Source organism: Sanguibacter inulinus (genome assembly GCF_013415325.1).
Taxonomy (GTDB): Bacteria; Actinomycetota; Actinomycetes; order Actinomycetales; family Cellulomonadaceae; genus Sanguibacter; species Sanguibacter inulinus.
In genome coordinates this window covers 1-54,859 of the sequence record NZ_JACBYE010000027.1, presented here as the reverse complement: position 1 = coordinate 54,859, position 54,859 = coordinate 1, and the positions used below count along the sequence as shown (strand labels likewise).

At 71.9% G+C, this 54,859-nt stretch carries 35 protein-coding genes and 1 pseudogene; 25 read left to right on the top strand and 11 right to left on the bottom strand.

The window, feature by feature from the left end; translation table 11 throughout:
* Nucleotides 1-192 precede the first annotated feature (192 nt).
* Entirely contained in the window at nt 193-570 is a 378-nt protein-coding gene (locus HZZ10_RS11695) for a VOC family protein (RefSeq protein ID WP_179913643.1), read from the top strand.
* A 166-nt stretch (nt 571-736) separates the two neighbouring features.
* Here the strand turns inward: HZZ10_RS11695 and HZZ10_RS11690 are convergent, their stop codons facing one another.
* Nucleotides 737-2,563, bottom strand: a complete 1,827-nt coding sequence (locus HZZ10_RS11690) for a BCCT family transporter (protein WP_179913642.1) — start codon at nt 2,561-2,563, stop codon at nt 737-739.
* A gap of 237 nt (nt 2,564-2,800) precedes the next feature.
* Between HZZ10_RS11690 and HZZ10_RS11685 the strand changes: the two genes are divergently transcribed.
* Both HZZ10_RS11685 and crcB read left to right on the top strand, forming a co-directional pair.
* On the top strand, nt 2,801-3,292 hold the full coding sequence (locus HZZ10_RS11685) for a fluoride efflux transporter FluC (RefSeq protein ID WP_179913641.1): 492 nt from the start codon (nt 2,801-2,803) through the stop codon (nt 3,290-3,292).
* A complete protein-coding gene (gene crcB, locus HZZ10_RS11680) occupies nt 3,289-3,678 on the top strand; it encodes a fluoride efflux transporter CrcB (protein WP_179913640.1) in 390 nt (129 codons plus the stop codon). Before HZZ10_RS11685 ends, crcB begins: the two co-directional genes overlap by 4 nt.
* Nucleotides 3,679-3,730: 52 nt before the next feature.
* On the opposite strand, the gene hrpB is transcribed toward crcB, so the two are convergent.
* Nucleotides 3,731-6,262 (bottom strand): ATP-dependent helicase HrpB, encoded by a 2,532-nt coding sequence (gene hrpB, locus HZZ10_RS11675; protein WP_308507562.1) that lies wholly within the window; start codon nt 6,260-6,262, stop codon nt 3,731-3,733.
* 132 nt (nt 6,263-6,394) lie between these two features.
* Here hrpB and HZZ10_RS11670 point away from each other — a divergent pair, with 132 nt between their 5' ends.
* The 10 genes from HZZ10_RS11670 to HZZ10_RS11625 all read left to right on the top strand — a co-directional run bounded on the left by HZZ10_RS11670 (nt 6,395) and on the right by HZZ10_RS11625 (nt 16,991).
* A complete protein-coding gene (locus tag HZZ10_RS11670; protein WP_179913639.1) occupies nt 6,395-7,405 on the top strand; it encodes an Acg family FMN-binding oxidoreductase in 1,011 nt (336 codons plus the stop codon).
* A gap of 27 nt (nt 7,406-7,432) precedes the next feature.
* Nucleotides 7,433-9,106, top strand: coding sequence for an ABC-F family ATP-binding cassette domain-containing protein (locus HZZ10_RS11665; RefSeq protein ID WP_179913638.1), 1,674 nt, complete (start codon nt 7,433-7,435; stop codon nt 9,104-9,106).
* Nucleotides 9,107-9,204: 98 nt separating this feature from the next.
* Complete coding sequence (locus tag HZZ10_RS11660) at nt 9,205-10,440, top strand: hypothetical protein (protein ID WP_179913637.1); 1,236 nt, start codon at nt 9,205-9,207, stop codon at nt 10,438-10,440.
* A gap of 243 nt (nt 10,441-10,683) precedes the next feature.
* Nucleotides 10,684-11,610, top strand: coding sequence for a PIG-L deacetylase family protein (locus HZZ10_RS11655; RefSeq protein WP_179913636.1), 927 nt, complete (start codon nt 10,684-10,686; stop codon nt 11,608-11,610).
* Nucleotides 11,607-12,482 (top strand): ATP-grasp domain-containing protein, encoded by an 876-nt coding sequence (locus tag HZZ10_RS11650; protein ID WP_179913635.1) that lies wholly within the window; start codon nt 11,607-11,609, stop codon nt 12,480-12,482. Before HZZ10_RS11655 ends, HZZ10_RS11650 begins: the two co-directional genes overlap by 4 nt.
* A complete protein-coding gene (locus HZZ10_RS11645) occupies nt 12,479-13,714 on the top strand; it encodes a glycosyltransferase family 2 protein (RefSeq protein ID WP_179913634.1) in 1,236 nt (411 codons plus the stop codon). Before HZZ10_RS11650 ends, HZZ10_RS11645 begins: the two co-directional genes overlap by 4 nt.
* 82 nt (nt 13,715-13,796) lie before the next feature.
* Nucleotides 13,797-14,405 carry a DUF1294 domain-containing protein gene (locus HZZ10_RS11640; RefSeq protein ID WP_179913633.1) on the top strand — a complete coding sequence of 203 codons (609 nt, stop codon included), beginning with the start codon at nt 13,797-13,799 and terminating at the stop codon, nt 14,403-14,405.
* A gap of 80 nt (nt 14,406-14,485) precedes the next feature.
* A complete protein-coding gene (locus HZZ10_RS11635; protein WP_179913632.1) occupies nt 14,486-14,875 on the top strand; it encodes an ArsR/SmtB family transcription factor in 390 nt (129 codons plus the stop codon).
* Nucleotides 14,872-16,500 (top strand): SulP family inorganic anion transporter, encoded by a 1,629-nt coding sequence (locus HZZ10_RS11630; RefSeq protein ID WP_179913631.1) that lies wholly within the window; start codon nt 14,872-14,874, stop codon nt 16,498-16,500. Before HZZ10_RS11635 ends, HZZ10_RS11630 begins: the two co-directional genes overlap by 4 nt.
* Before the next feature lie 92 nt (nt 16,501-16,592).
* Nucleotides 16,593-16,991, top strand: a complete 399-nt coding sequence (locus HZZ10_RS11625; RefSeq protein ID WP_179913630.1) for a VOC family protein — start codon at nt 16,593-16,595, stop codon at nt 16,989-16,991.
* A 314-nt stretch (nt 16,992-17,305) separates the two neighbouring features.
* On the opposite strand, the gene HZZ10_RS11620 is transcribed toward HZZ10_RS11625, so the two are convergent.
* A complete protein-coding gene (locus HZZ10_RS11620) occupies nt 17,306-17,827 on the bottom strand; it encodes an SRPBCC family protein (protein WP_179913629.1) in 522 nt (173 codons plus the stop codon).
* Between the two features lie 63 nt (nt 17,828-17,890).
* A complete protein-coding gene (locus tag HZZ10_RS11615; protein ID WP_179913628.1) occupies nt 17,891-18,220 on the bottom strand; it encodes an ArsR/SmtB family transcription factor in 330 nt (109 codons plus the stop codon).
* Between the two features lie 238 nt (nt 18,221-18,458).
* Between HZZ10_RS11615 and HZZ10_RS11610 the strand changes: the two genes are divergently transcribed.
* The 8 genes and pseudogenes from HZZ10_RS11610 (at nt 18,459) to HZZ10_RS11575 (ending at nt 34,192) form a co-directional block, all read left to right on the top strand.
* Nucleotides 18,459-19,979 carry a sugar ABC transporter ATP-binding protein gene (locus HZZ10_RS11610; protein WP_179913627.1) on the top strand — a complete coding sequence of 507 codons (1,521 nt, stop codon included), beginning with the start codon at nt 18,459-18,461 and terminating at the stop codon, nt 19,977-19,979.
* A 91-nt stretch (nt 19,980-20,070) separates the two neighbouring features.
* Nucleotides 20,071-21,099, top strand: a complete 1,029-nt coding sequence (locus tag HZZ10_RS11605; RefSeq protein WP_228087477.1) for a LacI family DNA-binding transcriptional regulator — start codon at nt 20,071-20,073, stop codon at nt 21,097-21,099.
* A gap of 390 nt (nt 21,100-21,489) precedes the next feature.
* Nucleotides 21,490-22,485 (top strand): ABC transporter substrate-binding protein, encoded by a 996-nt coding sequence (locus tag HZZ10_RS11600; protein WP_056132968.1) that lies wholly within the window; start codon nt 21,490-21,492, stop codon nt 22,483-22,485.
* A 199-nt stretch (nt 22,486-22,684) separates the two neighbouring features.
* Nucleotides 22,685-24,214: pseudogene (locus tag HZZ10_RS11595) on the top strand (sugar ABC transporter ATP-binding protein).
* Entirely contained in the window at nt 24,211-25,263 is a 1,053-nt protein-coding gene (locus HZZ10_RS11590; RefSeq protein WP_179913625.1) for an ABC transporter permease, read from the top strand. The pseudogene HZZ10_RS11595 and the gene HZZ10_RS11590 overlap by 4 nt, the downstream one beginning before the upstream one ends.
* Nucleotides 25,260-26,285 carry an ABC transporter permease gene (locus HZZ10_RS11585; RefSeq protein WP_179913624.1) on the top strand — a complete coding sequence of 342 codons (1,026 nt, stop codon included), beginning with the start codon at nt 25,260-25,262 and terminating at the stop codon, nt 26,283-26,285. The genes HZZ10_RS11590 and HZZ10_RS11585 overlap by 4 nt, the downstream gene beginning before the upstream one ends.
* A gap of 255 nt (nt 26,286-26,540) precedes the next feature.
* Nucleotides 26,541-30,455, top strand: a complete 3,915-nt coding sequence (locus HZZ10_RS11580; protein WP_179913623.1) for an immunoglobulin-like domain-containing protein — start codon at nt 26,541-26,543, stop codon at nt 30,453-30,455.
* Between the two features lie 152 nt (nt 30,456-30,607).
* Nucleotides 30,608-34,192 (top strand): family 43 glycosylhydrolase, encoded by a 3,585-nt coding sequence (locus HZZ10_RS11575; protein ID WP_179913622.1) that lies wholly within the window; start codon nt 30,608-30,610, stop codon nt 34,190-34,192.
* A 152-nt stretch (nt 34,193-34,344) separates the two neighbouring features.
* Here HZZ10_RS11575 and HZZ10_RS11570 read toward each other — a convergent pair whose 3' ends face one another.
* The 7 genes from HZZ10_RS11570 to HZZ10_RS11540 form a co-directional block, all read right to left on the bottom strand.
* Nucleotides 34,345-35,352, bottom strand: a complete 1,008-nt coding sequence (locus tag HZZ10_RS11570) for a 4'-phosphopantetheinyl transferase family protein (RefSeq protein WP_179913621.1) — start codon at nt 35,350-35,352, stop codon at nt 34,345-34,347.
* On the bottom strand, nt 35,349-36,302 hold the full coding sequence (locus HZZ10_RS11565) for an ABC transporter permease (RefSeq protein WP_179913620.1): 954 nt from the start codon (nt 36,300-36,302) through the stop codon (nt 35,349-35,351). The genes HZZ10_RS11570 and HZZ10_RS11565 overlap by 4 nt, the downstream gene beginning before the upstream one ends.
* The gene (locus HZZ10_RS11560) at nt 36,299-37,303 is read right to left on the bottom strand and encodes an ATP-binding cassette domain-containing protein (RefSeq protein ID WP_179913619.1); all 1,005 of its coding nucleotides are present in this window, start codon (nt 37,301-37,303) and stop codon (nt 36,299-36,301) included. Before HZZ10_RS11560 ends, HZZ10_RS11565 begins: the two co-directional genes overlap by 4 nt.
* Nucleotides 37,300-37,509: an MbtH family protein gene (locus HZZ10_RS11555; protein WP_056132991.1), complete on the bottom strand. Its 210-nt coding sequence runs from the start codon at nt 37,507-37,509 to the stop codon at nt 37,300-37,302. The genes HZZ10_RS11560 and HZZ10_RS11555 overlap by 4 nt, the downstream gene beginning before the upstream one ends.
* Nucleotides 37,510-37,721: 212 nt before the next feature.
* A complete protein-coding gene (locus HZZ10_RS11550; RefSeq protein ID WP_308507561.1) occupies nt 37,722-48,701 on the bottom strand; it encodes a non-ribosomal peptide synthetase in 10,980 nt (3,659 codons plus the stop codon).
* 417 nt (nt 48,702-49,118) lie between these two features.
* Nucleotides 49,119-50,048 (bottom strand): hypothetical protein, encoded by a 930-nt coding sequence (locus tag HZZ10_RS11545; RefSeq protein ID WP_179913618.1) that lies wholly within the window; start codon nt 50,046-50,048, stop codon nt 49,119-49,121.
* Nucleotides 50,049-50,057: 9 nt separating this feature from the next.
* Entirely contained in the window at nt 50,058-51,464 is a 1,407-nt protein-coding gene (locus tag HZZ10_RS11540; RefSeq protein ID WP_179913617.1) for a YihY/virulence factor BrkB family protein, read from the bottom strand.
* A gap of 161 nt (nt 51,465-51,625) precedes the next feature.
* Here HZZ10_RS11540 and HZZ10_RS11535 point away from each other — a divergent pair, with 161 nt between their 5' ends.
* The 4 genes from HZZ10_RS11535 to HZZ10_RS11520 all read left to right on the top strand — a co-directional run bounded on the left by HZZ10_RS11535 (nt 51,626) and on the right by HZZ10_RS11520 (nt 54,797).
* On the top strand, nt 51,626-51,808 hold the full coding sequence (locus HZZ10_RS11535) for a hypothetical protein (RefSeq protein ID WP_179913616.1): 183 nt from the start codon (nt 51,626-51,628) through the stop codon (nt 51,806-51,808).
* Entirely contained in the window at nt 51,805-53,187 is a 1,383-nt protein-coding gene (locus tag HZZ10_RS11530; RefSeq protein WP_179913615.1) for a multicopper oxidase family protein, read from the top strand. The genes HZZ10_RS11535 and HZZ10_RS11530 overlap by 4 nt, the downstream gene beginning before the upstream one ends.
* Before the next feature lie 155 nt (nt 53,188-53,342).
* Nucleotides 53,343-54,026, top strand: coding sequence for a DUF6308 family protein (locus HZZ10_RS11525; protein WP_179913614.1), 684 nt, complete (start codon nt 53,343-53,345; stop codon nt 54,024-54,026).
* Nucleotides 54,027-54,140: 114 nt separating this feature from the next.
* Entirely contained in the window at nt 54,141-54,797 is a 657-nt protein-coding gene (locus HZZ10_RS11520) for a hypothetical protein (RefSeq protein WP_179913613.1), read from the top strand.
* Nucleotides 54,798-54,859: the final 62 nt, after the last annotated feature.

Sequence of the window (54,859 nt, the reverse complement as noted above, 5' to 3'; positions counted from 1 at the left end):
GGCTAGCAAGGGCTAGCAAGGGCTAGCAAGGGCTAGCAAGGGCTAGCAAGGGCTAGCAAGGGCTAGCAAGGGCTAGCAAGGGCTAGCAAGGGCTAGCAAGGGCTAGCAAGGGCTAGCAAGGGCTAGCCTCGACCTCAGGGGCTCGACCGCGCCCCCAGACACCTCGGACGAGGCACCACCGAGAGGACCACCATGTTCAGTGCAGACCAGGCGTTCTGCGGGTTCGCCGTCGACGACACCGCCGCAGCCCGCAGCTTCTACGCCGACGTCCTCGGGATCGAGGTCACCGGCGACGACCACGGCATGCTCGAGCTCCACCTGGGCAGCGGCGCCCACGTCCTCGTGTACCCCAAGGACACCCACCACCCCGCCGAGCACACCATCCTCAACTTCCCCGTAGAGGACATCGACAGCGCCGTCGACGACCTCCTCGGGCGCGGGGTGACGTTCATCCGCTACGAGGGCGTGGACGACCGCGGGATCATGCGCGGGCGCGGCCCGGACATCGCGTGGTTCACAGACCCGGCCGGGAACATCCTCTCGGTCATCGGGCAGCCGACCGAGGGTTAGACCCTGCTGCGCGAGCCTTCAGCGAGCCGTTCGCGTGAGGTTCCCCGACAGCCACGGCTGCAGAGACGACAGACGCCCTGCGACCGGTCTGGTCGCAGGGCGTCTGTGATGCTGTCACCGGTCGAGGACCGGGTCGGGTCGTCGCCCTCGGGCGTCGACCGTCGTGTCAGGACTTGTCGCTGGTCGGACCCTCGTCAGGTCCCCGAAGGTCCTCGATCGCCGGCGCGCCGGGGTCGGGCTCGATCGCGATGTCCGCGACGGGAGTCGTGCGCAGCGCCTCGGCCTGGCCGGCCGGGACCCCGTCACGGCTGCGGGTCTTCGTGTCCCCGCCGGCCCGTGGCTCGTGGCTGCGGTGCGTGGTCGCCTTGACCTTCGCGATGATGTTCGCGAAGGGCGACACCGCAGGACGCTCGAGCGGTGCGTCGACCTCGAGACCGTAGTAGTCGCCGATGTGGCTGAGGAACGCCGCCCGGCGAGCCTTCGCGTACGCCCGGTCTTCCCGGGAGAACGCGATGTACGTCGACCAGCAGATGCCGATCATGATCACCGAGAACGGCAGCGCGATGATGATCGCCGCGGTCTTGAGCGCCTCGAGACCACCCGAGAGCAGCAGCGCGATGGCCAGGAGCGACGTCGCGCAGGCGAAGAACACCCGGACCCAGCGGCGCGGTTCCGGGTCGCCGCCCGAGGCGAGCATGCCCATGACGAGCGAGCCCGAGTCCGCCGAGGTGACGAAGAAGATCGCGATGAGGACGAGCGCACCGATCGTCAGGACCGAGCCGCCGGGCAGCTGGTCGAGGAGGGAGAAGAGCGCACCCTCGATGTTGACCTGGCCACCCTCGGTGAGGCTGCCGGGGTTGTCGAGCTCCATCTTGAGCGCGGCACCGCCGAGGACCGCGAACCACAGGGCGGTGATCATCGTCGGCACGAGGATGACACCCGCGACGAACTGACGGACCGTCCGACCACGCGAGATCCGCGCGATGAAGACACCGACGAAGGGCGCCCACGAGATCCACCAGCCCCAGTAGAACGTCGTCCAGCTGGCCTGCCAGGCCTCGCCGTCCGCGCCGGCGAAGGCACTGACGTTGAGCGAGGCCCCGATGAACCCCTGGAGGTACGTGCCGATCGACTGGACGAACTCACGCAGCAGGAACTGCGTCGGCCCGGCGAAGAGCACGAAGGCCAGGATCACGGCCGCGAGCATGAGGTTGGCGTTCGAGAGCCACTTCATGCCCTTGGTGACGCCCGAGACGACCGAGAACAGCACGAAGCAGGTGATGATGAGGATGAGGATGACGTCCATCGTCTGCGTCGGCTCGACGATGCCGGCGCTGTCCAGACCCGCGCTGATCTGCAAGACCCCGAGACCGAGCGAGGTCGCCACGCCGAAGAGCGTGCCGACGAGGGCGATGACGTCGATCGCGTCACCCCAGCGACCGCGGACACGGCGTCCGAGCAGCGGCTCGAGGGTCCAGCGGATCGAGATGGGGCGGCGCCGGCGGTGGATCGCGTAGGCCAGGGCGAGCCCGATGACCACGTAGATCGACCAGGCGTGCACACCCCAGTGCAGGAACGTCTGCGACATCGCCTGCTGTGCGAGCTGCGCCGGTGTCCCCTCGACGCCGGGGCGCGGGGAGACGAAGTGGCTCAGCGGCTCGCTGACGCCGTAGAACACCAGACCGATGCCCATGCCAGCGGCGAACAGCAGGGAGAACCACGACAGGACCGAGAACTCCGGCTCGTCGTCGTCACGACCCAGCTTGATGTCGCCGAATCGGCTGAAGCCCATCCACAGGCAGAAGACCACGAAGGCCGCAGCGATGAGGACGTAGTACCAGTTGAAGTTGGCGACGATCGTGCCCTGCACCGAGGCGAAGGCTCGTTCTGAGGCCTCAGGTGCGATGATCGCGAGCGCCGCGAAGACGAGGACGATGATGGCCGCGGGCCAGAACACCGCCCGGTGGATTCCGTTCTTGCTCGTACCTTCCATGGCGTGAACCCTAGGGGTTCAGGCTCCGAGCGGCATGCGGAGAGTACGTGAGCATCGCCTCACTCGCGACATCTACGGCTCTGTCGTTGGGCTCGCCCGGCTCACGGCTGCCGCCGGAGCAGGACCACGCGGACACGTGAGCAGACGACAGGGGTCGGCGCTACACTCGGGCGGCTGCGCGCGTACGCACTCCGCACTCGCGCCAGGAGTCACCGGACAGGATCGAGGAGGTCGGACGTGACGCACGACCGGCCCGTCGACCCCGATCTCGACACGGATGCGACAGACGCGGCCGCCCGGGCAGTCCCCCAGCACCTGCGCTGGTCCAGCGTCGCGCTCGTCGCCGTCGGCGGGACGCTCGGCGCGGCGCTGCGTGAGCTCCTCGTCCTCGCGTTCCCGGTCACCGGCAGCCTCGACGTGGTGATCTTCTGCATCAACTTCAGCGGGGCCCTCGCCCTCGGTGTCCTCCTCGAGTCCCTCGTGCGCAGCGGTCCTGAGGACGACCGCCGTCGTCACCTGCGTCTGCTGCTGGGCACCGGTGTCCTCGGCGGCTACACGACGTACAGCACCCTCGCGACGCAGACAGCTCGCCTCGTGGGCGACGGTCAGGCTGGGCTGGCCGTGCTCTACTCCCTCGGGACGCTGCTGCTCGGCGCCCTCGCGACCTGGACCGGCATCGCCCTGGCCTCCTGGCTCCGACGACCGAGGCGCAGCCGGAGGTCTGCATGAGCGAGGTCAGCCCACTCCTCTTCCTCGCCGTCGCGCTCGCAGGAGGGCTCGGCGCAGCCTGCCGCTTCGTCCTCGACGGGCTCGTGAGGTCACGGACCTCCGGTGACTATCCGCTGGGGACGATGATCATCAACGTCACGGGCTCGTTGCTCCTCGGGCTGCTCACGGGCCTCGGCCTCACCCACCTCGCCTCTGACGAGCTCGTCCTCGTCCTGGGGACAGGTCTGCTCGGGGGGTACACGACCTTCTCGACAGCCAGCATGGAGACAGTCCGACTGCTCCAGGCTGGCCGCTACGCCGCGTCCCTGCTCGCCGGCCTCGGGATGCTCGCCGCGTCGGTCGCCGCAGCCGGCCTCGGCCTGTGGCTCGGCGGGCTCGGGGGGTAGACGCGCTGGAGCGTCGTCCCCCACTCGGTGGGGCGACCGGACCGGTGCCCCGCTACCCGCCCCGCCCCGGCCGACGCGGCTGCGCGGCGACGACGCCTGGTGCGAAGGGGTCTTCGGGCCAGGAGTGCTTGGGGTACCGCCGGCGCAGCTCGGCGCGGACCTGCGGATAGCCCGTCGCCCAGAACGACGCCAGGTCAGCGGTCACCGCGGCCGGTCTCCGCGCCGGGGACAGCAGGTGGAGCAGCAGCGGGACCCGCCCGCCCGCCAGACGTGGTGCCTCGCGCCACCCGAAGGCCTCTTGGACCTTGAGCGCGGCGACGGGCTGGTCTGCCGAGTAGTCGACCTTGACGCTGCCCCCGCCGGGCAGGGGCACCCGCTCGGGTGCGAGCTCGTCGAGGCGCCCGGCCTCGGGCCACGGGAGCAGCCGTCGCAGGGCTGACGTCACGTCGATGCGGCGCAGGTCGTCGGCGCGTCGCACCCGGGCGAGGTCGGTCCCGAGCCACCTGTCGAGCCCGTCGAGCAGGGCCTCGTCGCTCATGTCGGGCCACGGGTCGCCGAGCGCGCCGTGCAGGAACGCCAGGCGGGCCCTTAGCGCGACAGCCGAGTCCTTCCACGGGAGGGCGCCCAGGCCGTCGCGGGCGAGACCATCGCGGACCGCGGCGACCACCCGCTCACGCGGCGGGTCGGTCAGCCTGTCGGAGGTCAGCTCGATCGCGCCGAGCGACGTGGTGCGCCGGGCGACGACGCGGCCGGACGTCCAGGTGACGGACTCGTCGTCGTGCAGGGACGAGGACGCCGCGTCGAGGGCGAGGTCTTCGTCGAGGGGCGCGGCAGAGCGGACCGTCGCGTCGCGGCGGCCTGCGCCGCGGTCGGCGTCGGCGACCGCGATCCAGTCGTACCCGCTGAGCGCCGACCCCGGGGCGAGGGCCGCGCCGGTGCCCGAGACCATGAGGTACGTCGAGCCGTTCGGACGTCGCCGCGCGATCCTGTCCGGGTGGGCGAGGGCGACCACGAGGCCGACCGTGAGGTCGAGGCTGAGCGAGCGGGTGCGCGCCGCCCCGCCCGAGGACCGGCGGGCGAGCGACTCGAGCCTGGAGACCTGACCGCGCCACGTCGGCGACGGCACAGACCCCGCCCGCAGCCCGCGGACCGCGGCGACGAGGTCGCCGCCGGGAGCGCGGACGTCCTCGGACAGGAGCGCGACGACCTCGGCTGCGGCGCGCGGGCCGACGACGTCCGAGCCGTCGAGGAGCGCGCGGGCCAGCCGCGGGTCGACGGGGACACCGGCGATCCGTCGACCGCGCGCCGTGACGGTGCCGTCCTCCTCGACCGCGCCGAGCCCGACCAGGGTCTGGCGTGCGACGGCGCTCGCCGCGGGCGGCGGTGGGTCCATGAGGGCGAGGGCCGACCCGTCGGGCGATCCCCAGCAAGAGAGCTCGAGCGCGAAAGACGTGAGGTCGGCCGTGAGGATCTCCGGGACGGGGTGCGCCGGGAGCCGCACGTGGTCGGCCTCCGTCCAGCACCTGTAGACGGCACCCGGGCCTTCACGACCGGCGCGACCGGCGCGCTGCTCGGCCGAGGCCCGGCTGACGCGGACCGTGACGAGTCCCGAGAGCCCGCGCCGGTGGTCGACCCGCGGCTCTCTGGACAGCCCTGCGTCGACGACGACCCGCACACCGGGGACCGTGAGCGACGACTCGGCGACGACCGTCGAGACGACCACCCGTCGGCGCGGTCCGGCGCTCAGCGCCAGGTCCTGCTGGGCTGTGGGCAGCCTGCCGTGCAGCGGACGGACGTCGGCGTCGACCCCGGCGAGCCGCCGCGAGACGACGTCGACCTCCCGCGCTCCGGGCACGAAGACCAGGACGTCACCCTCACGCTCGTCGAGCGCACGCCGCGTCGTGGCGGCCACGTGGTCGAGGAAGGCCGGGGTGACACCGCGGTCGTCGAGGGCCACCACGCGGGACGGCGGCGGGGCCCACACCTGGGCGACCGGGTGGAGCGCCCCCGGCACGGTGACCACGGGGACAGCCGGCCCTGCTCCACCCACGACGGCGGCCGTGCGCTCGGCCTCGACCGTCGCCGACATCGCCACGAGCACGAGGTCCTCGCGCAGGTTCGCGCGCACGTCGACGAGGAGGGCGAGCGCGAGGTCGGCGTCGAGCTGACGCTCGTGGCACTCGTCGAGGACGACCGCGGTCACCCCGTCCAGGCCAGGGTCGCGCTGGAGCCGCCGGAGCAGCACACCCGTGGTGACGACCTCGACACGGGTCGAGGCGCTCGTCGTCGACTCCCCGCGCACCGAGTAGCCGACGGTCTGGCCGAGAGGTTCGCCGAGCAGCTGGGCGAGGCGGCGCGCGGCAGCGCGGGCCGCGACCCGGCGAGGTTGTGTGACGACCACCCTCCCAGGGCCGAGCAGGTCCGCGAGCGCGGGCGGGACCAGGGTCGTCTTGCCGGTCCCGGGCGGTGCCTGCACGACGACAGCTCCGCTGCTCCGCACGGCCTCTGCCAGGGCGGGCAGCGCGGACCGGACCGGAAGGTCGGGTGGGTCGGCGAGCAGTCGGGCTATCGGGTCGGCGGGCACAGGAGCATTCTCTCCTGTGCGCAGACGGGTGTGGTGCCGCTGACCTGCGAGAGGGACCTTCGGCACTGTCGAGCCCCTGTGACCGGTGGGACGCTCGGCGGACAGGGGAGAACGAGCGGAGGAGGAGCGACGATGCTCTCGACCGAGGTGATCGAACGGGTGCTGGCGACTGCTGTGCGGGCGCCGAGCGTGCACAACACGCAGCCGTGGCAGGTGACGGTGCGTGGTGACGCGATCGAGGTGCGGGCCGACCCGGCCCGCACCCTGCGTCATACGGACCCGCAGGGGCGTGAGGCGACGATCAGCTGTGGGGCGCTCGTCGACCACGCTGTCGTGGCTGCCCGCCGGGAGGGGCTCGACGCGCAGGTGGTCTTGCTACCCGACGGGCCTGAGGGGCGGCTGGCGCGGATCGTGCTGTCTCAGGGCCCTGCACCGAGCGCGTCTGAGCTCGAGCTGTCGGTGGCTGCTGTGCACAGGCGGACGAGCCGTACGCTGCTCGACGACCTGGCCGTGGATGGTGCGGTCGCGCAGTCGCTCCAGGCTGTCGTCGCCGACGCGCAGGCTCATCTGGTGCTGCTGCCGGCCTCGAGCGCGGCGCGTGGCATCGTGCTGAGGGAGGTCGAGCGGGCTGAGCGTCTGGCCTCGGAGGACGAGGTAGGGACCACCGAGGAGGCCGTGTGGTCGGGTCCTGCGCAGGGGCGTGAGGACGGGGTACCTGTCGCGGACGGGTGGGAGAACCGCCCGGCACGCGAGGCACGAGCGGGGTCGCGGCGTCTGACCGACCGGTTCCGGGCCAGTCCGGACGCGCAGGAGCAGGGCAGCGCGGACGCGCAGGGTCGGGGCAGTCCGGACGCGCAGGAGCACGGTGCTGTCCTGGCGCTGCTCACGACGCCCGCGGACACCGCCCAGGACTGGCTGGTGGCGGGCAGGGCGCTGAGTCGCATGCTGCTCACAGCCTCGGTCCACGGGCTGGCGGCGTCCTTCGCGACGACTGTCCTGGAGAACCCGACGACCCGGCACGAGGTGGTCCGCTCGCTCGGGCTCGTCGGTGCCCCGCAGATGCTCGTCCAGCTGGGCTACGGCGAGCCCGGGCCGAGGTCGTCGCGGCGGCCTGTGACGGGGACGCAGACGCGCAGCGGGTGATCCCCGGGCGATGAGAGGATTCACCCCATGACTGCCTCTCTCGTCGCCCGCGGGCTCGGTGCCGCGCACGCTGACCGCACCCTGTTCTCGGGGCTCGACCTCGTCGTGAGCCCCGGGGACGTGGTGGGGCTGGTGGGGGCCAACGGTGCCGGGAAGTCGACGCTGCTGCGTCTGCTCGCGGGCGCCGCGCAGCCGGAGGCCGGCTCGGTGTCGCTCTCCCCCGCCGACGCCATCGTCGGGTGGTTGCCGCAGGAGGTCGAGCGCGTCGCGGGCGAGACGGTCCGCGCACACCTGGCGCGCCGCACCGGGGTCGCCGAGGCTCAGGCGGCCTTCGAGCAGACGACCGAGGCGCTCGGTGCCGGGGAGCCCGGAGCCGACGACGCCTACGCCGTGGCCTTCGACCGCTGGATGGCGATCGGCGCCGCGGACCTCGACGACAGGCTCGGGGCCGTCCTCGCGGACCTCGGGCTCGACGTCGACCCTGAGCACCTCATGACGGGGCTCTCGGGTGGTCAGGCGGCCCGGGTGGGCCTGGCCGCGCTGCTGCTCTCGCGCTTCGACGTCCTGCTGCTCGACGAGCCGACCAACGACCTCGACCTCGACGGGCTGCGCAGGCTCGAAGAGTTCGTCGCCTCCCAGCGGGCCGCGGTGGTGGTGGTCAGCCACGACCGCGAGTTCCTCGCCCGGTGCGTCACCCGGGTGGTCGAGCTCGACCTCGCGCAGCAGCAGGTGTCCGTCTACTCGGGTGGCTACGAGGCGTACCTCGAGGAACGTGCGACAGCGCGCCGCCACGCCCGTGAGGAGTACGACGAGTACGCCGACAAGAAGTCCGGGCTCGAGGCGCGTGCCCGGATGCAGCGGGGCTGGATGGCCAAGGGCGTGCGCAACGCTGCCCGCAAGTCCGACCCCGACAAGTTCATCCGGGCCGCGCACCGCGAGGGCTCGGAGAAGCAGGCGTCGAAGGCGCGCCAGACCGACAAGATGATCGAGCGCCTCGAGGAGGTCGTCGAGCCGCGCAAGGAGTGGGAGCTGCGCTACGAGATCTTGGCGGCCCCGCGAGGCTCGCGCGTGGTCGCCTCGCTCGCCGGAGCCGTGGTGCACCTCGGGACGCCGGGCGTCGAGGGCGGCGCCGAGGGGGGTGGCTTCACGCTCGGTCCGGTGACGCTGGCTGTCGAGTCCGGTGAGCGGATCGCGATCACGGGGGCCAACGGCGCCGGCAAGTCCACGCTGCTGGGTGTGCTGCTCGGTCGGGTGCCGCTCGACGACGGCACGGCGTCCCTCGGGACGAGCGTCGCGGTCGGGGAGATCGACCAGGCGCGCTCGCAGCTCGGGGACGACGGGCCTCTCGCCCTCGCCTTCTCCCGTCAGGTGCCCGACTGGCCCGAGGCCGAGGTCCGGACGCTGCTGGCCAAGTTCGGGCTGCGCGGGGACCACGTCGGCCGTCCTGTGGGGTCGTTGTCCCCCGGGGAGCGGACGAGGGCTGCCCTCGCCCTGCTGCAGGCCCGGGGTGTGAACCTGCTCGTCCTCGACGAGCCGACCAACCACCTCGACCTGCCGGCGATCGAGCAGCTGGAGGAGGCCCTCGACTCCTACGACGGCACGCTGCTGCTCGTCACGCACGACCGCAGGATGCTCGACGCCGTGCGGGTGGACCGCCGGTGGTCGGTCGACGCGGGCCAGGTCACCGACAGTCCCGCATGACCTCGGTCGGGGCGCTGTCATGGCTCGCCAGGTTTTCCACCCGGTGCCGACGTGAGATTTTGTGGCGCAGGTCACATCCGCTGGCTACTGTGACGACTATGGCGACCCTGACGAGCGCGAGCACGCGACCGTCGGCGCGCACGGCGAGCCACTGGATCGCCGCCGTGACCTCGGTCGTCCTGGCCTCCTCGGTCACCTCGTGCAGCGCCCCGTCAGCCGACGTCACCGACGCCTACGCCTTCCTCGACGACGCGATGGACAGGTGCGGGACCGGCGACGACCTCCGCCTGCCGCCCAGCTATCTCAGCGGTGTCCCGGCCGAGGACTCCCCCGACGCGTCCTACGTCTACGACGTGGCCGTCACGACCATCGCCTACACGGCCCGCGGCACCCGCGACGACCTGGCTCGGGCGACGACCCTCGCCGCGTCGCTCGTCTCCCTCCAGCAGTCCGACCCCGACGCCGACGGCCGGCTGCGCAACGCCTACGCGTGCACGGCGCCGTCCGGCGGCGAGCCCGGCTCGCTCACCGACGCCACGAGCACAGGCAACATGGCCTGGGCCGGGCTCGCCCTGCTGCAGGTGCACGCGGCCGAGGACGACCCCGCCACCCTCGAGGCAGCGGTGCGCCTGGGCACCTGGATCCACACCGTGACCGCCGACGACCGCGGCGCCGGCGGGTACACCGGAGGTCTCGGCGACGACGGCGACCCGGTCCTGTGGAAGTCGTCGGAGCACAACATCGACGTCGCCGCCTTCTTCCTCATGCTCGCCCAGGCCACAGGCGATCCCGTCTGGGGCACCCGGGCCTCCTCCGCCCTCGCCGTCGTGACCAGCCTGCAGGACCCGAGCACCGGTCACTTCTGGGTCGGGACCGAGACCGACGGCGAGACCACCAACACCGACGACTACGTCCCCGAGGACGTCCAGGCGTGGGCCTCCCTCGTGCTCCCCGGCGACGACGCCTCCCGCGCTCTCGACTGGGCGACCGAGAACCTGCTCGTCGGCGACGACGGTCAGCGCGGCGCCACGGTCGGCGACGGCGCCGACCCGAGCGGCACCGTGTGGCTCGAGGGCACCGCGCACCTGGCGTGCGCGCTGCGGGTCCGCGACCTCGAGCGCGACGCCGCGCTCGCCGAGGAGCTCCTCGGGACGGTGACCTCGGCCCAGGCCGACGGCCCTGACGGCACGCCCCGCGGCATCCCCGCAGCCACGCAGGACGGGACCGCCGGCGGCGACAGCACCATCTACGACGCCCTGCACACAGGCACGACAGCCTGGTTCGTGCTCGCAGCGCAGGGCTCCAACCCCTTCAGCGACGACGACCGCACCTAGGTCAGCACCCCCACGAGCCCGCGCCCTCGTCCTCCCCACGGCGTGAACCTCCCTCCCCGGAGACCGCACGCAGCACCGCAGCTGCGCAGCCCTCACCCTCCCTGACGAACCGTCGTGGGTCACCCAGGTGACCTCTCCGGCCGGACCACGTGCCCCCTCCCCCGTCGTGCCGTGGCCGCCACCCCACCTCCGCTCCTCCGGCGCGCCCTGAGACGGTGCACCGGCCCCGAAAGGACACCGACGATGGTGCTCTTCGCCCATACCCTCCTCTGCTTCGCCCTGCTCGGGACGGCCGCCGGCGCGCTCCTCAGCGCGCGCTGGCTCCGCCGCCACACCACCCACCCCGACATCGTCCGGCGCACGGCCTTCGCCTCGGCCGCGATCCTCGTCCCCGCCGCGACCCTGTGCACCGTCTGGCACCACTCCGCGCTCACCGGACCGACCTCGATGGTCGTCCAGGTCTTCGGGTGGGCGAGCATCATCCTGCTGCTGGTCGTCGTGCGCGGCACGATGATCTCCCCGCCCGACGACGAGGTCGTGGCCCGCCCGCGCCGCGTGCTGGCCGTCGGGGCGCACCCCGACGACCTCGAGCTGGGCTGCGGCGCGACCCTGGCCCGCTGGATCGACGCCGGGTACGAGGTGCACGGCCTGGTCATGTCCAACGGCGAGCGCGGCGGCACCGGAGTCCGACCCTCCGAGGCCATCTCCGCAGGCAACTTCCTCGGCGCGAAGTCCGTCACCGTCCTCAACTTCCCCGACACCCGGCTCTCCGACACGAGCAGCGACATGGTCGTGGCGATCGAGGAGCTCGTGTCCAGGCTGCAGCCCGACATCATCCTCACGCACTCCTCCAACGACTCCCACCAGGACCACAAGGCGGTGCACCTGGCGACGCTGCGGGCCGCGCGCTTCCACACCACGCTGCTCTGCTACGAGAGCCCGTCTGCCACGACTCGCTTCCGCCCGACGGTCTTCGTCGACGTCGGCGGCTACGTGGACGTCAAGGTCCTCGCGATCGCGACGCACCGCGACCAGAGCGACAAGCCGTACATGACCGGGGAACGCATCCGGGCGACAGCCTCCTACCGTGGCGGGCAGGCCAAGGTGCGTCACGCCGAGGGCTACGAACCCGTCCGCGTGCTCGCCTCGATGACGACGGTGCTCCCGTGAGGCGCGTCGTGGTCACCGGCGCCCGCGGGCCGGCCGGGGCGAGCGTCGCCCGGCAGCTCGTCGAGCGCGGGCACGACGTCCTCGGGGTCGACATGAACCCCGCAGGCGACGGCCCCTTCCAGGTGCTGCGCGTCCCGCCGTCCCTCGACCCCACCTACCCCGACGCGCTGTTCGCCGCGGCGCACTGCTGGTCGGCCGACCTCATCATCCCGACGGTCAGCGAAGAGCTCACGCTGCCCGCCCTCCAGGAGACCTCCCGCGAGTGGTCCGTCGTCATCGGGCCCAGGAGCGCCGTGTCGATCGCGAGCGACAAGTGGTCCACCTACAGGGTGCTGCTCGAGGCCGGGGTCCCGGTGCCCGCCAGCACCCTCGGGTCCTCGGGCTGGCCGGCCGCGGCAGGTGCGCTGGCCGGCTACGACGGGCCGCTCGTCTCCAAGCCGCGCCACGGCCGCGGTGGCCGCGGGGTCGTCGTGCACCCGCACCCGGAGCCGCTCGGACTGACGTCGGACAGCATCGTGCAGGAGTTCGCCCCCGGGACCGAGTACGCGGTCGACCTGCTCGTCTCCTCGCACTGGGGGACGGTCGACGTCGTCGCGGTCCTGGAGAAGACCGCGCTCGCCCAGGGCGACGTCGGCAACGGGACGTCGGTCCGCCGGCTCCCGCCCGGCCACCCTGCCGACGTGGTCGCTGCTGCCTCCGAAGCCGTCCTGGCGATCGGGCTGACCGGTCCCGCCGACGTCGACGTGCGCCGCCGCCACGACGGCAGCGTCGTGGTCCTGGAGATCAACGCGCGACTCGGTGCGCACAGCGCCCACGTGCCCGAGATCTGCACGGGGATCCTCGACCACTACCGCGTCCTGGCCACCCGGTGAGCGGCTGGACGCTGGTGCTCCAGCTCCTCGTGCTGCCGGCGGTCGTGCTCTCGCTCGTCGAGGCGGCCTACCTGCCGCTGGCACTCGTCGCGCACGCGCACCGGCCGCCCGACCCGCTGCGGGTCCCAGCCAACCCCTTCGTGTCGGTCATCGTGCCGGCCTTCGACGAGGGCAAGGTGCTGAGGCGCTGCGTCGAGTCGATCCTCGCCGACAGGTACCTCCACAAAGAGGTCGTGCTCGTCGACGACGGCTCTCGCGACGACACGTGGGAGGTCATGCAGTCCTTCGCTGGGCGGCCCGGGGTGGTCGTCGTGTCGCAGGCGAACGCCGGGAAAGCGGCCGCGCTCAACCGCGGTATCGCGCGCAGCCACGGCAGCATCCTCATGTTCGTCGACGCCGACGGCGTGTTCTCCGGGTGGACCATCCGCGGGATGCTGCGAGGCTTCGACGACCCACGGGTCGGTGCGGTCTGCGGCAACGACGCACCCGTCAACCTCGACAGGCTGCAACCACGGCTGCTGACGCTGCTCACCCACGTGACCGCGATGGTCCGCCGGGCGCTCGCGCAGGTGAACTGCCTGACGATCGTCTCCGGCAACTGCGGTGCGGTCCGCCGCGACGTGGTCGACGAGATCGGCGGCTTCACCGAGGGCCTCCTCGGCGAGGACCTCGAGCTCACCTGGCGGGTCAGGCGCGCCGGCTACAGGGTGTCCTTCCAGCCCGAGGCCATCGTCTATGCCGAGGTGCCCGCGGGCATCCGTCCGCTGTGGCGCCAGCGTGTGCGCTGGGCGCGCGGGTACCTGCAGACGCTGTGGATCCACCGCGACATGATCGGTCGGACGCGGCACGGGATCGTCGGGCCGTACCTGGCGGTCAACGCGCTGTCGATGGTCGTCGCACCGATCCTGCAGATGGTCGCGCTCGTCGTGATCATCGGGATGGCGCTCGACGACTCGACGACCCTGTACGGGACACCCGCGAGCATGCTGGCCTGGGTGCTGCTCCTCTACCCCGTGCTGTCCGTCGTCGTGTCCGCAGCCCTCAACGGGTCGATGCGCGACCTGCGGTTCTTCTACGTGCTCGTGGTCATGCCGCTCTACTCGACGGTCATGAACGCCGTGATGATCACCGCGATCGTCCAGCAGGTCCGCCGGCGGCCGTCGCGGTGGAACAAGCTCGAGCGGACCGGGGTGTCGTCGAGGACGGGGATCCCGGACGGGGTACGGGTGTGAGGCAGCGGCACGAGGCAGAGCGACCGGGTGAACCTGGTCGCCGGGCCGCTGGGGTGGAGCCGCGCGTCGCTACCATCGTCCGATGCCTTCACATCAGCGCAGGTCAGGACGCCTGACCACCTGGGACGACGAGCGCGGCTTCGGGTTCGTCGAGTCCGACCCGGCTGGGCACAGGTTCTTCCTGCACATCTCGGAATACGACCGCAGGTCCGGACGGCCGCAGGTCGGGTCTCGGGTCACCTTCGAGACCGGCCCCGGCCGTGACGGCCGGGAGCAGGCGACAACCGTGCGGCTCGACGGTCCGCCACCTCGCGGACGCCGTGGACCCCGGCGCCGGGGGTGGCCGTGGGTGCTCGTCGCCCTGTGGTGTGCTGGGCTCGCCCTGGCCACCACCGCAGGAGACCTGCCTGTCTGGGTCCTCGGGGCCTACGGTGCTGCGAGCCTCGTGACCTTCGTCGCGTACTGGCGGGACAAGCGGGCGGCGGTGGCCCGCCGGTGGCGCACGCCAGAGTCGACGCTCCTGCTCCTCGGGCTGGTCGGCGGCTGGCCGGGAGCTGTCGTCGCCCAGGAGACGCTGCGCCACAAGACCGTCAAACGCAGCTTCCAGGCGGCGTTCTGGGGAACCGTCGTCGTCCACGTCCTCGTAGTCGGAGCCGTGGCGGTCGACCGGTGGTGGCTCCCGCTGGTCTGAGCGCCCAACCTTCTCCGGCGACCGGTGCGTACGGGCCGAGGGTCCTACGGACCTCCAGGACCCGTCGATATGATGGATCCATGAATTCAGGAATCGGGGACGCGCACCGGCCGGTCTACGAGATCAAGGCGAACCTCTTCAAGGGCCTGGCCCACCCGTTGCGCATCCGGATCCTGGAGATCTTGGCGTCGGCCGACGAGGTCTCGGTCGCGCAGATGCTCGAGCAGACCGGGCTGCAGGCCTCGCACCTCTCCCAGCACCTCTCAGTCCTGCGCCGCTACCACCTGGTCACCTCGGAGCGTCGCGCGAGCATCGTCTACTACAGGCTCGAGTTCGCCGAGGTCGCCGAGCTGCTCGCCGTCGCCCGGGTCCTGCTGCGCAAGGTGCTGGACACGTCGACGTCGAACATCCCCCTCGCCGACGAGATCGCCGCAGCGGCAGCAGCACCTGCACCCGACGTGCGACCGTGAGGGGCTCGTTCCGGCGCCTGCTACCGAGCCTGGACGACTACCGCGACCTGCGGACCTCCTGGAGGGCGGACCTGCTCGCCGGCATCACCGTCGGCGTGGTCGCCCTCCCGCTCGCCCTCGCCTTCGGGGCGAGCTCGGGCGTCGGCGCGCAGGCGGGGCTCGTCACGGCCATCGTGGCCGGGCTGGTCGCTGCGGTCTTCGGCGGTTCGCCCGTGCAGGTGTCGGGGCCGACGGGGGCGATGGTCGTCGTCCTCGCGCCGATCGTGGCGACCCACGGGGTCGGGGCTGTCGCCGCGGTGAGCGTCGTCGCGGGGGTGTTCGTCGTCCTCGCCGGGGTCTTCCAGCTGGGCCGCACCGTCGGGTTCATCCCGTGGCCCGTGATCGAAGGCTTCACCGTCGGGATCGGTGTGATCATCGCGCTCCAGCAGGTCCCGGCGGCCGTCGGGTCGCACGGGGGCTCGCACAGCACGAACGCTGCGGTCGCTGCCGCGGACGCCGTCACCGGCGCTGCCTGGCCCGCGGCCTTGCTCCCGGTCGGGGTGGCGCTCGGCGTGATCACCCTCATGCTCGTTCTGCACAGGCTCGCGCCCCGGGTTCCCGCGTCCTTCGTGGCCATCGCCGCGGCGACGGCTCTGTGCACCTGGACGGGGGCCGACGTCCAGACCATCGGCGCGATCCCGTCCTCGCTGCCCGCCCCGACGCTCCCCGACCTCTCCGGCGCCGTCGAGCTCCTCGGACCCGCGCTGGCCGTCGCCGCGCTCGCGGCGATCGAGTCGCTGCTCTCGGCCCGGGTCGCCACCACCATGTCCGGCGGACCGCGGGTCGACGCCGACCGTGAGCTCGTCGGTCAGGGGCTCGCGTCGGTCGCCTCGGGCCTGTTCGGGGGGATGCCCGCGACCGGGGCCATCGCCCGGACCGCCGTCAACGTCCGCGCCGGCGCGCGCACCCGGGCCGCAGCCGTGGTCCACGCGCTCGCCCTGCTCGCGATCGTGTACCTCGCCGCCCAGGTGGTCAGCCACATCCCGCTCGCCGCGCTCGCCGGGGTCCTGCTCGCGACAGCGTCCCGGATGGTCAGCCCGACGGTCGTGCGGGCCGTGCTCACCTCGACCCGCGCCGACGCCGCGGTCTTCGTCGTCACGGCGGTCGTCACGGTCGCCGTCGACCTCGTGGTCGCCGTCCTGGTCGGCCTCGCCGCGGCCGCCTTCTTCGCCCTGCGCAACCTCAGCAGGACGGCCGCGGTCACCCGCGAGGTCCTCCCCGGACCGGCACAGCCCGGGGACGAGCGCATCGCCCTCGTCCGCGTAGACGGAGCGCTCTTCTTCGGGGCGTCGGACCGCCTCGTCGACGAGATCACGCAGCTCGGCCAGGTCGACGTCGTCGTGCTGCGCCTGTCGCACCTGCGCCTGCTCGACGCGACAGGGGCGCGGGCTCTCGCAGGGCTCGTCGAGACGATCGAGCGCGACGGGACCACGGTGATCGTCAAGGGAGTCCGTGCTGAGCACGCTGCGCTGCTCGAGAGGCTCGACGTCACAGCCTCCCGCCACCCGGACCACCTGCACACCGATCTCGACGCTGCCGTCGCCCACGCGCGCGGGCACGTGGTGGTCGAGCGACGTGAGGGTTGAGGCCCCCTGACGGTCACAGCTTCTGGTGGCAGCTGTCACAGGCTCGTGCCACGGTGGTCCGATGCTGACATCCGTCGACGAGGGGATCTGACATGGCACTGCGCTGGTACTCGACCGTGGTCGAGTCGCACGACCACCGGGCGCTGGTCGCCTGGTGGGCGGAGGCTCTGGGCTGGACCGTCACCTACGAGTCGGACGACGAGGTCGCGCTCGTGCCGCCGTGGGCCGACGAGCTCGGTGGCCGGCTGCCCTTCGAGCAGGTGCCGCCCGGGCTCGTCTTCGTCCCGGTCGAGCACCCGAAGACCGGCAAGAACCGGCTGCACCTCGACCTCGCCCCGCACACGAGCGACGACCGCGAAGCCGAGATCGCCCGGCTGCTGTCGATCGGGGCGACCCGGGCCGACGTCGGGCAAGGACCCGAGGTCACGTGGGAGGTGCTCGCCGACCCCGACGGCAACGAGTTCTGCGTGCTGTCCTCGCGGGACGAGTAGCGGGGGTCTCGGCTCAGCCTGCTCGCGATCCCGTCGTGTCCCGCACGGCGAGGACCGCACGGCGAGGACCGCACGGCGAGCATCGCGTCCGTCCTCCCGTCGGGCCGCTGCCAGGGCATCTCTCCACGAGGTCGCACGATCACTGCCCAGGTCGCACTGACACGCCAGACCCGCCCGGATCAGGGGCGACGCTGGCGAGTCTGTGCGACCTCGTGGGGTTGAGTGCGACCTCGCGGAGAAGCGTGCGACCTCGTGCGGGTGGGTGAGACCTGGTCGCGATGCGTACGAGCTCGTCGGTCCCTGCGACCGGGGTGCTAGCTGGCGGCGAGGACGGTGTCGATCTGGCCCATGGCCTCGCGCATGCCTTCTTCCATGCCCATGGTCACCAGGGCGTCGAGGTGCTCGAGGCTCGCGAAGGTCGTGACGATGGTCATGCGGGTGCGACCGCTGGCGCCGTCGGCAGGGCCAGGGCCGTCGCTGGCGTCGGCTTCCTCGAGGGTGACCACGGCACGGGTGGTGTCCGTCGTCGGCACGCCCTGGCCGTCGTCGGCGAAGCCGTCTTCGAACTCGAAGGTCCGCGGCGCGTCGACGGAGAGGATCTTCCACCATCCGCCGGCCTTCTCGCCCTCGGGACCTGTCATGTAATACGTCGACCGCCCGCCCGGCACGAGCTCGTGCTGGTCGAAGGTCGCGGGCCAGGTAGGCGGTCCCCACCAGCGCTCGAGCTGGCGGGGGTCCTCCCAGATCTGCCACACGCGCGCGACGTCCGCGTCGTGCTCCGAGACGATGGTCAGCGTGAGCGCTGAGGGGTCCTTGTGGCTGCTGATGACAGGCATGGTGCGTCCTTCTCTCGGTCGTCGTCGTGCGGTGATGGTGGTGGTGATGTGCTGCTGCCCGGCCTACTCCGCGAGCAGGTCGTCGATCCTGTCGGCGCGCAGGCGCCAGATCTGCTCGTAGCCCTCGAGCAGGCGTGCCGCCCGTCGGATCGCGTCGAGGTTCCCGTGCACGATCTGCTCCCGTCCGTTGCGCTGCTTGGTCACGAGCGTCGCGCGCTCGAGCACAGCGACGTGCTTCTGCACGGCCGCGAAGCTCATGTCGTAGTCCTGTGCGAGCACCGACACCGACTGCCCGTGCTCGACGACCCGCGTCATGATGTCCCGGCGAGTGGCGTCGGCCAGGGCCTGGAACACCCTGTCGACCTCTGCGTCGCTCGACTGATCTACAACCATAAAGTTGTACGTTACGCGTGACGTGGGTCACGCACAAGAGGCTGGTGGGCGCCCCACCAGAGCCGCCCCACCCGCCGCGCCGCAGGCTGTCGACCTCGGGACCGCTCCGTATACGATGACCAGCACCTCCGCGCTCCAGGTCTGCGCACGGACGGACGCGCGGCGACGACGCCGGGCCAACCCCCTGGACCGACAGCAGATCGGTGCGACGGCGCCCCGAGGCGAGAAGGGACCCGAGATGACACCCGCACCGATCGTCGAGATGCACGACGTCACCGTGGCGTTCCCGGGGACCCTCGCGCTCGACAGCGTCTCGCTGCGACTGTTCCCCGGCGAGGTGCACTCCCTCCTCGGCGAGAACGGCGCCGGGAAGTCGACGCTGCTCAAGGTGCTCACGGGTGTGCGTCCCGCAGACTCCGGCTCGGTGACCGTGGACGGGGCATCGGCCGAGATCACCCGACCGGCGGACGCGATCCGACTCGGCATCCGCACGGTCTACCAAGAGCTCGAGCTGCTGCCCAACCTGTCGGTCGGCGAGAACATCATGCTCGGCCAGGAGCCCAGCCGGCTCGGCCTGCTGTCCACCCGCGCGATGCACACGAGCGCCCGCGCGGCCCTGGACGCCCTCGAGGTCGACCTCGACACCCGTGCGCGCCTGGGCAGCCTCCCCCTCGCCGTCCAGCAGCTCGTCGCGATCGCCCGCGCGACAGCCGTCCAGCCTCGCGTGGTCGTGCTCGACGAACCCACGTCGAGCCTGGACCCCGGCGAGGTGACAACCCTGTTCAGGACGGTCCGCCGGCTGCGCGACGCGGGGATCGCCGTCGTGTTCGTCTCGCACTTCATGGAGCAGGTCTACGAGATCTCCGACAGGCTCACCGTGCTGCGCGACGGGCGCCTCGTCGGGGAGTACCTGCCGCAGGAGATCCTCCGCGTCGACCTCGTCCACAAGATGGTCGGCACCGGTGCGACGGCCCTCGCCCAGGTCGCGGCGCAGGTCGAGGCGCGCGACGTCGACGACGGTCCGGCGCTCGTCCGAGCCCGCGGGCTGGGCCGCAAGGGCGCCGTCGCCCCCTTCGACCTGGATGTGCACGAGGGCGAGGTGATCGGTGTCGCCGGGCTCCTCGGCTCCGGGCGCACCGAGATGGTGCGGCTGCTCACGGGGACCGACCGCCCCGACACCGGGACCCTCGACGTCTACGGCGTGCCGGTCCAGTTCCGCAGCCCCCGGGACGCGATCCGCTCGGCGGTGGTCTACTCCTCCGAAGACCGCCGGCACGACGGGATCATCGACGACCTCAGCGTGGCCGACAACATCGTGCTGGCCCTCCAGGCGCAGCGCGGCTGGCACCGACCGCTGTCCCGCGAGCACCGCGACGAGCTCGTCACCAGCTACGTCGAGTCCCTCGACATCCGCCCGACCGACCCGAGCGTGCGGGCGGGCACGCTGTCCGGGGGCAACCAGCAGAAGGTCCTGCTGGCCCGGTGGCTCGCGACAGCGCCCCGGCTGCTCGTGCTCGACGAACCGACCCGCGGCATCGACATCGGCGCCAAGGTCGAGCTGCAGAAGCTCGTCACCGACCTGGCCGACAACGGGATGTCTGTCGTCTTCGTCTCGGCCGAGCTCGAGGAGGGGCTGCGGATGAGCGACAGGATCGTCGTGATGCGCGACGGCGTGCTGGTCGCCGACGTCACGAACGATGGCCTTACCCTGGACTCTGTGCTCGCGCTCATCGCCTACGGCGACAGGGCTCCTCGATGACCGGACCCGGCTGGACGCGCCCGCGCGACGCCATGGCTGGCCCGGCGACGATCGATGGCACCGCGACCCGGTGCCGGACGGAACGGACCTCTTGAACGAGAAGGACAAGACCACGCGCTCGGCCACGATCTTCGACGTCGCCCGGCTCGCCGGAGTTTCGCACCAGACGGTCTCACGCGTCCTCAACGACATGCCGAACGTCCGCGCGTCCACCCGCGACAGGGTCCAGCAGGCCATCACCCAGCTGCGCTACGCGCCCTCCCCCGCAGCCCGCGCCCTGGTGACCAAGCGGTCCAGGCTCGTGGGCCTCGTGGTCACCGCCGGCGTGGACTACGGGCCGTCGTCGATCGCCCTGCACGTCAACGAGGCGGCCCGTCGGGCCCGCTACTCCGTGCTGACCATCGCGATGCTCGCCCCCGACGTGACCGAGGTCCGCCAGGCGATCGAGTCCCTCGTACGCCAGAGCGTCGAGGGGATCGTGCTCGTGGCAGCCGACCGCGCCGTGGTCGGCGCGAGCTACGAGATCGAGTCGGCTGTCCCCGTCGTGACCGTCGACGCGACCCGGTCGGCCGCGGGCGAGTCTGTCGCGATCGACCAGCACGAGGGTGCCAGGCTCGCGACCGAGCACCTGATCTCCCTGGGCCACACGGCGATCGCACACCTGGCCGGGCCGGCGACGTCTCCCGACTCCCTCGAACGGGTGCGGGGATGGCAGTCTGCCCTCACCGCAGCGGGCCTGCCCGCGACAGGCCTGGCCCACGGCGACTGGAGCCCCGGGAGCGGGTACGCCTACGGGCTCGACCTCGCCGTCGACGCCTCGTGCACGGCCGTCTTCGCCTCGAACGACTCGATGGCCCTGGGCCTCGTGCACGCCCTCGGCGACAGAGGTCTGCGCGTCCCTGACGACATGAGCGTCGTGGGTTTCGACGACCTGCCGGAGGCCGCGCACTACAGACCGCCGCTCACCACGGTCCGTCAGGACTTCGAGGCGCTCGGCACGCTGCTCGTGCGGCGCCTGCTCGCCGCGATCGAGGCAGACGGCTCAGCCGCGGTCGACCACGTGACCCCTGAGCTGGTCGTCCGTCAGTCGACAGCGAGCCCCCGGCACGCCCGACCCTGACCCTCCTGGGCTCTCGAAGGAACGCAACTGTGAGCGCTCACATTTCGTGACCCGAACGTGACCAGAGGGTCTTGCCCTCGCCGCCGTGAGCGCTAACAATAGACATCGCAGGGCCGGCAACCCCACTCCCCGATCACCGTCGGGACCAGGCGTGACGTTCGATGTGAGCGCTCACACCACCTCGCCGGACCGACCTCACGAGGCGCACGCCCCACAGGGCACGACCACGCAGGGCACCCACGAGTCATCCGCTCAGCGCCTCGACCAGCAGCAGCACAGCCTCACCAGCCCCACCGGGACCGAGCACCGACGCTCGGTCCCCCATGCAGAGCCCGGACGGGAACGCGCACCGCAGCGCGCCGTCTGGACCGTCGAAGGAGACGCACCCTCATGAAGAGCTTCCGCACAGGCTTCGCAGTCCTCGCCATCTCCGGCCTCACCCTGGGTCTCGCCGCCTGCGGGTCCGACGACGACTCCTCCGCAGGAGGTTCCGGCGGGGGCGACGACGTCGTCACCGTCGGGTTCGTGGCCGTCGGCCCCGAGGGCGGCTGGCGCACGGCGAACGAGAACAACATCAAAGAGGCGTTCAGCGCCGAGAACGGCTTCGACCTCAAGTACTCCCCGGCCTCCGACGGGTCGCAGAACTCCCAGATCACCGCCTTCACGTCGTTCATCGACGAAGAGGTCGACGTGATCCTGCTGTCCGCGACCGAGGCGACAGGCTGGGAGGACGTGCTGGGCAAGGCCCAGGAGGCCGAGATCCCCGTGGTGCTGCTCGACCGCGGCATCGAGCCCGACAACACCGACCTCTACGCGGCGCACATCGGCCCGGACAACTACTCGATCAGCGTCTCGGCCGCCGAGTGGGCCCAGGAGACCTTCCCCGAGGGCGCCAGCTACGTCGTCCTCGAGGGCCCCGCGGGTCTCTCGGTCGTCAACGAGCGCAACAAGGGCTGGGACGACACCATGGCCGACGCCACGGGCTTCACCAAGCTCGAGAGCCAGGACGCGAACTGGTCGACCGACCAGGCCAAGAGCGTCTTCGAGACCATGCTCAAGTCGCACAACAACGACGTCCAGCTCGTCTTCGCGCAGAACGACGAGATGGGCCTGGGGGCCGCGCAGGCCGTCGAGGCCGCCGGCCTCACCCCGGGCGAAGACGTCAAGATCATCACGATCGACGGCACCAAGGCCGCGCTCCAGGGCCTCGTCGACGGCCAGCTGAGCTTCGTCGCCGAGTACAACCCGCTCTTCGGCGAGACGGCCGTCGAGGTCGTCAACTCGCTGCTCGCCGGTGAGTCTGTCGAGTCCGAGTACGTCATCGACTCGGTGACCTTCGACTCCCCCGAGGCCGCCGAAGAGGCGCTCCCGACCCGCGCGTACTGACCGCAGGCACGCCGCACCGGCACCAGGCCCTCGGGTCGTGGTGCCGGTGCGGCACTGCTGCACAGCTGCACAGCTGCACTGCGGCACCGCTGCACAGCGCGGCACAGCGGCACCGCTGCACAGCGCGGCACTGCGGCACCGCTGCGCACGCACCCGCACCCGAGCCACGAACGACGAGCACGAACGACGAGGCGAAGACATGAAACCACCGGTACCCGTGGTCGAGATGACGGGGATCTCCATCCAGTTCCCCGGCGTCAAGGCCCTCGACGACGTCGCCCTGCGTCTCTACCCGGGCGAGGTCCACGCCCTCATGGGTGAGAACGGCGCCGGCAAGTCGACACTCATCAAGGCGCTCACCGGCGTCTACACCGTCGACGCCGGCACGATCGTCGTCGACGGCCAGCAGCGCGACCTGCGCGGCACGGCCGACGCGCAGGACGCCGGCATCGCGACCGTGTACCAAGAGGTCAACCTCTGCACCAACCTGTCGATCGGCGAGAACGTCATGCTCGGCCACGAGGCCCGCGGGCCCCTCGGGGTCAGCTGGCGCCGCACCCACGCCCAGGCGCGGGCGGCGCTCGCCCGTCTCGGCCTCGACGACCTCGACACCCACGCACCGCTCTCGTCGCTGTCGATCGCCCTCCAGCAGCTCGTCGCGATCTCCCGGGCGATGGTCGTCGACTGCAAGGTGCTCATCCTCGACGAGCCCACGTCGAGCCTGGACGCCCACGAGGTCGCGAACCTCTTCACGGTGATGCGCAGGCTGCGCGACTCCGGGGTCGCGATCCTCTTCGTCTCGCACTTCCTCGACCAGGTCTACGAGATCACCGACAGGCTGACCGTCCTGCGCAACGGACGCCTCGTGAGCGAGCACCTCACCCGGGACCTGTCCCGCGGCGACCTCGTCTCGGCGATGATCGGCAAAGACGTCGCGACGCTGACGTCGCTCGGCTCCGAGCGGGCGGCGCGGGTCACCGACCCCGGTGCCGTCCCCGTCCTGGAGGCACGGGGCATCGGACGCAAGGGCTCGATCCATCCCTCCGACGTCGAGGTGCACGCCGGTGAGGTCGTCGGCTTCGCCGGCCTGCTCGGCTCCGGGCGCACCGAGCTCGCACGTCTGCTCTACGGCGCCGACCGCCCGGACACGGGCGAGATCCGCGTCGACGGGCGGCGGACGTCGTTCGGGTCTCCGGTGGCGGCGATCGCCGAGCGGGTCGCCTTCTCGACCGAGAACCGCCGCGACGAGGGGATCGTCGCAGACCTCTCGGTCCGCGAGAACCTCGTCCTGGCCGTCCAGGCCAAGCGCGGCTGGATGCGACCGATCCCACGCTAGGAGCAGGACGAGCTGTGCGCGCGGTACATCGCCGAGCTCAACATCCGCCCGGCCGACGCCGAGCGCCCCATCAAGAACCTGTCCGGCGGCAACCAGCAGAAGGTGCTCCTCGCCCGCTGGCTCGCCACAGCACCCAGGCTGCTGATCCTCGACGAACCCACCCGCGGCATCGACGTCGGCGCCAAGGCCGAGATCCAGGAAGCCGTGGTCGCCCTGGCCGCCGAGGGCATGGGCGTCGTGTTCATCTCCTCCGAGCTCGACGAGGTCGTGCGGCTCAGCGACACGATCGTGGTGCTCCGCGACAGACGCGAGGTCGAGACGATCGTCAACGGACCGACAGTCACCGCCGACACCATCGTCGGCATCATCGCCAGGGAAGGTGACGCAGCATGAGGTCAGCACTGCGCAGCCAGTACTTCTGGGGCGTCGTCGCCCTCGTCCTGCTCGTCGGGGTCAACGTCGTCAAAGACCCGAGCTTCGTGCAGATCACCATCAACGACGGCAACCTCTACGGGTCGCTCATCGACATCCTGCGGGCCAGCGCGCCCGTCCTGATGATCGCCACAGGCATGACGCTCGTCATCGCGACAGGCGGCATCGACCTGTCCGTGGGCGCCGTGATGTGCGTGGCGGGCGCCGTCTCGATGGAGTTCCTCGCCAACGTCTCCGACCCCGGGTCCCTGACCTCGGTCCTGTCGGCCCTCGGGCTGGCGCTCGGGCTGAGCCTCGTGCTCGGCATGGTCAACGGGTTCTTCGTCTCGGTCCTGGGCCTGCAGCCCTTCATCACGACGCTCATCATGATGCTCGCCGGGCGCGGGATCGCGAAGGTCATCACCGCCGGGCAGAACACCACGGCCACGAGCGCCCCCTTCCGGTGGATCTCCAACGGCTACGTGCTCGGCTTCCCGGTCGCCTTCCTCATCGCGCTGGTCGTGGTCGCGGCGCTCGCCCTCGTGGTCCGCCGCACGGCCCTCGGTCTGATGATCGAGTCTGTCGGCATCAACCCGAAGGCCTCCCGCATGGCGGGGATCCGGCCGCGGAACATCCTCTTCACCGTCTACGCGGTCTCCGGGCTGCTCGCCGGGATGGCCGGGGTGTTCACGACGGCCAACGTCATGACCGTCGAGGTCGCGAAGACGGGCATGAACATGGAGCTCGACGCGATCCTCGCCGTCGTCATCGGCGGGACGTCGCTGGCCGGTGGGAAGTTCTCCCTCGGCGGCTCGGTGATCGGCGCGCTGCTCATCGTCACCCTCGACAAGACGATCACCTTCTTGTCGATCCCGTCCGCGGCGACCCCCGCCTTCAAGGCTGTGGTCATCGTGATCATCTGCCTGCTGCAGTCCGAGCGGGTCCGGGCGCTGTTCACCCACCGACGACCCAGACCGCCCGCGCCGCCGGCCCAGAACCCCACGCAGACCCTCGAGGAGGTCGTCGCATGAGCACCACCCTCGACGTCGAGCGCCCCACCCGCAGCCCGCGGCTGCGTCCACGCCTCAACCTCGCGGCGTTGCCCACGGTCGCCGCCGTGGTGATCCTCGCGATCATGCTCGTGTACGGCGAGCTCGCCTACGGCAAGATCTTCCAGCTCAACACGCTGTCCAACCTGTTCATCTCGAACTCCTACCTCATCATCCTGGCCGTCGGGCTCACCTTCGTGATCCTCGCCGGGGGCATCGACCTGTCCGTCGGGGCCGTCGTGGCCTTCGCCTCGGTCTCCGGGGTGATGCTCGTCAACGCGGGAGTGCCGTCGGTCCTCGCGATGGTCGCGATGGTCGCGATCGGCGCCGTCTTCGGGCTGATGTCCGGGGTGCTCGTGCAGTACTTCAACGTGCAGCCCTTCATCGCGACGCTCGCGATGATGTTCCTCGCCCGCGGTCTCGCGTCGATCCTCAGCACCGCTCCCGAGCGTCTCGCCGACGACTCCGGCTTCCGGACGCTCTCCGACGAGGTGAAGCTCATCGACGGACCCAAGCTCAACGACCTCGTCATCACACCCAACGTGGTCATCGCTCTGCTGGTCGCCGCCGCTGGCTTCGTGCTGCTGCACAGGACCCGCTTCGGACGGACCGTCTACGCGATCGGCGGCTCCGAGCAGTCCGCAACGCTCATGGGTCTCCCGGTGGCCCGCACCAAGGTGTGGATCTACGTGGTGAGCGGCACCTGCGCGGGGCTCGCCGCGGTCGTCTACACCTCGAAGCTCGGCATCGCGCAGAACATCACCGGGACAGGCTGGGAGCTCGACGCGATCGCCGCGACGGTGATCGGCGGGACGCTGCTCACCGGCGGCGCCGGGTACGTGCTCGGGTCCGTGGTCGGCGCGCTGGTGCTCGGCCTGATGAACGTGCTCATCACCCGCGACGGCAGCATCCCCGCGGAGGCGACGACCATCATCACCGGCGTCGTGCTGCTCGCCTTCGTGATCCTCCAGCGCGCCGTGACCCACGCCCGCAGACGGACCTGAGGCGGGCACCCGGCTGCACCACAGCCGTGCTCGCCCTGCCTGCACTGTCTGCACTGCCTGCTCGACCTGCACGACCCACCACCCGCCACGCTCGACAGCACCACCCGCCCGACCCGCTCGACAGCGCCCCCTGAGCACCAGCAGCACCCGTCCCCCTGACGGGCCCGTGCACCGTCGCACGGGCCCGCCGCCCCCGGTCCCAGGTCGTGCGCGCCCTGGGGCCGGGGACCATCCCTGACGAAACGGTGATCGACGATGATTCCCCGACCCCTGGGCGGCGCGCTGGCCGCGCTCGCCCTGCTCTCCACGTCCCTGGTGGGAGCCGGTGCCGCTGGCGCCGCAGTTCCTGACAGAGCGCCCGCCGCGGTCCCGCTCGCGGCGCTGCCCGGTGCCCTGCCCGCAGCCACGGCTGTCGCACCCGACGACCTCCTCCTGCACTACGGGCTCACCGAGACCTCTGGCACCGTGGCCGCGGACTCCTCCGGGAACGGTCGCGACGGTCTGGTCGTCGGCGCCGCCACCTGGACCGGCGCAGCCGTCGACCTGCCAGGTGGGCCGAACAACGCGGCCTACGTGCGCCTGCCCGACGGTCTGCTCACCGGGGTCACCGAGGCGAGCGTCAGCGTCGAGGTCAAGCCTGACGCGTCGGCCCTGAGCCGACCGTCCTTCCTGTGGAACCTCGGCGGGACCTCGGACACCGGGTCGTGGTTCACCTCGACCAACGGGTCGCTGCGCTCCACGATCACCCCGTCGAACTGGTCCGGCGAGCAGAACGCGGCATGGACCGGGCGCAACCTCACAGCCGGCGTGTGGCAGAACGTCACGACCACGCTCGCCGACGACGGCGACGGCACGTCGACCATGACCCTCTACGTCGACGGAACCCAGGTCGCCCAGAACACCGGCGTGACCCTCGACCCGTCCGACCTGGCCGCGCACACCACGAACCGGCTCGGCGGGTCCGCCTACGGCAGCGACGACAGCTTTGCCGGGGAGGTCGCCGAGCTGCGCGTGTACTCGGCCGCGCTCGACGCCGCCGAGGTGCGCGCCGTCGCGGACGAAGACGCCCTGTCGACGGCCGAGGCCGTCGCCGCGGCGATCGACCTCGGCGACACCGCCGCTGTCACGTCCGACCTCGTCCTCCCGCAGAGCGCCACCTGGACCACGAGCGACGCCTCGGTGGTCACAGCCGGCGGCGCGGTGACGCGGCCCGCCGAGGGCTCGGCCGACGCCTCGGCGGTGCTCACGGCGACGGTCACCGTGCGCGGCGCCGTGGTCACGCGGGACATCACCGTGACGGTCCCGGCCCTCGGGCAGGGCGAGACGCCGCTGCCCCCGGCCTCCGCGCTCGTCGCGCACTTCCCGCTCACGAGCGCCTTCCAGGACTCCTCGACCACCCGGGCCGTGAGCATCGGCGGGGCCACAGGCGTCACGTGGACCCCGACGCACCTCGACATGGCCACGGCCGGCGGGTACGTCGCCAACAACGCCTTCTCGGGCTTCACCCTCGACGGGGACTCCCTCGCGATGTCCTTCGACGTGCGGGTGTCCGCGAGCGCGACAGGGGCGTCGAGCAGCACGCTGCTCACCTACGGGTCGTCGCCCACCCGGACGAACATCTCGTACAGGCCGTTCTACACGCCCGGCTCGAGCGCCGTCGTGGTGACTGTCGACGGGGTCCAGGTGGCTGTCGCCGAGAGCGACCACGCGCAGGTTCGCGGCACGTGGGTCAACGTCGTCGTCGTGCTGGACGCGAGCAGCGACACGGTGTCCCTCTACGAGAACGGTGCTCTGGCTGGCCGGGCCACCGGGGTGACCACGACGGCGCAGCAGCTGGGTGGGACCGTCCTGCGGCTCAACCGTGACGCGACGGCGTTCTACAACGTGCCCTCCGAGTACAGGGACCTCAAGGTGTACAGGACCGCTGTGAGCGACTCCGAGGCCTCGGCCCTCGCCCGGGTCGGCGCGCAGCACGCCTGGGACCAGCTGGTCGGCGCGATCGACGTGGGCGACGCCGACGCCGTGACGGCTGACGTGGTCCTGCCGGGCGCCCCGCTGGTGACGTGGACGTCGAGCGCACCGGACGTGGTCGCCCCCGACGGCACTGTGCACCGTCCCGCCCCGGGTGAGGCGGACGCGCAGGTGCTGCTGAGAGCTGAGCTGACGCGTGGCGGTCAGGTGTTCACGCACGAGCTGACCGTGACGGTCCTCGCCGAGCTGTCGGAGGACGACAAGGCCGCGGCCGACGCGGCGGCCCTCGCGGTCCACGGCGCTGACGCGCTGCGGACCGTCGTCACGCTGCCGGGCGTCGGTCCGCTCCACGGGTCGACTGTCACCTGGGCCGCGTCGGGCGATGCCCTCGACCTCGTGACGAGCGAGGGCACCACCTACGCAGACCCCGTCCGGCCCGCCTACGGGCACGCCGCGGCGTCGGCGACGCTCACCGCGACGGTGACGTCCGGGACCACCGAGGTCACGGTCGACGTACCCGTGACCGTCGCCCCGCTGCCCCGCGCGGTCGACGACGAGGCCTACGCCTTCGCGTACTTCACGGCGAACACCGTCGCCGGGGAGAACATCTACCTCGCGGCCTCGCAGGGCAACGACGCGCTGTCCTGGCAGGAGGTCAACGGCGGGGAGCCCGTCCTCACCTCGACCTTCGGCGAGAAGGGTCTGCGTGACCCCTACATCATCCGCTCGGTCGAGGGCGACACCTTCTACCTCATCGCGACAGACCTCTCGATCGGGCGGGACGGCGACTGGAACCGGGCGCAGACCGACGGCAGCCAGTACGTGGAGATCTGGGAGTCGACCGACCTCGTGACGTGGTCGGAGCAGCGGCACGTGAAGGTCTCCCCCGACACCGCCGGCATGACGTGGGCGCCCGAGGCGTACTACGACGACGAGCGCGGGGAGTACGTGGTGTTCTGGGCCTCGCGCCTGTTCACCGACGACAGCCGCACCACCTGCATCACGACAGACAGCGGGGCCGGGTGCTACGCCCGGATGATGTACTCCACGACCAAGGACTTCATCACCTTCTCCGACCCGAAGATCTGGCAGGACACCGGGGCGGCTCGCATCGACTCGACGGTCATCAAGGACGGCGAGAGCTATTACCGCTTCACCAAGGACGAGGGCGGTCAGACCGGCTGCACAGACATCATCGCGGAGAAGAGCAGCAGCCTGACCGACGTCACGACAGCCGCGAGCGTGGCGGCGGGAGAGGGCTGGACCTCGGTCGCGTCGTGCATCGCACGGGCCTCTGGGTTCTCCGGTGCGGTCGAGGGGCCGACGGTGTTCAAGGCGAACCCCGGTGACACCAGCCCCTTCGACTACTACCTCTACCTCGACAACTACGGCGGCAGCGGGTATTTCCCGCTCGGGACCGACGACCTCGACTCCCCCGTGTGGACCCGGGTCGACGGCAGCCTGCCGGCCTCGCGCCACGGGACCGTGGTGCCCGTGACGCAGAACCAGTGGGCCTCGCTCACCGGGACGACGCCGAGCGTCACCGCGTCGACGACGACCCTCGCGGCGGGCGAGGACGGGACGCTCACGGCGACCGTCACCGCGGCCGACGGCTTCGAGGTGGGCGGAGAGGTGAGCTTCACGGGCGAGGGCTGGGAGCAGACCGCGACCATCACCGAGACCGACGACGGGGCGTGGACGGCGACTGTCACGCTGCCGACGGCAGCTGCTCGGGCGGCAGCTGCTCGGACAGAAGAGCTGGCAGAGGCGGCAGAGCCGGCTGCGCCCGCGGAGACGACGACTGTGACGGCGACCTTCGCGGGGACCGCGGAGATCGCCGGGAGCAGCGTGTCGGTCGACGTGGCTGTCCCGGGTGAGCCGACGGAGCCTACTGAACCCACAGAGCCGACAGAGCCCGGCCAGCCTGGTCAGCCCGGTGAACCCGGTCAGCCCGGTGAGCCTGGTCAGCCGACAGGTCCTGCGACGCCGGGGCAGCCCGGGGGCGGGGCCGGCGGCACAGACGGGACCGGCTCGCCGACGTCTGGTACCGGTGGGTCGTCCACGACAGAGGCTGGCGGGCTCGCGGCCAGCGGGTCCGACGGGGTGCTGGTCTGGAGCCTGCTGGCACTCGTCCTGCTCACCGCCGGGACCGTCGCGCTCGCGCGGCGACGCTCGGCGCGGGGAGACGGCGCAGCCTGACCACGCGCCGCGGGTGGGGAGCAGCACGCTCCCCGCCCGCGGCGTGTCCAGCCCGCACCCCCTGCCTGCGTGCTCCCACAGCCCGACCGCACGCACACCCACACCCTCCCGACCACGACCACGACCACGACCACGACCACGACGGAGTGATCATGCTCAGACGCAGCGCAGCCGTACTCACAGTTCTCGCCCTGTCTCTCCCCGCCCTGGCTCTCGCACCGTCGGTGGCCTCGGCGACCACGACGCGCTCGGTCGCGGGCCAGCTCGCAGGTGCGGCCGACGCCGACGACGTCCTCGCCCACTACGACTTCGAGAGCCTCGCGGCGGCGCCCGTCGCCGGTGACGTGGTCGCCGACGTCTCGGGGAGCGGCAACGACGCCGTGCTCCGCGGCGCAGGGGCAACATCCGCCGACGGTGGCCTCGCACTGCCCGGCGGTGCGAGCTCGAGCGGCGCCGCCTACGTCGAGCTCCCGGCCGGGTTGGTCGACGGGCAGAGCACGCTCACGGTCTCCGTGTGGTTGCGCAACGAGACCGCCGCGGGCAACCACGCCGCGATGTTCTTCGGCACCCGTGAGAGCACCCCGCACCAGTACTGGTTGCTCAACGCGAAGAACCCCGCCGGGCGGCTCAAGTCCGTCATCACCGGGACGCTGTCGACCACGGCGCCGTGGGGCACGGAGGTCGGCCTCTCGCCGACGAACGCCGGGCAGGGCGTCCCCGGGCCGACGACGGGCGACGGCTGGATGCTCGTCACGACGGTGATCCAGCCCGGCAGCATCACCACCTACCTCGACGGGGCTGCTGCCGGGTCGGTCCCGGTCACGCGGACCGTCGCCGACCTCGGGACGGACCTCGTCGGCTACGTCGGCAGGTCCTCCTACGCCGACCCGTACTGGCGCGGCCAGGTGCGTGACCTCACGGTCTCGACCTCGGCCCCCACGGCCGACCAGGTGGCCCGCGACTACCTCGAGGGCGTCGACGACGAGGCGACGGTCCGCGCGGCGCTCGAGGCCGACGCCGCGGAGATCGACCTCGGGCCCTCCCCCGTGACCGCTGACCTCCGCCTCCCGACGACCGGGAGCCGCGGGTCGACCGTCACGTGGCAGAGCTCCGACCCGCAGCACCTCACCGCCGAGGGCGTCGTCGACAGGCCCGCCGACGACGACGTGGAGGTCGTCCTCACCGCGACGGTCACCGCAGCCGGGATCTCGGTCGAGCGCAGCATCACGGTGACCGTCGCGGCCGACTCACCGAGCCGCAGCCTCGAGCTCGTCGCGGACCGCTTCGACCTCGGGACCACGCACCTCTCGGGCGACGTCGTCCTGCGGACCGAGGTCGACGGCACGGACGTCACCTGGTCCTCCTCTGATGCCGCCGCGGTCGCACCCGACGGGACGGTGACCCGGGGTGCCACCGAGCAGCAGGTCACCCTGACCGCGACCTTCGCGCTCGACGGGCTGACCACCGACCGCCTCTACGAGGTGATCGTCCTGGCCGCCGACGTCGGCCGGGTCGGCGCGTACACCGTGACCGGCGGGACGACCCGCACCGACGTCCTGCACCTGGCGACCCTCGGCTCCCCGGATGCCGACTCAGCAGACGCCGCCTACTCCCCTGTGCTCTCAGGGCGCGGCATCCTCTACCCGACCCTCGGCTCCGCCCGCATCGGCGCACCGTCGCTGTTCCGCACACCCGCCGGCGGCTTCGGCCTCCTCGCGACCCAGGCGACAGCGTCGGCGCAGGTGCTCGTCTACAACTCGGCCGACCTCGTGACGTACACGGGTGAACGCCTCGTGACCCTGCCCGTCGTGCCGGCGAGCGTGGACGTCGTCCACGACAACGGCATCGGCGCCTACAGGCTGACGGTCGTCGGGACCGACGGGGTCACCTACGAGACGCACTCGAGGGACCTCACGACCTTCACCTCACCCGTGGTCGTCGCCGACGCCGCGCCGTCTGCCGTCGCCGGGCCGTCTGCCGTCGCCGGGCCGTCTGCTGTCGCCGGGCAGGACGCCGCCTTCCCGGCCGCAGCAGCGCAGACCACGAGCATCGCGGTGACGGCGAGCGAGCTCGACAGGGTCACGTCGAAGCTCGGGCGGGTCGTGGCCACGGGCGTCGAGCCCTTCGCCGACGTCCAGGTCCAGATCGCGCCGGACGGTGCCGAGGACGCGTCAGGCCTCACCGCTCCTGACGCCGCCGCAGGCGCGGGTCTCGAGCTCCCGGCCACGGCGAGCATCACCTACAGCAGCGGCTACGACGCTGCGGCACCCGTGCTGTGGGACGCCGACGACCTCGCGGCAGTCGATACCACCACCCCGGGCACCTATACGGTCCGTGGGACCGTGACACCGACCGTCTACGCCGACCCTCTCGTCGAGCGTCGCGCCGACCCCGACGTCACTCTCGGCGACGACGGCTGGTACTACTTCACGGCCTCCTACCCGATGACCCGCCCCGACGACCCGACGGGCTACGACAGGGTGGTGCTGCGCCGCGCGCAGACCATCGCCGGTCTCGCCGACGCCCCCGAGGTGACGATCTGGCACGAGGCGCAGGACCCGACGCTCAACAGGTACGTCTGGGCACCCGAGCTCGAGAAGATCGGAGACCGCTGGTACGTGCTCTTCACGGCCGCACGAGGTGGCGGTGTCTGGGACATCAGACCCGTCATGCTCGAGTTCACCGGAGACTCCTTCGCCGGTGAGGCGACCCTCGACCCGGCGTCCTGGACCAGCCTCGGGCAGGTGCAGGCCGTCCCCGGGGACACCGAGGCCTTCACGCACTTCTCCCTCGACATGACCCACCTCGAGACCGGTGGCAAGCACTACCTGGTCTGGGCGGAGAAGCCCGGCGCCTCCGACCTGCGCATCGCGCAGATCGACCCTGCCGACCCCAGCAGGCTCGTCACCCGGTCGGTCCTGCTGTCGACCCCGACCTACGCGTGGGAGTCGAACGACGGCCAGTCGATCAACGAGGGCCCCGCGGTGATCGAGCACGACGGGCGGATCATCCTCGCCTACTCGGCCGCCACGGTCGACGACAGGTACAGCGTCGGGATGCTGACGATGCCCGTCGGCGCGGACCCCCTGGACCCGGCGTCCTGGACCAAGAACCCCTACCCCCTGCTCACGACCGACGACGTCCCGGGGCAGGTCGGCCCCGGTCACAACTCGTTCACGGTCGACGAGCTCGGCAACCCCGTCATCGTCTTCCACTCCCGGACCGTGGGCGACAGCTCCAACCCCGGCGAGTCGACCGACGCCGGGCTCTTCGACCCGCGTCGTCACACCCGGGCGGCGACAGTCCACTGGGACGTCGACGGGCTGCCCGTCCTCGCCATGACACCCGAGGAGCAGCTGCCCGCCGGGCTCGAGCGGGTCGAGGTACGGGTCGTGGTCTCCGAGACCGACGGGCCTGGGCCTGTCGACCCAGGTCCGGTCGACCCGGACCCCGTCGACCCTGGGCCCGTCGACTCTGGGCCCGTCGACCCTGGGCCTGTCGTCCCGGTCCCCGGAGACCCGACACCCACCCAGGCCCCGGGTGGGGCTGGCGGGTCCGGGACGCCCGGGCCGCAGCCGGGTGCCGGTGCGTCGTCGGGTTCCGACCGACGGTCTGCGGGCGGGCTCGCGAGCACGGGGACCTCGCTCGTCGTGCTCTTGGCGGGCATGGCAGCGCTGGGTCTCGGTGCGACCGTCACCGGCCTGCGCCGGGCCGGTCGACGGCCGTCGTCGGACTGAGGTCGGGCGTCGTCAGACTGAGGTCAGGCGCGTCCCGACCATGAGACCAGACCGAGGGCCCCTGCCTCAGACGGTCAGGGGCCCTCGGTCCTGCCCAGCTCGCGGGGGTGGTTGCGGTTCGGCGCCGAGGCGAGCCTTGCAGCGGGCGACGGTCAGGATGTCAGCCCGCGGAAGGCGGCCACGGCCGCAGCCATGCGGGACGACGACGCGAGCGCGGCGGCGCGCTGGGTGCTCGACGGCGGCGCCGTCGGGTGCTCACCGGCGAGAGACCCCACCGGGACCGAGCGGATGCGGCGCGGCTCGCGGGCGGCGATCGCGCACCTGTAGCCCTCGGGGCTCGGCAGCGCCGTGACCGAGAGCCCGAGCAGCTGGCGTGACGCCGTCTGGACGACGGGTCGCCACTCCCACGCCCCGATCATCTCGACCGAGGACGGCACCACCCTGTCGTCAGGGGCGGCAGACACGAGCAGGTCTTCGAGCGGGGTCGTCAGACCGATGCCCGCGGCCTTGAGCACAGCCTCCTTCTCGACCCAGCTGCCGATGCGGCCCAAGATCATCCCCGGGCCCTGGGGCAAGGAGCGACGCTCGGCGGGGTGCAGGGCGAAGTCGTCGAAGCCCTCGAAGAGCACGTCGGGCACCAGCTCGACGTCGACGCCCACCTCGACCTTCGCGTCGGCGACAGCGACGAGCACCCGGTCTCCAGCGCTCGACGTGCTCACCGAGAGACCGTCGACACGTGGACGTCCGTGCTGCTCGCCGCAGGTGAGGCAGGTGCGGTCCACGACGATGTCGGCGGCGCTGGTGGCCGGGGCACCGACCCGCGCGGCGACGAGCAGCCGCAGGGCCGCCCGGCCCGCCAGGGTCCGGCGGGCGTCGGAGGGCCGCTGCTTGGCGGCGACCGCTGCCCTGTCGACGTCGTCGACCAGACCCAGCGCCGCCTCGAGACCGTGCGCACGGCCGCGGTCCGGACCTGTCCCGACGGCGAGCACGTCACCGGTCCGCAGACCGGCAGACGCGAGCTCTCCCTGGACGGCCGGCCCGCCATGGGCATCCGCTGTCTGAGCCCCGGGGTCGACGACCGCACCACCGTCGGAGGGACCTCCGACGGTGGTGCAGACAGCGAGGATCTCGTCGACCGTCGCGCTGAGCAGTGTGATCATCGCTTGCTGATCCTCCGGTACTGGCCGACCGCGACAGGGGCGAAGACGGCGATGATGGCGATGCAGCACACGAACGCGTACAGCGTCGCATGCTCGGCGGGCCACCCGCCAGCGACCTCAAAACCTGCGGGCGGCGCGTTGCCGAAGCCCTGCCGGACCGCTGTCGCCACCGCGGTCACCGGGTTCCACTCCGCGATCGTCCGCAGGACGCCCGGGAGGGTGTCGGCCGAGACGAAGGCACCCGAGATGAAGCACACGGGGAACAACCACAGGAGCCCGAGGCTCTGGGCGACCTCGACACTGCGGGCCGTCAGCGCGATGGCCGCACCGATCCACGACGTCGCGAAGGCGAAGAGCACGAGCAGCACGAAGGTCACGAGGACCTGCCCGACCCCTGTGTGCACACGCCAGCCGATGGCCAGCCCGCACGCGACGATCACGACGATCGAGATGCCGCTCGTGACGAGGTCGGAGGTGGTGCGACCGAGGATCACACCGACCCGCGACATCGGCAGGGCCCTGAAACGGTCGATGAGACCGGACTGCAGGTCCTTGGCCAGGTACACGGCCGTGAAGGAGGAGTTGAAGGTCAGGGTCTGCGCGAGGATGCCTCCGATGAGGAACTCACGGTAGGCGTCGCCGCCCAGCGCCCCGCCGAAGACGAAGGCGAGGATCAGCACGAAGATGATCGGCTGGGCGACCCCGGTGACCAGCGCGCCGGGGGTCCGGCGCACGTTGACCACGTTGCGGCGGGCCACGACCCAGCCGTCACGGACTGCAGAGACCAGCGGGGCGAAGGCTCCCCCGCGCGGCGGCGGGATCTCGATCGGCCCACCCGGGGTCACCCCGGCGGTCTGGCGGGTCGCGACAGCACCGGCGGCGCTGGAGCGACCGGAGCTGCTGAAGGAGTGGGTGCTGCTGGTGCTCTCGGACGTCGTCGCGGTGCTCATGCGCTCACCACTTCTCCGGTCGGGGCGTGGGCCGGTTCGTCAACTTCGGCGGTCTCGTCAGCGTCCAGGGACTCTGCGGGGCTGCCCGTCAGACGCAGGAAGACCTCGTCGAGGGTCGGCTGGCGCAGGGCGGCCTCGGCGACCTCGACCCGGGCGTCCGCGAGCGCGGAGAGCACGGTGCGGAACGCGTCGCTACCCCCTGTCGCGCGCGCTGTCAGGCGCCGCGACCTCTCGTCGAGGAGGGCGTCGTCGGCCGTGCGGCGGGCTGCGGCCAGGGCCGCGCCCAGGTCTGCGCCAGGGGCGAGCACGATGTCGATCCACGCGCCGCCGGCCTGCGCCTTGAGCTCGGTCGCGGTGCCCTCGGCGATGATCGCGCCGGAGTCGATCACGGCGATCGAGTCGGCCAGCTGGTCGGCCTCTTCGAGGTACTGCGTGGTGAGCAAGACCGTGGTGCCGGCAGTCGCGAGGGACTCGATCGCGTCCCAGGTGTCGCGGCGCCCGCGGGGGTCGAGACCCGTCGTCGGCTCGTCGAGGATGACGACCGGGGGCCTGGCGACGATGGCGCCGGCGAGGTCGAGCCGTCGCTTCATGCCGCCAGAGTACGACCCGGCCTGCTGGGAGTCGGAGACCCCGTCGAGACGGAAGTCGCGGAGCAGCTCGCGGGCACGGGCCTTCGCGTCGGAGCGGCGCATGCCGTAGAGCTCGCCGACCATCGTGAGGTTCTCGAACCCGCTGAGCTTCTCGTCGACGGCCGCGTACTGGCCGGAGACCCCGAGGCTGCGCCGGACGAGGTGCCCGTCGGTCTGGACGGAGTGCCCGGCGACCCGCACGTCACCCGAGTCGGGTGCGAGGAGGGTCGTCAAGACCCGCACCGTGGTCGTCTTGCCAGCTCCGTTCGGCCCGAGGAGCCCCTGGACGGTCCCCTCGGGGACGTCGAGCTCCACACCGGCGAGCGCCTGGAAGTCGCCGAAGCGCTTGGTCAGTCCGTGGATGGAGATCACGAGGCGACGCGCTCCCGGTCGAGCACCGGGGTGATGTCCTGCCAGTGCTCGGTCACGTAGCCCAGCGCCTCGTCCTTCACGGCGGGGCCGAAGACGGCCACCCACCCCTGGGGGACGTCGGCGAACTCGGGCCACAGGGAGTGCTGGTTGACGCTGTTCACGAGGACCCGGAAGCGTGCGTCGTTGTCGTCGAAGGGGTTCGTCATCGACTTTCCTCTCGTCGTGTCGGCTGTCGTCGAGGGTGGTTCGCCGCCGTCGGGCGTGCGGATGGGTCCGGACCGAGATCCGGACCCATCCAGGTCGACCAGGACTCCACGACAGACGTGCTGGTGGCGGCGCCGGGACGCCGCAGGGACAGCACGAGCCACCGCGGAGACGGTGCCGGGACAGCGCCGAGACGGCGCTGTCCCGGCGCAGCTCAGCCTTGTCCGAGCAGCCTGTCGAGAATGGGCGCGAGCTCACCCATCGCCTCGTCCGAGAGCATGTCGGAGTGGCGCACGTCGACCGTGCTCGTCGTGACCTCCCCCGTCACGTGCGGCTCCCAGGCCTGCGGGGCCGGGCGGCCCGGCGGGACCTCGCGGGTGGCCTCGACGACGTGCAGGTCTCCGTCGAGGACTGGCACGGGGGTGGCGTCGAAGAGCTCACCCGTGCGGACGAACCTGCGCACCATCCGCTCGATGGACTCGACGGGGACGTCGGCGAGGGGGTTGCCTGCCTCAGCGAGAGCCGCGAGCACCTGGTCGACGTCGAGCTCGACGTCGTCGGGTGCAGCGATCCCGTTGGCGTCGAGGAACCCGCGCCACATGGCGTCACCCGCGGCGACCCCGGCCAGGGCCGACTCCTGGGTCGGGTAGGCGTCCAGGAGGACGAGCAGACCGACCTCGTCGCCCTGCGACCGCAGCCGCGCGGCGAGGTGCTGCGCGAGACGCCCACCGAAGGACCAGCCGACGAGGTGGTACGGCCCCTCGGGCTGGACCTCGCGGACGGCGTCGAGGTAGACGTCGAGCATCTCGTCGAGCGTGCCGGCGGCCTCGGGCTCGGGCTCGTCCGGGGCGAGGCCCGGCATCTGGAGGCCGACGACCGGGCGCCGGCTCTCGAGGTGCCCGAGCAGCGCCCCGTACTTCCAGCTCACCCCCGTGGCGGGGTGCACCACGAAGACCGGTGCACCTGTCCCCTCGGCGCGCAGCGGCAGGATCGTCCGCAGGCTGTCCGTGATGTCGACGTCACCCGTGCCCGACAGCGCCGCGAGAGCAGCGACAGTCGGGGCCTGGAACAGCGCCTGGACGGGCAGCGAGGTGCCCAGGGCGGAGTTCACGGCGGCGATGGTCGGCTGGGCGACGAAGGAGTGCCCGCCGAGCTCGAAGAACGAGTCGTCGGCCGTGACACCGGTGACGTCGAGCACGCTCTCGTAAGCCGCGGCGACGGCACGCTCCGCAGCGGTCTGGGGCGGTCGGCCGCCCGTGCCGGCGGTCTGGAGCTCGGGCAGCGCCCGGGCGTCGACCTTGCCGTTCGGGGTGAGCGGCACCTCGTCGAGGACCCGCACGGCCACGGGCACCATGTAGTCGGGCACCCGCGAGCGCAGCCCGGCGAGCAGGGAGTCCGTGACATCCGCCGCGTGAGCAGCCGCGTCGGCGAGCACCACCCAGGCACCGAGGCTCGTGCCACGTCCTGTCTCGACAGGGCGCACCACGGCCTGGGCGACAGCGTCAGCGGCGCGCAGCAGCGCCTCGACCTCTCCAGGCTCCACACGGTGACCGCGGATCTTCACCTGGCCGTCGCTGCGGCCCAGGGACACCACGCTCGGTCGCACGCCGGCGCCTCGGCCGTGCACGACGACGAGGTCACCGGTCCTGTACATCCGGCTGCCGTCGGCCGCGAAGGGGTCCGCGACAAAACGGTCCGCCGTCGCCCCGGAGCGTCCGGCGTAGCCGTGGGCCAGCTGGTCGCCTGCGAGCCACAGCTCCCCGACGCTGCCGGGCAGCGCGGGGCGCAGGCGCTCGTCGAGCACGTAACCGACGGTGTGCGGGGTGGTCGCACCGAGCTCAGGGGTCTGGGAGTCGCCCACCCGGGCGACGAGCGAGTCGACACCCACCTCGGTCGGGCCGTACAGGTTCCACGCCTCGACCGCGGGGCGCTCGCGCAGCCAGGCCCACAGCCCGGCGTCGAGGGCCTCGCCGCCGAGCAGCATCGTGAACGGCGCGTCGCTCGGACGGTCGTCGAGCAGCGTCGTGAGGCTGGTCTGCCCGGCGAGGGCCGACACATAGCTCGGGGTGGTCTCCCACGCACCGATGCCACGCTGGGCGAAGAGCGCGACGAGCGCCTGCGGGTCGCGGCGCACCTCGTCGGCGACGACGTGCACCTCGTGCCCGGCCACCAACCACAGGACAGGGTCCATCGCGGCGTCGAAGCCGACACCCGTGGTGTGCGCCAGTCGCACCCGGCCCGCGGCAGGGTCGGGCATGAGCGTCGCGCGGTGCGAGACGAGCAGGCTCGCGAGCGCGCCGTGCGGCACCTGGACGGCCTTGGGCTCCCCCGTCGTCCCCGACGTGAAGATCAGATAGGCGGGGTCGTCGGCGGTCACGGAGGGTCGGGTGGAGCGCAGACCATCCGCAAACCGCAGACCGTCCGGGGTCGCCTCGGCGGACGCTGTGGTCTCGACGGACGGAGCCGTCTCGGCGGACGAGGTCAGCCGGTCGGACGAGGTCAGCCCGTCGGACGTCGCGCGAGAGGCGCGCGCGGTCAGCAGGTCGCTGATCATCACCACACGCTCGGGCGCGATCCCGGCCGACTGCGCCGCCTCGTGCGTGAGCAGGGCGTCGCCGTCTGCGTCCTCCTCGCCCGGGGCGTGCACGACGAGGCGTGCGCTCGCGGTCGCCAGCATGCTCGCGACGCGCTCGGCAGGGAGCTCGTCGTCGACAGGGGCGACCACGGCGCCCGCCCGCCACACGGCGAGCAGGGCTGCGACGGTGTCGATCGAGCGCGGCAGACGCAGCGCGACGACCTCGCCCGGGCGCACGCCGTGGGCGGTGAGGCCCGCGGCGAGGGCCGAGACGCGGGCGTCGAGCCCGATGAAGTCGAGCGACGGCACACCCGCGGTCTCGGAGTCCGCGTCCGCGGTCTGCGCGTCAGCCGTCTCAGACAGCACCCTGTCCTCCGACCTGGCGGCACTCTCGGGCGACCCGTCGTCAGCGGGGAACACGTCGAAGGCGTGGTCCTGGGCCCCCGGGACCCGGCTCGCGCCGGTCTCGTGGCCTGTGCCGACGATCGCGGTCTGCTCGCCGAACCTGCGGACGGACTCGTCGAAGGTGTCGAGCACGAGCCTGGGCTCGCGGACCGAGGCCCAGGCGTCGAGGGGCGCGAGAGAACCCTGGGCGAGCGTCACGTCGAGCATCGGCGCGTCGGGGGCGTCGGCGACCTCGCGGAGGAAGTCTACCCACCTGTCGACGAGCCCACGGGCCGCGTGGACGCTGAACATCGCGGAGTTGTACTCGAGCACCCCGTCGACAGTCCCGTCCTGGTCGGTGCTCCCTGTCCCGGCAGGTCCCCGGCCACGGGGGCGCAGGGTGAAGGACAGGTCGACCTTGGCCGAGCCTGTCGTCCCCGGAGCGACAGGCTGGGCCTGGACACCGGGGAGGTCGAGGGTCAGCCCTGTCGGCTCCTCCACGGACAGCATGGTCTGGAAGATCGGGTGCCGTCCGAGACGACGCTCGGGGGCGACAGCCTCGACGATCCGCTCGAAGGGCACAGACTCGTGGTCGATCGCGGTCAGGGTCGCCGTGCGGGCACGGCTGATCGCGTCGGCGAGGGTCGGTGCACCGTCGCTGAGGTCGACCCGCAGCGGCAGGGTGTTGACGAAGAAACCGACGAGGTCGGCCACGTCAGGGTCGGTCCGGCCCGCCGAGGGCGATCCGACGACCACGTCGTCCCCCGCCCCCGTGCGCTGCAGATAGCCGGCAAGACCGGCGAGCCACCCGTGGAACCCGCTCGCCGACTGGCGGGCCGCGACAGCGCTCACCTTCTGGGCGACGTCTGCGGGGATCTCGAACTCGAGGAGCGCCGCAGGCTGCGCGGCGGTGTCGGGTCGGCGCCCGTCAGCGGGCAGCTCGAGCTCGGCCGGGGCGCCGGCGAGCGCCTCGAGCCACGCGTCGAGCAGCGGGTCCTGCGAGGAGGATCCGTCGGCGGCCGCGGCTGCCGCGTCCGCCTCGACGGCACGCTGGCGTCGTGCGACGTCGGCGTACTGCACCTCGAGGGGACGCTGCAGCTTGGCCGAACCGCTGCGACGCGCCGAGTACGAGGCCGCGAGGTCGCGGACCAGGGGCGCCAGGGAGGCGCCGTCGGTCGCGATGTGGTGGATCACCAGGTCGAGGCGCCACCTGTCGGCGCCGGTCTCGACGATCGCCGCGCGCAACGGCTGGTCGACGGTGAGGTCGAAGCCGGTGGTCGTGTCGACGGGCTCAGTGGTGGCGATCCCGGTCGGCGCGTCGAGGATGCGCTGGACCGGGCGCCCGTCGACCTCCGGGTACGTCGTGCGCAGCACCTCGTGGCGGGCCACGAGGTCGTCGACTGCACCGGCCAGGGCTGCGGTGTCGAGGTCGCCGGAGAGCGCGACCTGGAGGACGACCGAGTACTCGGCCGACGTCGGGTCGAGCCTGTTGAGGAACCACAGGCGGGCCTGACCGGAGGACAGCGGGATCTCCTCGCCGTCCTGGCGCGGGTGGTCGGCGACCCAGGAGCGAAGACCCTGCACGGGGCCGTCGACCGGGCTGGTGGACGGGGCACCCGTGGTGCTGCTCGTCCCACCTGCCGCGCCGGAGCCTGTCACGGAGGCAGCCGTCGCACCGCGTCCGATCGCCGCGAGCAGCGCCGCGGGTGTCGGGGCGTCGAAGACCGCGCGCAGCGGGAGGGTCGCGCCGAGCTCGTCGCGGACCCGTCCGGCGAGGGCTACGGCGAGCAGCGAGTGGCCGCCGAGGGCGAAGAAGTCGTCGTCGAGACCGACGTCGCGGACCCCGAGGACCTCCCCGACGATCGCGCAGAGAGCCCGCTCGTCGTCGGTCTGCGGAGCACGCGAGGGTCCACGGTCACCGGGCTCTGGGAGGGCCGAGACGTCGACCTTGCCGTTGGGTGTCAGCGGCACGGCGTCGATCACGGTGATCGAGGTCGGCACCATGTAGTCGGGCAGCTCGGAGGCCGCGAAGGTGCGGACCGCAGAGGTCGAGGCGGCGTCTTTCGAGGCGATGTTCTCGGAGACGGTGTTCTTCGGTGTGGAGTCCTTCGAGGCGCCGACGACGACCCAGGCGACGAGGCGGGCGGTGTCCGGCCCGCCAGGTGTCACCACACGGGCGACCGCTGTGCGTACAAAAGGAGCACGCTCGAGGGTGCGCTCGACGTCTTCGACCTCGATGCGGTACCCGCGCAGCTTGACCTGGTCGTCGTCGCGGCGGACGAACTCGAGCTCACCCGTCAGGCGTCGCCGGACGACGTCCCCCGTGCGGTACATCCGGGTGCCGTCGCCGCGCGGGTCGGCGACGAACCGCGCGGCGGTCTCGGCCGAGCGGCCACGGTAGCCGTGCGCCTCGGAGAGCCCCGACAGGTACAGCTCCCCCTCGACGCCCGGCGGGACAGCGCTGAGCGTCGCGTCGAGGACGCGGGCGGTGACGTTGGCGATCGGTCCACCGATGGTCACCCGGCCGGGCCGGACGGGGGCGAGCACGGAGTCCACGGTGAACTCGCTCGGGCCGTAGAGGTTCCAGCCGGCGACACCGGGGGCGTCGGCGAGCCGGTCCCAGAGCGTCCCGGGCACGGCCTCGCCGCCCACGGCGACCAGCAGCGGGACCTCGCGGTCGGCTGCGCCGTCGAGCAGACCGACAGTCACGAGCTGCTGGGCGTAGGACGGTGTCGTCTCGAGCACGTCGATGCCGAGCTCGGACACAGCCTGGACCACGGCCTCGGCGTCCGTGCGGGTCACGTCGTCGGCCATGTGCAGGGTGGTCCCGGCGACGAGCCACAGGATCGGGTCCCAGGCCGCGTCGAAGCCGAGACCCGACAGGTGGAGCATGCGCGGCAGGCGCGGCTCTGTCGTCTCGTCTCCGCCGCCGACCGCCGCGAGCTGCTCGCGGAGCGGCCCGACAAGGGTGTCCTCGTGCTGGACGAGCACGTTGGCCAGCGCCGAGTGCGGCACCTGGACACCCTTGGGTGTCCCCGTGGTCCCCGAGGTGTAGACGAGGTACGCGACGTCGTCGCTGCGGACCGGCCGCAGACGGAAGGGCTGGCCGGCAGGCACCGAGTCGAACAGCTGGGCCGGTGCGACGGTCACGAGCTCCTCGAGGAGGTCGGGCGGCAGCTGTCCGGCCGTGCCAGCACCCGGGGCGTCCGTCCCTGTGGCGAGCATGCTCGCGAGCGACTCGTCCGAGACGAGCACCGAGGCCTCGCTGTCGACGAGGATCTGGCTGATCCGCGCGGCCGGGTAGGAGACGTCGACCGGGACGGCGACGGCACCGGCACGCAGTGCGGCCAGGACCGTCACGACGGCGTCGGTACTCCGCGGCAGTGCCACGGCGACCCGGTCCCCGCGGACCACGCCGAGCGCGGCGAGGGCGTGGGCACCGCGGGTGATCCGCTCGTCGAGCGCCGAGAAGCTCAGCGATCCGTGGGAGTCGGCGAGGGCCACGGTGTCGCCGTGCTCGGCGACGGTCACGTCGAGGCGGTCGAGGACCGTCCCGCTGGTCGCCAGCTCGCGCCCGGTGCTCTGCGCCTCGAGGACCTCGGCGGTCTGCGGGTCGACCGAGGGCAGGTCCGAGATCCGGCTGTCCGTCGACGTGACGAAGGCCGTGAGCACGCGGTCCACGGCGTCGCGCAGGCGCTCGGCGGTCGAGGCGTCGAAGAGCGCGCGGTCGTAGCCGAGCGTGCCGACCAGCGGGCCGTCGTCACCCGACGGGGCCTGGAAGTCGACGAGCAGGTCGGTCTTGACCCCGGCGCTCGTCACCTGCCCGGGGACCGTCACGGTCAGACCCGCGAGGTCGATCTGGGCGGGCTCGTTGCTCTGGAGCGTGAGCAGCACCTGGAACAGCGGGTGCCTGTCGGCCACGCGCGGCGGACGCAGCGCGTCGACGAGGGAGTCGAAGGGCACGTCCTGGTGGGCGTAGGCCTCGGTGTTGCCCGCACGGACCCGCCCGAGGACCTCGGCGAGGGTGGGGTCCTGCGCCAAGGAGGTGCGCAGGACGACAGTGGTGACGAAGAACCCGACGAGCTCGTCGAGCTGGGGGTCGGTGCGCCCGGCCACGGGTGTGCCGAGGACCACGTCCTCCCCCGCGCCCTGCTGCTCGAGGGCGACCGCGAGCGCTGCGTGCAGGACGATGAACACGCTCGTGCGGTGCTCGGCGGCCAGCGCGCGGACGGCGGCGTGCCGTGCGGGGTCGAGCTCGAGGGCCAGCTCGCCGACCCCCTGCTGGGTGGGGTCGGTCGGGTCGGCAGCCCCGCGGGACCTGTCGCGCGGCAGCGAGATCTCGTCCGGGGCGCCGGCCAGGGCACGCTGCCAGTAGGTGAGCTGCTCGGCCAGGACGCTCGACTCGTCGGCGGGGTCGCCGAGGTGCTCGCGCTGCCAGAGCGTGAAGTCGGCGTAGGTGACGGGCAGCGCGGCCTGCTCGGGGGCGCGGCCCTCGACGCGGGCGGCGTAGGCGACCGAGAGGTCCCGGGCGAAGGGCGCGAGGGACCAGCCGTCAGAGGCGATGTGGTGCATCGTGGCGACGAGCACGTGGGAGTCGGGCGCTGTGCGCAGCAGGACAGCACGCAACGGGGTCTGCTCGGTCACGTCGAAGGGCCGCAGCGCCTCCTGCTCGACGACGGCGTCCACCTGGGAGGCGGGCACGTCGACCGAGGTGAACGGGACGGCCGCGGCGTCACCGTCGAGGACCACCTGGACGGGCTCGCCGTCGACGTAGGGGAACACCGTGCGCAGGGGCTCGTGCCGGGCGGCGACGTCACCGAAGGCGGCGCGCAGCGCAGCCACGTCGAGGGGACCCTCGAGGTGCAGCACGACGGGGATGTTGTACGCCGCCGAGCCGGGCTCGAGGCGGTTGAGGAACCACAGGCGGCGCTGGGCGAGCGAGACCGGGAGACGGTCCGGGCGCGCGGCGGGTGCCAGGCGCACGGGTCGCCCGGCACCTGCAGCACCCTCGTCGTCCGTGGCATCCTCGGCCAGCCCTGCGAGCTGGGCGACCGTGGGCTTCTCGAAGATGTCGCGGACCGTGACGGTCCGGTCGAGGGCCGTGGTCAGGGTCGCGGCGAGGCGCGTGGCGAGCAAGGAGTGCCCGCCGGCTGCGAAGAAGTCCTCCTCGATGCCGACAGAGTCGACGCCGAGGACCTCGGCGAAGGCCGTCGCGACGGTCCGCTGGACCGCTGTGCGCGGCTGCTGGGCCGAGTCGTCGGTGCTGCGCTCGGGGCTGGGCAGCGCCCTGCGGTCGAGCTTGCCGTTCGGGGTGAGCGGCAGGTCCGAGAGCGTCATGATCGCGCTCGGCACCATGTAGTCGGGCAGGTCCGCACGCAGCGCGGCCCGCACCTGGGAGCCGAGCCGGGTGTCGGGCTCGCCCTCACCGGTCACGTACCCGACGAGGCGGGCCGCCGGGCCCTCGCCCTGGACGATCGCGGCAGCGCCGACGACCCCGTCCTGGCGCCGCATGGCGGCCTCGATCTCGCTCAGCTCGACGCGGTAGCCGCGGATCTTCACCTGGTCGTCGATGCGCCCGAGGAACCGTAGCGAGCCGTCGTGGCGGCGGCGCACCACGTCACCCGTGCGGTACATGCGGGAGCCGTCGCTCGCGAAGGGGTCGGCGACGAAGCGCTCGGCGCTCAGGCCGGGCTGGCCCACGTAGCCGCGGGCGACGTTCACGCCCGCGAGGTACAGCTCGCCGACGGCGCGGTCGGGCACCGGGCTCAGGCTCGCGTCGAGCACGTAGTGGCGGCTGTTGCGCACCGACGAGCCGATGTGCGGCGCGCCCGCGGTGATGGTCGCGACGAGGCTGTCGACGGTCACCTCGGTCGGGCCGTAGAAGTTCACGGCGTGCACGTCGTCCAGGGCTCCGAGTGTGTCCCAGAGCGACGGGCCGACCTCTTCCCCGCCGAGGGCCACGACGGTCGGGTGCGGGTCGCGCTCGAACAGACCGGCGGCCAGCAGCGCCTCGGCGAAGGACGGGGTCGTCTCGATCGAGTCGATGCCCTCCTCGGAGAGGTAGTCGGCGAGGCGCTGCGGGTCGCGGCGCACCTCGTCGTCGACCATGTGGAGCTCGTGCCCGGCGAACAGCCAGAGCAACGGGTCCCAGGCCGCGTCGAAGGACAGCCCGGCGGTGTGCGCGACGCGCACGGGTCGGCCCAGACGCTCGGCGGCGGGGTCGAAGAGGTCGGTCCTGTGGTGCTGGAAGAGGTTGCGGAGCGCGACACGCTCGACACCCACACCCTTGGGTCGGCCTGTGCTGCCCGAGGTGAAGACGACGTAGGCGAGGTCGGAGCCCAAGAGCTGCGGGAGGCCCGACGCGTCGTCGCTGCACCGGCGCCACCCGGCGGCGGTGTCGGAGTCGACGGCGATCGAGGGCACGTCCCACGACCCCCCGGCGGCGCGGTCGCGCTCTGCCTGGCGGTGGCTGGTGAGCAGCAGCGCGGGCTCGGAGTCCTCGATCATCCCGGCGACGCGGTCGATCGGGTACTCGGGGTCGAGCGGCACGTACACGCCGCCGGCCTTGAGCACGGCGAGGACGAGCAGCGGCAGGTGCTTGCTGCGCTCGATGCGCACGGCGACGCACCGCCCGGGGACCACGCCCTGGGTGATGAGGTGGTGCGCCATCCGGGTCGACGCGGCGTCGAGCTCGGCGAAGGTGAAGGTGCCGTCGGTCGCCACGACAGCGGTGTCCTCGCCGCGGCGCGCGGCTGCGGCAGCGAAGGCCTCGAGGACGGTCTCGCTCTCGATGGGCAGCTCGGGGCCGGCGCCCTGCTCGAGGAGTCCGGCGACCTCGTCGTCGGCGACCACGCGCGCGTCGGTCACCGCGACGTCGGCGGGCTCGTCGATCACCTGGGCGACGAGGGCGAGCAGGCGCTCGGCGTGCCCGGTGAGGCTCTCGACGGTGTGCAGGTCGGCGTCACCCTCGAGCTGGAGGGTCGGGACGGCGGCGCTCGACTCGAGGCCGGAGACCACGAAGGAGAGGTCGTGCACGGGTCCTGTCGAGAGGATGCGGACCTCACCGGTCGCCGAGCCGAAGCGCAGCGCGTCGATCACGGGCAGCAGGTTGACCGAGGGACCCGCCTGCGACGGGGCGCTCGGGAGGTCTTCGGTGCGGAAGCGCTGGTGCTTGACCACACCGCGCAGCACGTCGCCGGCGTGCGCGACGGTCTGTGCGACCGTCGCCGTCGGGGACACCTCGACGCGGACGGGCAAGATGCTCGAGAGCATCGAGGGGGTCGACTTCGCGACCTTGCCGCGTCGCGCGGTCACCGGGAGACCGAGGGAGACGGTCTCCTGCCCGGTGATCTTCGCGAGGTAGAGAGCGATGAGCCCGACCATCGTCTTGGGCAGGTCCCGGCCGAGGGCTGCGAGCGGCGCGGCCTGCTCGTCGGTCAGCGGCACGGCGACCCGGACCACGCGGGTCGCGGCACGGCCCGTGGTCCCCTCGAGGCCGTCGACCGTGGTCTCCTCCTCGAAGGTCTCGCGCCAGAACGCCTCGTCGGCGGTGTGGTCCTCGGACGAGCGGTACTCCTCGAGGGCGTCGAGGAGCTCGTGGTGGCTCGGGAAGGGTGACGGGGTCTTCGCGGCCGTGCGCGCCACGCGTCCCGCGAGAGGTCGCAGCAGCAGCCCTGTCGGGGCGCGCTTGTCGAGCTCTGTGTACACACGGGCCAGGTAGTGCAGGGCGATCACGGCGGAATAGCCGTCGAGCATGATGTGGTGGACGCGCTGGAAGAACAGCGACCTGTCCCCCGCGAGCCTGAAGAGGATCGCGCCGAAGAGCTCGTCGCCCTCGATGTCGCGCGGGGTGGTCATCTCGGCGTCCATGCGGGTGCGCGCGGTGTCGAAGGCTGCGTCGACGTCCTCGCTGCGCAGGTCGACGACCTCGAGCAGGTCGTCGGTCGGCTCGGGTCGGCGGCGGACCGCGTGGGGACCGTCGTCGTCGGCGCGGAAGCGCATGCTGATCGAGTCGATGTCCCGCACGATCTTGGTGAGCGCGATGCTCAGCAGCCGCGGGTCGACGTCGCCCTGCACGTCAAGGTACTGGCCGATCTGGTAGGTCGCGTTCTCGGGGTCGAGCTGCTGGGCGTACCAGATGCCGCGCTGCGCTGGGGTCAGCCGGAGGCGCAGGTCGGCCGGCGTCTCGGTGGTCTCGGGGTCCTGGGCCTGGTGGTGCTGCTCGTTCTTCGTCACGCGTCGCTCTCCTCACAGACGAGGCCCCGCCCTGGGGCGAGGCCTCGTGTCGCTGCGTCGGTCGTCCCGACGTACCTCGGGGTTCCGCAGGGCTTACTGGAACTGCCCGATCTGCAGGAAGTTGAGGATGCCGCCGATGTCGATCAGCGGTCCCTGGATGAGCGGGCCTTCGATCAGTGCGGTCCAGATGTCCATGAGGTGCTCCTTCGGTGCGGTCTCGTGGACGCCCCGGGAGGAGCGTCACGAGGGGTTCGGAGCCTGGAGCAGGGTGGATGGGTCTGGGCTGGATCTCGGGGTGCGAGGGCGGCGGACACCGCACCGAGACTCGTGCGGAGTGCGGGGTCCTGGGGGCGATGTGCGGGGTGCGAGGCGCAGGGGGCGACGTACGAGGTGCAGGGAGCTGCGGTGTCCCTCCGGTCAGGCGGTCGACGTTTCCGGTCGACGGTGCGTGCGGTGCGCGGAGTGCTCGTCGAGGAACGACTCGAGGGCCTCGAGCCCGATGCCCGTGCAGCCGTAGGCGTCGAACCTGCCGAGCGACGGGATCTTCGTGACGGTCTCGATGTCCTCGATCCGCGAGCAGTAGAGGATCAGCAGCTCCTCGAGGTGCTCGAGCCCCTCGAGGGCGGCGATCGAGGTGAGGACCGGCAGGCTCTGCAGCCGGAGCCGGCGCAAGCCAGGCAGCAGCTCGATGCCCCGCAGGTCGGTGATCTTGCGGCCGCCCAGCAGACCGAGGTCGACGAGCGGCAGGTGCGCGATCTTCTCGAAGATCTCCGGGGCCGGGTGCGGCACGGTCCGCAGCTGCAGCGCGGCGAGCCTCGGCAGGGCGAGCAGGGCCTCGAAGGACGTCTTGGTCGGCGCGAGGTGGGCGTGCTCGAGGTTCGGGAAGGTCTGAGCCGTGAAGGTCGTCGGGCCGTCGGTCTGCAGCCTGCGCACCGAGGGCAGCACCATCCCGCGTGGCCACCGCGTCGGGGCACCGCCGGTCCAGACCTCGAGCGTCGTCACGGTGTCCGGGATCGCACCGTCGGTCATGGTCGAGACGATCGTGGGGGCGACGCCCGCACCCAGCGAGAGCTCGGTGAGGTTCGGGAACCTGTCGAGGTGTCGGGGCACCTCGGTGACGTATGCCCCGATGTCTCCTCGTACGCGCAAGGACCTGACGGCCGCGTCGCGCTCCTCGTCGGGCGGGGCGTCCAGCGCGATGAAGGCCTCGATCGCCTGGCCCAGCGGCGTGGCTTCCGAGGCGGCCATCACCCACTCCTCGGGGAGCGGGGAGGTCTCGTCCCTCGTCCCGTCAGCAGCCAGCCAACCGCGCTGGCCGGAGGTGGCGTGAGCGTCCTGGGGTGTCATGCGGTCACCCTAGCGAGGGGCGGGGACACGCGACGAGGGGTCGTCCGAGGTCTGGACCTGGGTGGACGTCTCGGTGCCGCGCGTCGCCGGTGCCTCGCCGGTCGACCGGGCGGCATCCGTCGACCGGGCCGCGTCGGCTGATCGGGCGTCGCCCGTCGACCGGGCCTCGTCTGCTCCCGACGGCACGACCTCGACGCCCTGCATGCGCTGCACCTCGGCGTTGAGCACACCACCGGCGAGGATGACGATGCTGCTCACCCACAACCACAGCACGGCGGCGAGGATCGCGCCGATGGTCTGCGCGGCGATCGCCACGGTCTGGGTCGCGGCGTCCTCGCCCGGGACGCTCGAGCCCGCGGCACCGAGGTAGACCTGGAAGCCCAGGGCGACGACCAGCAGACCCACGGTGCCGAGCACCGCGCCTGGCAGGCAGCGCCGCCAGGTGGTCGCCACGTTGGGACCGTACCTGTAGAGCAGCGTGAGGAACCCCCCGGCGAGGACCACCACGGCGGGCCAGCGGACCAGCTCCCACACCGACGTGAACACCGCGCCCAGCCCGAAGAGGTCCGCGATCTCCTCCCCGCCGCCGAGCAGCGGCCCGACCACGAGCATGCTCAGCAGCACCACGAGGGTCAGCACAGCGCCGAGGGCCAGGGCCAGCCCGAGCAGCACCTGCTGGAAGAAGCTCCGGCGCTCCTCGACCGTGTACGCGTCGTCGAGAGACCTGATGGCCGCGCGGAACATGCGGCTCGCCAGCCACAGCGCGACGACTGTGCCGCCGATCGCGATGCCCGCACGCTCCTGCCCGAGCAGACCCTCGACGAGCGGGGCGAGCACCTCAGCACCGATCTGGTGGTCGAAGACCCGCACCACCTGGTCGACGACCGAGGACTGGATCTGCTCGACCCGCTCGGCACCGACAAATCTCTCGAGCGAGCCGAGCGCAGCCCCGAAGGCTGTGACGAGCGGCAAGATCGAGATGAGCGCGTAGTACGTCATCTCTGCTGCGAGGCCTGTGACGCGGACGTCGGCGATCCGCCGGGCGCACCGCACCACGAGCAACGGGACGTTGTAGCGACCCACGGAGACGGGATGACGCTCGGCGAAGTCTTCGACACGCTGGAAGACGGGCCGCCGCTCGCTCGGACCCCGGCGACGTCGCCTCTCCCGCCCCGCAGCGACGGCCCGCGCCGCGACGTGCGTGACCCACAGCCCAGCAGCAGGGCCGACCACGACCGCGGCGACAGCGCCCGCGGCATTGTCCACGAACCCGTTGACGACAAGACCGACGACGACGGTCACGGCCAGGCAGGAGATGGTCGTGGTGGCCGTGCTGAGCAGCAGGCGCGCGGGGAACCACAGGCGGGTCGCGACAGCGCAGGCGAAGCCCGCAGCGACGAGCGCGAGCAGGGTCATCGGACGGGCACCATGACGTCAACCTTGTCACGACCAGGGGTCGCTCCGCGCGACGGGCAGCGGCGCCGCAGGTCGAGATGCTCTTCCGCGTCGACGACGCCCCAGGCCTCGAAGCCTTTCGTCCCGGGTTGTTCCCGGATTCGCTGGCTAGCGTGACCTGGATGACATCGTCGGCGCGCCGTCACCAGTCCTTCGCCTGGTGGCGAGGGCTGTCAGGTGCGCTGGCCACCGGGCAGGGCCTCGCCCTCGCCCACCCTTTCAGCGCCGTGCGACCAGGCCGGGCGCTGCCCGGCTCCGTCCCCGCGCTCCCAGACGACTCAGCGACGGAGCAGCCCGACCCATGAACACGACGATGAACACGACGATCGCCGCAGCCTCCGGGCTCGTGCTGGTCGCAGTCCTCTCCGCGTGCAGCCCTGCGGGCGACGACGCCTCCCAGGGGCAGCCTCCCGCGACCGGCGACCTGCCCGTCGTCGACGTGTACGACATCACCGAGACCCCCTCGGTGAGCGACATGGCGCTGGACATCACGCAGACCACCATGAACCTCGGCGGCGGGGCGCTGGACCGGTACCTGTACACGGTCGCCGGGGACGATGCCGTCTACGGGGCGGGTCGTCCGATCGTGGTCGACGCCGGGGACACCGTACGACTGACCGCGAGCAACGCCACAGATACCCCGACCAACATCCACTGGCACGGCATGGACGTGCCCAACGACCAGGACGGTCCGGGGATCCGCATCGAGCCCGGGGCGTCCCACGACTACGAGTTCACCGCCACGAGCCCGGGCACGTACTGGTACCACTCCCACGAACGGCCCGTGCGTGACCAGGTCGACGAGGGGATGTACGCACCCATCATCGTCCGAGACCCGGTCGACGCCTCCTACGACCTGGACCAGGTCCTCGTGCTGGACGACTGGATGGTGGACGGCACCACGGGCCGCACGGAGGCCGTCGGCGAGGTCGACACCGTCAACGGGCGCACCGGCGACGACATCGACCCGATCGAGATCACCGGCGGGGAGATCGCCAAGCTCCGGCTCATCAACGCCTCGACCGCCAGGACGCAGCAGATGAGCTTCCCGGTCGACGTGCGCGTCACCCACACCGACGGCGCGCCCCTGGTCGAGCCGTACACCACCCGAGAGCTGGCCATCGCGCCTGGGGGGCGCTACGACGTCGAGCTCGCCCCGACCGGCGGCACGGACGAGACCGTCACGATCACCAACGAACGTGACGAGGGGATGGTCATCCCGGTGAGGTACACGGCCGCCGACGCGACGGCCGCCGCGTCACCCTTCGTGGCACCCGAGGGCACGCCGCTCGACCCCGAGCTCCTCACCCGGACCCCGGACGTGGAGATGACGCTGTCGAGCACGATGGGCAGCTCCGGGGTCGCGTGGACCATCAACGGCGAGACCTTCCCCGACGCCGAGACCTTCGACCTCGAGCTCGGCACGACCTACGTGATGCGGTTCCGCAACAGCGACGTCTACCAGCTCGACCACCCCATGCACATCCACGGGACACATTTCCGCCTCTTGACCGAGAGCGGTTCCCCTGTGGCTGAGGAGATCTGGAAGGACACGGTGTCCATCCTTGCTGGGACGTATGTCGACGTGGCGATCACCTTCGACGAGCCCGGTACCTGGATGGCCCACTGCCACATCCTCGACCACGAGGACGGCGGCATGATGACCACCATCGACGTGGCCTAGTCTCGGCGGCCCACCCTCGGTGCCGCCCGACAGGGTGGGCTGGCGCTGGACCAGCGGGCCGCTGAGGTCGCCCTCGCCCCTGGGACCGCAGACTTCGCCCGCTCCCTGAGCGACTGCTGGTCCACGGGCGAGGCGGGCAGGCCTAGGCTCCGGAGATGACGACGATCCGGGTCGGAGGCACCCACACCAGCCTCGAGAAGGCCGAGCAGCACGTCCGCGAGTACGTGACCAACACAGGACGCAGATGGGCCTACCCCGCGTACGACGGGTATCCGGGGCACGACGGCCCCGAGCTCGGCGAAGCGGACCTGCTCGCACCGGCTCTGCTCAATGCCCAGCAGAACCCGATCGGCAGCTACTACGGCTTCGAGTCGATCCTCGACGTGCTCAACGAGCGCCTCGCGGAGATCCCGACCGACGTGACGCTCGACATCGCCACGGACGCGACCCTCGAGAAGATCGCGCAGCTCTACGGGGTCCTCGACACGAACAAGCCGAAGTACATCAGCCTCACCAAGCTGTCCAAGGCACTGCACCGCAAGCGACCCGGTCTACTCCCCCTCTACGACCGGAACATCCGCCACTGCTACGTCTACGCGCACGGTGCCCCCGTCCCGGACACCAAGAACCGGAGCTGGACCGACCTCACCCGACTGTGGGTCGCGGCGGTCCAGGAGGACCTGACGACCCAGCTCGACCAGTGGACCGCGTTGGCAGGCCTGGCCACCGGTCCGACGATCACGCCGCTGCGGGCGCTCGACATCGTCGGCTGGTACCTCGGAGACCAGCGCGGATCTGGCGAGTGGACGTCGGAGGACCCCGAACCCTCGGACGTCTAGGCAGATCTCCTGCCGGACGGACCGTGCGAGACGTCAGTCCGGTCGAGCTCGCCGGTCAGCAGGCCCGACCAGGCTGTCGCCTGCAGTTCACCTTGGGCCGTTAGTGTCTCGCGCATGACCCCGGAGACGCGGTTCTGGTCAGCTCGCGCGCGGTGGGCCGTCGCGACGGCCTTCGTCGCGTGCTGGGTGCTCGGGCTGGTCGTCGCCGGCCCGGACCTCGGGACAGAGGCCAGCCCGAGTGGCGTAGGTCAGGCGTTCTCTGGCCACCACCGGGCTGTCGCGTCCTCAGTTCTCGTGCACGGAGCGGCAGGCATCCTGCTCGTCCTCCTCGGGCTCGCGCTGGGCTCGGGCCGGACGCGGCGCACGACCGTGGCCCTCGCCTCGATCGCCGCCGTGCTCTCGATCGACCAGCTGGCCGGCGAGGTCGGTCTCGCCCTGGACCCGCACCGCGCCGGCGGCGTCGCGCTGTGGGAGATGCTCAGCCGCGTCGACGGAGCGAAGATGCTCGTCCTGGCCGCTCTGGTGGCATCGGTCTGGTGGGGGGCGGTGCACCGAGGCCACACGCTCACTGTCGTCAGCTGCCTCGCAGTGGTCAGCCTGGTCCTGTCCGGGGTCGGCTGCCTGACCTTGTCCGCCGGGCTCACGGCTGCTGCCGCCGCCTCGCTCCCGCTGCTGCTCGTCTGGAGCCTGACGGCGACCGCCGCGTCGACAGGCGAGCAGACGACAGACAGAGAACCGCTGCTCCAGGCCGACGGCTACGCCCGGCGATGAGGTGACGTGTCGTGACCCGACCTGATCTGACCTGACCTGACCGGACCCGACCCGACCCGACC

Excerpts from the sequence above, each read along its gene's own strand:
- HZZ10_RS11695 (WP_179913643.1), top strand. The coding sequence starts at position 193 with ATGTTCAGTGCAGACCAGGCGTTCTGCGGGTTCGCCGTCGACGACACC.
- HZZ10_RS11690 (WP_179913642.1), bottom strand. The coding sequence starts at position 2,563 with ATGGAAGGTACGAGCAAGAACGGAATCCACCGGGCGGTGTTCTGGCCC.
- crcB (WP_179913640.1), top strand. The coding sequence starts at position 3,289 with ATGAGCGAGGTCAGCCCACTCCTCTTCCTCGCCGTCGCGCTCGCAGGA.
- HZZ10_RS11670 (WP_179913639.1), top strand. The coding sequence starts at position 6,395 with ATGCTCTCGACCGAGGTGATCGAACGGGTGCTGGCGACTGCTGTGCGG.
- HZZ10_RS11665 (WP_179913638.1), top strand. The coding sequence starts at position 7,433 with ATGACTGCCTCTCTCGTCGCCCGCGGGCTCGGTGCCGCGCACGCTGAC.
- HZZ10_RS11660 (WP_179913637.1), top strand. The coding sequence starts at position 9,205 with ATGGCGACCCTGACGAGCGCGAGCACGCGACCGTCGGCGCGCACGGCG.
- HZZ10_RS11655 (WP_179913636.1), top strand. The coding sequence starts at position 10,684 with ATGGTGCTCTTCGCCCATACCCTCCTCTGCTTCGCCCTGCTCGGGACG.
- HZZ10_RS11640 (WP_179913633.1), top strand. The coding sequence starts at position 13,797 with ATGCCTTCACATCAGCGCAGGTCAGGACGCCTGACCACCTGGGACGAC.
- HZZ10_RS11635 (WP_179913632.1), top strand. The coding sequence starts at position 14,486 with ATGAATTCAGGAATCGGGGACGCGCACCGGCCGGTCTACGAGATCAAG.
- HZZ10_RS11625 (WP_179913630.1), top strand. The coding sequence starts at position 16,593 with ATGGCACTGCGCTGGTACTCGACCGTGGTCGAGTCGCACGACCACCGG.
- HZZ10_RS11620 (WP_179913629.1), bottom strand. The coding sequence starts at position 17,827 with ATGCCTGTCATCAGCAGCCACAAGGACCCCTCAGCGCTCACGCTGACC.
- HZZ10_RS11615 (WP_179913628.1), bottom strand. The coding sequence starts at position 18,220 with ATGGTTGTAGATCAGTCGAGCGACGCAGAGGTCGACAGGGTGTTCCAG.
- HZZ10_RS11610 (WP_179913627.1), top strand. The coding sequence starts at position 18,459 with ATGACACCCGCACCGATCGTCGAGATGCACGACGTCACCGTGGCGTTC.
- HZZ10_RS11600 (WP_056132968.1), top strand. The coding sequence starts at position 21,490 with ATGAAGAGCTTCCGCACAGGCTTCGCAGTCCTCGCCATCTCCGGCCTC.
- HZZ10_RS11590 (WP_179913625.1), top strand. The coding sequence starts at position 24,211 with ATGAGGTCAGCACTGCGCAGCCAGTACTTCTGGGGCGTCGTCGCCCTC.
- HZZ10_RS11585 (WP_179913624.1), top strand. The coding sequence starts at position 25,260 with ATGAGCACCACCCTCGACGTCGAGCGCCCCACCCGCAGCCCGCGGCTG.
- HZZ10_RS11580 (WP_179913623.1), top strand. The coding sequence starts at position 26,541 with ATGATTCCCCGACCCCTGGGCGGCGCGCTGGCCGCGCTCGCCCTGCTC.
- HZZ10_RS11575 (WP_179913622.1), top strand. The coding sequence starts at position 30,608 with ATGCTCAGACGCAGCGCAGCCGTACTCACAGTTCTCGCCCTGTCTCTC.
- HZZ10_RS11570 (WP_179913621.1), bottom strand. The coding sequence starts at position 35,352 with ATGATCACACTGCTCAGCGCGACGGTCGACGAGATCCTCGCTGTCTGC.
- HZZ10_RS11565 (WP_179913620.1), bottom strand. The coding sequence starts at position 36,302 with ATGAGCACCGCGACGACGTCCGAGAGCACCAGCAGCACCCACTCCTTC.
- HZZ10_RS11555 (WP_056132991.1), bottom strand. The coding sequence starts at position 37,509 with ATGACGAACCCCTTCGACGACAACGACGCACGCTTCCGGGTCCTCGTG.
- HZZ10_RS11545 (WP_179913618.1), bottom strand. The coding sequence starts at position 50,048 with ATGACACCCCAGGACGCTCACGCCACCTCCGGCCAGCGCGGTTGGCTG.
- HZZ10_RS11540 (WP_179913617.1), bottom strand. The coding sequence starts at position 51,464 with ATGACCCTGCTCGCGCTCGTCGCTGCGGGCTTCGCCTGCGCTGTCGCG.
- HZZ10_RS11535 (WP_179913616.1), top strand. The coding sequence starts at position 51,626 with ATGACATCGTCGGCGCGCCGTCACCAGTCCTTCGCCTGGTGGCGAGGG.
- HZZ10_RS11530 (WP_179913615.1), top strand. The coding sequence starts at position 51,805 with ATGAACACGACGATGAACACGACGATCGCCGCAGCCTCCGGGCTCGTG.
- HZZ10_RS11525 (WP_179913614.1), top strand. The coding sequence starts at position 53,343 with ATGACGACGATCCGGGTCGGAGGCACCCACACCAGCCTCGAGAAGGCC.
- HZZ10_RS11520 (WP_179913613.1), top strand. The coding sequence starts at position 54,141 with ATGACCCCGGAGACGCGGTTCTGGTCAGCTCGCGCGCGGTGGGCCGTC.